This window comes from Pseudarthrobacter sp. NPDC058119 (genome assembly GCF_042884655.1).
Lineage (GTDB): Bacteria > Actinomycetota > Actinomycetes > Actinomycetales > Micrococcaceae > Arthrobacter.
Window position 1 is genome coordinate 1 of the sequence record NZ_JBHVTN010000008.1, and the last position, 55,543, is coordinate 55,543.

At 66.6% G+C, this 55,543-nt stretch carries 54 protein-coding genes, 5 tRNA genes and 1 other RNA gene; 36 read left to right on the top strand and 24 right to left on the bottom strand.

All coding sequences use genetic code 11. The features are described 5' to 3' along the window. The first annotated feature begins 520 nt into the window (after nt 1-520). From ACFVTD_RS16395 to ACFVTD_RS16415, 5 genes are all read left to right on the top strand, one after another. Nucleotides 521-940, top strand: coding sequence for a DUF3052 domain-containing protein (locus ACFVTD_RS16395; protein ID WP_387564921.1), 420 nt, complete (start codon nt 521-523; stop codon nt 938-940). Then, entirely contained in the window at nt 937-1,431 is a 495-nt protein-coding gene (locus ACFVTD_RS16400) for a peroxiredoxin (protein ID WP_387564923.1), read from the top strand. The genes ACFVTD_RS16395 and ACFVTD_RS16400 overlap by 4 nt, the downstream gene beginning before the upstream one ends. A gap of 6 nt (nt 1,432-1,437) precedes the next feature. Further along, entirely contained in the window at nt 1,438-2,358 is a 921-nt protein-coding gene (locus ACFVTD_RS16405; protein WP_387564925.1) for an NAD-dependent protein deacetylase, read from the top strand. Nucleotides 2,359-2,455: 97 nt separating this feature from the next. After that, nucleotides 2,456-2,531 (top strand) — tRNA-Val (locus tag ACFVTD_RS16410). Between the two features lie 101 nt (nt 2,532-2,632). Further along, complete coding sequence (locus ACFVTD_RS16415) at nt 2,633-2,923, top strand: hypothetical protein (protein WP_387564927.1); 291 nt, start codon at nt 2,633-2,635, stop codon at nt 2,921-2,923. A 153-nt stretch (nt 2,924-3,076) separates the two neighbouring features. Here the strand turns inward: ACFVTD_RS16415 and ACFVTD_RS16420 are convergent, their stop codons facing one another. Continuing rightward, nucleotides 3,077-3,802, bottom strand: coding sequence for a FadR/GntR family transcriptional regulator (locus ACFVTD_RS16420; RefSeq protein WP_387564929.1), 726 nt, complete (start codon nt 3,800-3,802; stop codon nt 3,077-3,079). A gap of 198 nt (nt 3,803-4,000) precedes the next feature. Here ACFVTD_RS16420 and gndA point away from each other — a divergent pair, with 198 nt between their 5' ends. Continuing rightward, nucleotides 4,001-5,437: an NADP-dependent phosphogluconate dehydrogenase gene (gene gndA / locus ACFVTD_RS16425; RefSeq protein ID WP_387564931.1), complete on the top strand. Its 1,437-nt coding sequence runs from the start codon at nt 4,001-4,003 to the stop codon at nt 5,435-5,437. Between the two features lie 135 nt (nt 5,438-5,572). Further along, on the top strand, nt 5,573-6,406 hold the full coding sequence (locus ACFVTD_RS16430) for an oxidoreductase (RefSeq protein ID WP_387564933.1): 834 nt from the start codon (nt 5,573-5,575) through the stop codon (nt 6,404-6,406). 35 nt (nt 6,407-6,441) lie between these two features. Here ACFVTD_RS16430 and epsC read toward each other — a convergent pair whose 3' ends face one another. The 3 genes from epsC to msrA form a co-directional block, all read right to left on the bottom strand. Continuing rightward, a complete protein-coding gene (epsC, locus tag ACFVTD_RS16435) occupies nt 6,442-7,026 on the bottom strand; it encodes a serine O-acetyltransferase EpsC (protein WP_387564935.1) in 585 nt (194 codons plus the stop codon). A gap of 39 nt (nt 7,027-7,065) precedes the next feature. Beyond that, nucleotides 7,066-8,001 carry a cysteine synthase A gene (cysK, locus tag ACFVTD_RS16440; protein WP_387564937.1) on the bottom strand — a complete coding sequence of 312 codons (936 nt, stop codon included), beginning with the start codon at nt 7,999-8,001 and terminating at the stop codon, nt 7,066-7,068. Between the two features lie 65 nt (nt 8,002-8,066). Further along, entirely contained in the window at nt 8,067-8,591 is a 525-nt protein-coding gene (gene msrA / locus ACFVTD_RS16445) for a peptide-methionine (S)-S-oxide reductase MsrA (RefSeq protein WP_387564939.1), read from the bottom strand. A 99-nt stretch (nt 8,592-8,690) separates the two neighbouring features. On the opposite strand from msrA, the gene ACFVTD_RS16450 reads away from it, so the two are divergent. Both ACFVTD_RS16450 and ACFVTD_RS16455 read left to right on the top strand, forming a co-directional pair. Beyond that, nucleotides 8,691-9,614, top strand: coding sequence for a Nif3-like dinuclear metal center hexameric protein (locus tag ACFVTD_RS16450; RefSeq protein WP_387564941.1), 924 nt, complete (start codon nt 8,691-8,693; stop codon nt 9,612-9,614). 61 nt (nt 9,615-9,675) lie between these two features. Continuing rightward, nucleotides 9,676-10,413 carry a zinc ribbon domain-containing protein gene (locus tag ACFVTD_RS16455; RefSeq protein WP_387564943.1) on the top strand — a complete coding sequence of 246 codons (738 nt, stop codon included), beginning with the start codon at nt 9,676-9,678 and terminating at the stop codon, nt 10,411-10,413. 27 nt (nt 10,414-10,440) lie between these two features. Here ACFVTD_RS16455 and ACFVTD_RS16460 read toward each other — a convergent pair whose 3' ends face one another. Next, a complete protein-coding gene (locus tag ACFVTD_RS16460; protein WP_387564945.1) occupies nt 10,441-11,205 on the bottom strand; it encodes a YaaA family protein in 765 nt (254 codons plus the stop codon). Nucleotides 11,206-11,262: 57 nt separating this feature from the next. Here ACFVTD_RS16460 and rnpB point away from each other — a divergent pair. From rnpB to ACFVTD_RS16485, 5 genes are all read left to right on the top strand, one after another. Beyond that, an RNA gene (rnpB, locus tag ACFVTD_RS16465) (RNase P RNA component class A) lies at nt 11,263-11,649 on the top strand. A gap of 44 nt (nt 11,650-11,693) precedes the next feature. Beyond that, complete coding sequence (locus tag ACFVTD_RS16470; protein WP_387564947.1) at nt 11,694-12,227, top strand: TspO/MBR family protein; 534 nt, start codon at nt 11,694-11,696, stop codon at nt 12,225-12,227. 267 nt (nt 12,228-12,494) lie between these two features. Then, nucleotides 12,495-13,973 (top strand): glyceraldehyde-3-phosphate dehydrogenase, encoded by a 1,479-nt coding sequence (locus tag ACFVTD_RS16475; protein ID WP_387564949.1) that lies wholly within the window; start codon nt 12,495-12,497, stop codon nt 13,971-13,973. Between the two features lie 65 nt (nt 13,974-14,038). Continuing rightward, a complete protein-coding gene (locus ACFVTD_RS16480; RefSeq protein WP_387564951.1) occupies nt 14,039-14,248 on the top strand; it encodes a hypothetical protein in 210 nt (69 codons plus the stop codon). Between the two features lie 127 nt (nt 14,249-14,375). After that, complete coding sequence (locus tag ACFVTD_RS16485) at nt 14,376-15,173, top strand: HNH endonuclease family protein (RefSeq protein ID WP_387564953.1); 798 nt, start codon at nt 14,376-14,378, stop codon at nt 15,171-15,173. A 21-nt stretch (nt 15,174-15,194) separates the two neighbouring features. Here ACFVTD_RS16485 and def read toward each other — a convergent pair whose 3' ends face one another. From def to orn, 3 genes are all read right to left on the bottom strand, one after another. Further along, the gene (def, locus tag ACFVTD_RS16490) at nt 15,195-15,767 is read right to left on the bottom strand and encodes a peptide deformylase (protein ID WP_387564955.1); all 573 of its coding nucleotides are present in this window, start codon (nt 15,765-15,767) and stop codon (nt 15,195-15,197) included. 129 nt (nt 15,768-15,896) lie between these two features. Continuing rightward, nucleotides 15,897-15,969: transfer RNA gene (locus ACFVTD_RS16495), tRNA-His, on the bottom strand. 129 nt (nt 15,970-16,098) lie between these two features. Beyond that, nucleotides 16,099-16,728, bottom strand: coding sequence for an oligoribonuclease (gene orn / locus ACFVTD_RS16500; protein ID WP_387564957.1), 630 nt, complete (start codon nt 16,726-16,728; stop codon nt 16,099-16,101). A 154-nt stretch (nt 16,729-16,882) separates the two neighbouring features. Here orn and mptB point away from each other — a divergent pair, with 154 nt between their 5' ends. Then, nucleotides 16,883-18,439: a polyprenol phosphomannose-dependent alpha 1,6 mannosyltransferase MptB gene (gene mptB, locus ACFVTD_RS16505; protein ID WP_387564959.1), complete on the top strand. Its 1,557-nt coding sequence runs from the start codon at nt 16,883-16,885 to the stop codon at nt 18,437-18,439. Here the strand turns inward: mptB and ACFVTD_RS16510 are convergent. Beyond that, nucleotides 18,436-19,152: a DNA alkylation repair protein gene (locus ACFVTD_RS16510; protein ID WP_387564961.1), complete on the bottom strand. Its 717-nt coding sequence runs from the start codon at nt 19,150-19,152 to the stop codon at nt 18,436-18,438. The two genes, mptB and ACFVTD_RS16510, sit on opposite strands and share 4 nt — an antisense overlap. Before the next feature lie 79 nt (nt 19,153-19,231). Here ACFVTD_RS16510 and ACFVTD_RS16515 point away from each other — a divergent pair, with 79 nt between their 5' ends. After that, nucleotides 19,232-20,134 carry an aldose 1-epimerase family protein gene (locus ACFVTD_RS16515; protein ID WP_387564963.1) on the top strand — a complete coding sequence of 301 codons (903 nt, stop codon included), beginning with the start codon at nt 19,232-19,234 and terminating at the stop codon, nt 20,132-20,134. Here ACFVTD_RS16515 and ACFVTD_RS16520 read toward each other — a convergent pair. Next, a complete protein-coding gene (locus ACFVTD_RS16520) occupies nt 20,131-20,889 on the bottom strand; it encodes an alpha/beta hydrolase (RefSeq protein WP_387564965.1) in 759 nt (252 codons plus the stop codon). The genes ACFVTD_RS16515 and ACFVTD_RS16520 overlap by 4 nt on opposite strands. Beyond that, nucleotides 20,889-21,974 (bottom strand): LacI family DNA-binding transcriptional regulator, encoded by a 1,086-nt coding sequence (locus ACFVTD_RS16525; protein ID WP_387564967.1) that lies wholly within the window; start codon nt 21,972-21,974, stop codon nt 20,889-20,891. Before ACFVTD_RS16525 ends, ACFVTD_RS16520 begins: the two co-directional genes overlap by 1 nt. Before the next feature lie 167 nt (nt 21,975-22,141). Between ACFVTD_RS16525 and ACFVTD_RS16530 the strand changes: the two genes are divergently transcribed. The 3 genes from ACFVTD_RS16530 to ACFVTD_RS16540 are packed head-to-tail and all read left to right on the top strand — an operon-like array spanning nt 22,142 to nt 25,361. Continuing rightward, nucleotides 22,142-23,311, top strand: coding sequence for a Gfo/Idh/MocA family protein (locus ACFVTD_RS16530; RefSeq protein ID WP_387564969.1), 1,170 nt, complete (start codon nt 22,142-22,144; stop codon nt 23,309-23,311). Further along, nucleotides 23,311-24,525: a dihydrodipicolinate synthase family protein gene (locus ACFVTD_RS16535; protein WP_387564970.1), complete on the top strand. Its 1,215-nt coding sequence runs from the start codon at nt 23,311-23,313 to the stop codon at nt 24,523-24,525. Before ACFVTD_RS16530 ends, ACFVTD_RS16535 begins: the two co-directional genes overlap by 1 nt. Beyond that, entirely contained in the window at nt 24,522-25,361 is an 840-nt protein-coding gene (locus tag ACFVTD_RS16540; RefSeq protein WP_387564972.1) for a sugar phosphate isomerase/epimerase family protein, read from the top strand. The genes ACFVTD_RS16535 and ACFVTD_RS16540 overlap by 4 nt, the downstream gene beginning before the upstream one ends. Before the next feature lie 112 nt (nt 25,362-25,473). On the opposite strand, the gene xylB is transcribed toward ACFVTD_RS16540, so the two are convergent. Both xylB and xylA read right to left on the bottom strand, forming a co-directional pair. Next, the gene (gene xylB, locus ACFVTD_RS16545) at nt 25,474-26,892 is read right to left on the bottom strand and encodes a xylulokinase (RefSeq protein WP_387564974.1); all 1,419 of its coding nucleotides are present in this window, start codon (nt 26,890-26,892) and stop codon (nt 25,474-25,476) included. 3 nt (nt 26,893-26,895) lie between these two features. Beyond that, nucleotides 26,896-28,083, bottom strand: coding sequence for a xylose isomerase (gene xylA / locus ACFVTD_RS16550; protein WP_387564976.1), 1,188 nt, complete (start codon nt 28,081-28,083; stop codon nt 26,896-26,898). Between the two features lie 147 nt (nt 28,084-28,230). Between xylA and ACFVTD_RS16555 the strand changes: the two genes are divergently transcribed. Continuing rightward, nucleotides 28,231-29,457, top strand: coding sequence for an ROK family protein (locus tag ACFVTD_RS16555; protein ID WP_387564978.1), 1,227 nt, complete (start codon nt 28,231-28,233; stop codon nt 29,455-29,457). A gap of 51 nt (nt 29,458-29,508) precedes the next feature. Here the strand turns inward: ACFVTD_RS16555 and ACFVTD_RS16560 are convergent. Then, nucleotides 29,509-29,581 (bottom strand) — tRNA-Arg (locus ACFVTD_RS16560). A gap of 206 nt (nt 29,582-29,787) precedes the next feature. Between ACFVTD_RS16560 and ACFVTD_RS16565 the strand changes: the two genes are divergently transcribed. The 3 genes from ACFVTD_RS16565 to ettA all read left to right on the top strand — a co-directional run bounded on the left by ACFVTD_RS16565 (nt 29,788) and on the right by ettA (nt 32,820). Beyond that, on the top strand, nt 29,788-30,339 hold the full coding sequence (locus ACFVTD_RS16565; RefSeq protein WP_387564980.1) for a single-stranded DNA-binding protein: 552 nt from the start codon (nt 29,788-29,790) through the stop codon (nt 30,337-30,339). A gap of 170 nt (nt 30,340-30,509) precedes the next feature. Beyond that, a complete protein-coding gene (locus ACFVTD_RS16570; RefSeq protein ID WP_387564982.1) occupies nt 30,510-31,076 on the top strand; it encodes a DUF6993 domain-containing protein in 567 nt (188 codons plus the stop codon). A gap of 61 nt (nt 31,077-31,137) precedes the next feature. Further along, the gene (ettA, locus tag ACFVTD_RS16575) at nt 31,138-32,820 is read left to right on the top strand and encodes an energy-dependent translational throttle protein EttA (protein ID WP_159631783.1); all 1,683 of its coding nucleotides are present in this window, start codon (nt 31,138-31,140) and stop codon (nt 32,818-32,820) included. 126 nt (nt 32,821-32,946) lie between these two features. On the opposite strand, the gene ACFVTD_RS16580 is transcribed toward ettA, so the two are convergent. Continuing rightward, nucleotides 32,947-33,867 carry an acyl-CoA thioesterase gene (locus ACFVTD_RS16580; protein WP_387564984.1) on the bottom strand — a complete coding sequence of 307 codons (921 nt, stop codon included), beginning with the start codon at nt 33,865-33,867 and terminating at the stop codon, nt 32,947-32,949. A gap of 64 nt (nt 33,868-33,931) precedes the next feature. Between ACFVTD_RS16580 and ACFVTD_RS16585 the strand changes: the two genes are divergently transcribed. Further along, the gene (locus tag ACFVTD_RS16585) at nt 33,932-34,591 is read left to right on the top strand and encodes a hypothetical protein (protein ID WP_387564986.1); all 660 of its coding nucleotides are present in this window, start codon (nt 33,932-33,934) and stop codon (nt 34,589-34,591) included. A 74-nt stretch (nt 34,592-34,665) separates the two neighbouring features. Here the strand turns inward: ACFVTD_RS16585 and ACFVTD_RS16590 are convergent, their stop codons facing one another. Continuing rightward, nucleotides 34,666-35,124 carry a globin gene (locus ACFVTD_RS16590; protein ID WP_387564988.1) on the bottom strand — a complete coding sequence of 153 codons (459 nt, stop codon included), beginning with the start codon at nt 35,122-35,124 and terminating at the stop codon, nt 34,666-34,668. 1 nt (nt 35,125) lies between these two features. After that, complete coding sequence (locus ACFVTD_RS16595) at nt 35,126-35,809, bottom strand: mechanosensitive ion channel family protein (protein WP_387564990.1); 684 nt, start codon at nt 35,807-35,809, stop codon at nt 35,126-35,128. Nucleotides 35,810-35,875: 66 nt separating this feature from the next. Here ACFVTD_RS16595 and ACFVTD_RS16600 point away from each other — a divergent pair, with 66 nt between their 5' ends. After that, nucleotides 35,876-36,865: an NAD-dependent epimerase/dehydratase family protein gene (locus tag ACFVTD_RS16600; RefSeq protein WP_387564992.1), complete on the top strand. Its 990-nt coding sequence runs from the start codon at nt 35,876-35,878 to the stop codon at nt 36,863-36,865. A 2-nt stretch (nt 36,866-36,867) separates the two neighbouring features. On the opposite strand, the gene ACFVTD_RS16605 is transcribed toward ACFVTD_RS16600, so the two are convergent. Beyond that, nucleotides 36,868-37,341: an OsmC family protein gene (locus ACFVTD_RS16605; protein ID WP_387564994.1), complete on the bottom strand. Its 474-nt coding sequence runs from the start codon at nt 37,339-37,341 to the stop codon at nt 36,868-36,870. Beyond that, nucleotides 37,338-39,911 carry an aminopeptidase N gene (gene pepN / locus ACFVTD_RS16610; protein WP_387564996.1) on the bottom strand — a complete coding sequence of 858 codons (2,574 nt, stop codon included), beginning with the start codon at nt 39,909-39,911 and terminating at the stop codon, nt 37,338-37,340. The genes ACFVTD_RS16605 and pepN overlap by 4 nt, the downstream gene beginning before the upstream one ends. A gap of 173 nt (nt 39,912-40,084) precedes the next feature. On the opposite strand from pepN, the gene ACFVTD_RS16615 reads away from it, so the two are divergent. The 3 genes from ACFVTD_RS16615 to ACFVTD_RS16625 all read left to right on the top strand — a co-directional run bounded on the left by ACFVTD_RS16615 (nt 40,085) and on the right by ACFVTD_RS16625 (nt 42,641). After that, entirely contained in the window at nt 40,085-41,101 is a 1,017-nt protein-coding gene (locus tag ACFVTD_RS16615; RefSeq protein ID WP_387564998.1) for a hypothetical protein, read from the top strand. A gap of 86 nt (nt 41,102-41,187) precedes the next feature. Continuing rightward, entirely contained in the window at nt 41,188-41,682 is a 495-nt protein-coding gene (locus ACFVTD_RS16620) for a ribose-5-phosphate isomerase (protein WP_387565000.1), read from the top strand. After that, nucleotides 41,682-42,641, top strand: a complete 960-nt coding sequence (locus ACFVTD_RS16625; protein WP_387565002.1) for an Fpg/Nei family DNA glycosylase — start codon at nt 41,682-41,684, stop codon at nt 42,639-42,641. Before ACFVTD_RS16620 ends, ACFVTD_RS16625 begins: the two co-directional genes overlap by 1 nt. A gap of 47 nt (nt 42,642-42,688) precedes the next feature. On the opposite strand, the gene ACFVTD_RS16630 is transcribed toward ACFVTD_RS16625, so the two are convergent. After that, nucleotides 42,689-42,762: transfer RNA gene (locus ACFVTD_RS16630), tRNA-Gly, on the bottom strand. A gap of 131 nt (nt 42,763-42,893) precedes the next feature. Between ACFVTD_RS16630 and ACFVTD_RS16635 the strand changes: the two genes are divergently transcribed. The 6 genes from ACFVTD_RS16635 to ACFVTD_RS16660 all read left to right on the top strand — a co-directional run bounded on the left by ACFVTD_RS16635 (nt 42,894) and on the right by ACFVTD_RS16660 (nt 48,072). Beyond that, nucleotides 42,894-42,968, top strand: a tRNA-Pro gene (locus tag ACFVTD_RS16635). Nucleotides 42,969-43,046: 78 nt separating this feature from the next. Then, the gene (gene tig / locus ACFVTD_RS16640) at nt 43,047-44,432 is read left to right on the top strand and encodes a trigger factor (protein WP_387565004.1); all 1,386 of its coding nucleotides are present in this window, start codon (nt 43,047-43,049) and stop codon (nt 44,430-44,432) included. A gap of 233 nt (nt 44,433-44,665) precedes the next feature. Further along, nucleotides 44,666-45,289 (top strand): ATP-dependent Clp protease proteolytic subunit, encoded by a 624-nt coding sequence (locus ACFVTD_RS16645; RefSeq protein ID WP_018761581.1) that lies wholly within the window; start codon nt 44,666-44,668, stop codon nt 45,287-45,289. Nucleotides 45,290-45,327: 38 nt separating this feature from the next. Next, complete coding sequence (locus ACFVTD_RS16650; protein WP_307426312.1) at nt 45,328-45,987, top strand: ATP-dependent Clp protease proteolytic subunit; 660 nt, start codon at nt 45,328-45,330, stop codon at nt 45,985-45,987. A gap of 175 nt (nt 45,988-46,162) precedes the next feature. Next, the gene (gene clpX / locus ACFVTD_RS16655) at nt 46,163-47,443 is read left to right on the top strand and encodes an ATP-dependent Clp protease ATP-binding subunit ClpX (protein ID WP_387565006.1); all 1,281 of its coding nucleotides are present in this window, start codon (nt 46,163-46,165) and stop codon (nt 47,441-47,443) included. Nucleotides 47,444-47,472: 29 nt separating this feature from the next. Then, a complete protein-coding gene (locus tag ACFVTD_RS16660) occupies nt 47,473-48,072 on the top strand; it encodes a DsbA family protein (protein WP_387565413.1) in 600 nt (199 codons plus the stop codon). Nucleotides 48,073-48,417: 345 nt separating this feature from the next. On the opposite strand, the gene valS is transcribed toward ACFVTD_RS16660, so the two are convergent. Beyond that, nucleotides 48,418-51,039, bottom strand: a complete 2,622-nt coding sequence (valS, locus tag ACFVTD_RS16665; protein ID WP_387565008.1) for a valine--tRNA ligase — start codon at nt 51,037-51,039, stop codon at nt 48,418-48,420. A gap of 80 nt (nt 51,040-51,119) precedes the next feature. Between valS and ACFVTD_RS16670 the strand changes: the two genes are divergently transcribed. Next, entirely contained in the window at nt 51,120-51,491 is a 372-nt protein-coding gene (locus ACFVTD_RS16670) for a DUF488 domain-containing protein (RefSeq protein WP_387565010.1), read from the top strand. 18 nt (nt 51,492-51,509) lie between these two features. Continuing rightward, nucleotides 51,510-52,268, top strand: a complete 759-nt coding sequence (locus ACFVTD_RS16675; protein ID WP_387565012.1) for an SDR family oxidoreductase — start codon at nt 51,510-51,512, stop codon at nt 52,266-52,268. Between the two features lie 6 nt (nt 52,269-52,274). Here ACFVTD_RS16675 and ACFVTD_RS16680 read toward each other — a convergent pair whose 3' ends face one another. From ACFVTD_RS16680 to ACFVTD_RS16690, 3 genes are all read right to left on the bottom strand, one after another. Beyond that, entirely contained in the window at nt 52,275-53,249 is a 975-nt protein-coding gene (locus ACFVTD_RS16680; protein ID WP_387565014.1) for an IS481 family transposase, read from the bottom strand. A 93-nt stretch (nt 53,250-53,342) separates the two neighbouring features. Next, the gene (locus ACFVTD_RS16685; protein WP_387565016.1) at nt 53,343-54,134 is read right to left on the bottom strand and encodes an endonuclease/exonuclease/phosphatase family protein; all 792 of its coding nucleotides are present in this window, start codon (nt 54,132-54,134) and stop codon (nt 53,343-53,345) included. 283 nt (nt 54,135-54,417) lie between these two features. Next, complete coding sequence (locus tag ACFVTD_RS16690) at nt 54,418-55,497, bottom strand: endonuclease/exonuclease/phosphatase family protein (protein ID WP_387565018.1); 1,080 nt, start codon at nt 55,495-55,497, stop codon at nt 54,418-54,420. Nucleotides 55,498-55,543: the final 46 nt, after the last annotated feature.

Genomic DNA, 55,543 nt, shown 5'->3' on the forward strand with positions numbered 1-55,543 from the left:
ACTCAACCCACTCGGCAGTCTCTTCCGGATCACGATCAGGCAGCTGGTTAGTCAACCCGCTGAGGATATGGGAGGTATCTTCTCCTGCAGCCACGTCCAACCTCTCTTTGCGCGCATGAATCGGCGCACTCAGGCCAGGCAGGATGACTGCCCGGCGTACATACGCCGTGTGCGACGTATCGGTTACAACAGCCCGGTCATGTGTGCCGGGCAGCTTCCTAGCGCTCCTATGTCTGCACGGAGTCACAAGGTAGTCGTCCCGCAGGCATAGTTGTCACCAGCCACTCTAGCCTTGACGGGAACACGATGCGTAGCCGCGGCCCGGTGCTGCAGTTGTATTTCGTTCGTCATACTGGTTGTGTGACGAAAAGCCCCTGTGCCAGGGATGCCGTGGCCCGATGTGACGCAGAATATGCGCAGTCCAGGGGGCGGCAGCTTGAAGCGCAGGCACAAAGGGTGTTGGCTTGGGAGTAATGGAAATCACTATGCGCACCGCATATATGAGGTATTGGAGGAACACGTGAGCGAGGCCGACGCCGCCACTTCGGTAAATGTGGCGGAAAAATTGGGTTTCAAAAACGGGGATCTGATTCAGGAGTTCGGTTACGACGACGACGTCGATTTCGACTTGCGTGACGATATTGAGGACCTCACCGGTTCCGAAATGCTCGACGAGGACGACCACGAGGTGGCGGACGCCGTCATCCTTTGGTGGCGTGACGGCGACGGGGACCTGGTGGACAGCCTGATGGATTCCCTCACCACTTTGAGTGACAACGGCGTTGTCTGGGTCCTCACTCCCAAGTCCGGCCGGGACGGCTACGTTTCGCCCGCGGAAATCCAGGAAGCTGCTCCCACGGCGGGCCTGCACGTTACCACCTCCGCCGGAGTCTCAAAGGACTGGAGCGCTGTCCGCCTGGTCAGCAGGAAGAACAAGTGACGGCAGCGGTCCAGGCCGCCCCCGCAGCCGTACCAGCGCTGGGCGCCGAGGCTCCGGACTTCGAGCTGGCCAACCAATTCGGCGAGCCCGTAACGCTGTCCTCCTTCCGGGGGCAGAACGTTGCTCTGGTCTTCTACCCCTTTGCCTTCTCCGGTATCTGCACCGGTGAGCTGTGCGAAATACGGGACAACCTCGGCATGTTCGAGGATTCGAACACTGTTGTCCTGGGAGTGTCCGTGGACAGCAAGTTCAGCCTCCGCGCCTACGCGGAGCAGGAGGGCTACAAGTTCGACCTCCTGGCCGATTTTTGGCCGCACGGGGCCGTGGCCAGCGCCTATGGTGTGTTCGACGCCGGCAGCGGCATGGCAAAAAGGGCCACGTTCATCATCGACGGCGACGGCAGGATCCGTTACAGCGTGGTGAACCCCCGCGGCCAAGCCCGGGACTTCAGGGAATACCGCTCCGCCCTCGCAGACCTGAAGCGGGACTAGGAAGCTATGGCCGGGCAGCGGCGGGGGACGGGCCTTACCGGGTTCGCCAGCATGCCGCCGGTGGCCCCGGCCCCGCCGTCGGGAAATGACCTCGACGTCCTGGCCCGCATCCGCGACCTCCTCGCCGGCGCCCCCTTCGCCCTGCTGACGGGGGCCGGACTGAGCACCGATTCCGGCATACCGGATTACCGCGGCCCGGAGTCGCCGCCTCGTTCGCCCATGACCTACCAGGAGTTCGTCCGGGACGCAGCCAACCGGCAACGGTACTGGGCCAGGAACCATATCGGCTGGTCCCACATGCGGCACGCGGACCCCAACCAGGGGCACTACTCCGCCGCGGAACTGGAACGGCGCGGCTACCTCACCGGCCTGATCACCCAGAACGTTGACCGGCTGCATCAGGACGCCGGCAGTTCCAACGTTGTTGACCTGCACGGCAGATATGACCAGGTGGTCTGCCTGGACTGCGGGCGCACGTACTCCCGGCGCCTGCTGGCTGGTGTTTTCGAGGAACTCAACCCGGGCTTCCTGGCACGGGCAGCGGCCGGCGGCCTGGTGGAAATGGCGCCGGACGCGGACGCCACCGTGGAGGACCAGGCCCTGATCAGCAGCTTTGTGGTGGCAGTTTGTCCGGCCTGCGGGGGCACGTTGAAGCCGGACTTCGTCTACTTTGGGGAAAACGTGCCCAAGGACCGGGTGGAACGCTCCTACGCAATGGTGGACCAGGCCGCAGCCTTGCTGGTGGCAGGCTCATCGTTGACAGTCATGAGCGGCCTGCGTTTCGTCAGGCACGCCGCCAAGGAATCCAAGCCCGTGGTCATCGTCAACCGCGGTGCCACCCGCGGCGATGACAAGGCAACCATCAAGCTTGAAGCCGGCGTCAGCCAGGCGCTGGATTACCTCGCCGCTGAACTCCCGCCCCTGTAGCCCGTCCATTTCTTCCATGGATTCGCGTTTCCGGTCCCCGGTCGGGTAGAGTCTATGTTCGTTGGTTGCGGCGGAACGGCCGGAAACACCGCAATTCGGGTCTTTAGCTCAGCTGGTAGAGCGCCACGTTTACACCGTGGATGTCATCGGTTCGATCCCGGTAGGACCCACCAAGGAAAACCCCGTTGCCCCGCCTGATGGCGGAGGCAGCGGGGTTTTTTGCTGTTCCCTCCAGCCGGGCGTGATTGTCGGTGCCTTGCCATAGCTTGCAGGAATGGAACACGTCATAGTGCATACGGACAGCGAGGGGAAGCCCACTGCGGTCCTGGGCCAGGGTAGGGAATGGGTGGTGGGCGCCGAGCCGGTGAGGTGGTTCGAGCGCATCAACTGGTGGGAAACCACCCGGCGGATGCCGAAGGGCGCCGGCGGTGTGGACGTCGAAGTCCTTCAGGTTCAGGTGAGGCTGGGGCACAATGACAGGTCGGCGCTGACCACCATGTATCTCCAGCGGGATGGGCTGGGCGGTGGCTGGCGGCTGAGGGAGCCGGTGGCGGGAGCAGCCTAGGAATCCGGGCTCAGTCCCCGGGCATTGGAAAACCCTCCACCGCGACTATTGGGGGATGCCGCGGTGGAGGGCCTGCGATGAATATACCGTGAACTTCCGGAAACAAAAAGTCACGCGTCGTCATATTTCAGGGACCGTGGCTGTGGCCCGTGTTTACTGCCGGACGGGGATGAAGACCCGTGGCTGTTCGGTCCAGGTATCGGCCATCTGGGACATGGTGCGCCGCATGATCCGGTCTGACGCATCACGTGCGGATGCGGCGTCACCCCGGGCGATCGCTTCCGCTACATCCTCATGCCATTGCAGGGCAGCCTGGTGCGGGTGGTCGGGCATCAGGCCGTGGACCGTGCGGCCGGTCAGGGTTTCTGCCACCTGGCCCATGAGGTTGGCGAACATCTCGTTTCCGGAGCCTGAGAGCAGCAGTGAATGGAAGCGGATGTCCAGCTCCAGGAACCGCACCACCTCGCCGTTGTTGCCGGCTTCGCGCATGGCGCGGGCAACATCCACGAGTTCCATCCGCAGGGCCGCCGGAGCATTCTGCGCTGCCAGCTCGGCAGCGGCAGGCTCCACGGCCGCGCGCAGCTCGGCCAGTGAGCGCAGCTGGGCGCCGCGGGCATCGCTGGCCAGGCGCCACCGGATGACCTGCGGATCGAAGGGATTCCAGCGGCTGGCAGGCATCACCCGGATCCCCACCCTCTTGGTGGTCTCCACCAGGCCCAGGGACTGAAGGACCCGCACCGCTTCCCGGATCACGGACCGGGACACTTTCAGTTCATCCTCCAGCTGTTCCGCGAGCATGACATGGCCTGCGGGGAGTTCCCCCGAGACGATCCGGGTGCCCAGGTTCTCGATGGCACGGTGGTGGAGGCTGCTGGTCATGCTGTAAGCCTAGTTGTTGGCAACCATGTGGCCGGCAGCATGCGCAGAGTGGCACCGACACAATCGGTCCCACTTTGCGGCCGCTACTTTCGCGCCACTCCAAGAATATATATGCTTTATTCCGACCCCCTGATCTGCCCCGGTGACTTCCGCCTGCGGAAGCCGGCAGCCGAGGCGAACAATGAATTGGAGTTATTGATGTCTGCACACATCGGTGTCACCGGCCTCGCCGTCATGGGCGCCAACCTCGCACGCAACCTGGCCCGCAACGGATTCACGGTTGCGCTGCACAACAGGTCCGTGGAGAAGACGGACGCGCTGCTGGAAAAGCACGGCTCGGAAGGTGACTTCGTCCGGACCGAAACCCTGCAGGAACTGGTGGACTCCCTGGAGAAGCCGCGCCGGGTGCTCATCATGGTCAAGGCCGGCAAGCCCGTGGACTCCGTCATCGAACAGCTGGAGCCGCTGCTGGAGCCGGGCGACATCATCATCGACGCCGGCAACTCCCACTATGAGGACACCCGCCGCCGTGAAGCGGCCCTGGCCAAGAAGGACCTGCACTTCGTGGGCGTCGGCGTGTCCGGCGGCGAGGAAGGCGCGCTGAACGGCCCCTCCATAATGCCCGGCGGTTCCAAGGAGTCCTACAAGGCCCTCGGCCCGCTGCTGGAAAAGATCTCCGCAAAGGTCGACGGCGAGCCCTGCTGCGCCTGGATCGGCACCGACGGCGCGGGCCACTTCGTCAAGATGGTCCACAACGGCATCGAATACGCCGACATGCAGGTCATCGGCGAGGCCTTCGACCTGCTCCGTTCCGGTGCAGGCATCGAGCCGGCCGAGCAGGCAAAGATCTTCACCGAATGGAACAAGGGTGATCTTTCGTCGTTCCTGATCGAGATCTCCGCCGAGGTCCTGGGCCACGTTGACGCCAAGACCGGCAAGCCGTTCGTCGATGTCGTCGTTGACGCCGCCGGCCAGAAGGGCACAGGCCGCTGGACGGTCATCTCTGCCCTGGAACTGGGCTCACCGGTGTCGGGCATCGCCGAGTCCGTTTTTGCGCGCGCACTCTCCTCCCAGGCCGCACAGCGCAAGCTGGGCCAGGAACTGCTGGCCGGCAACGAGGCCACGGTGGAAATCCCCGAGACGTTCGTCGAGGACGTCCGCCAGGCGCTCTACGCCTCCAAGCTGGTCTCCTACGCCCAGGGGCTGGACATGCTCACCTCCGCAGCCAAGGAATACGGCTGGGACCTGAAGCTTGACGAGATTGCCTCCTTGTGGCGCGCAGGCTGCATCATCCGTGCCGAGCTCCTCAAGGACATCACCAAGGCCTACGCCGCCGACGAAAAGCCGGCCAACCTGCTCTTCGCCCCGGCGTTCACCAAGGCCATCGCAGACGCCCTGCCCGCCTGGCGCCGCGTTGTGGCCACCGCCGTGCAGCTCGGTATCCCGGTACCGGTGTTCTCGTCCTCGCTGGCCTACTACGACGGACTGCGCCGCAAGCGCGTGGCCGCCGCCCTGATCCAGGGCCAGCGCGACCTGTTTGGCGCCCACACGTACGGCCGCGTCGACACCGAAGGGACCTTCCACACCCTCTGGGGCGAGGACAAGTCCGAGGTTGAAGCGGTGGACACGCACTAGTCTGCACCGTTTCCGGCCCGGCGGCCGGCGCTACCCGATACTCTGGGGGCGCCGGCCGCTGGTGTTTCCGGCCCGACCGTCCGGCGTCCGCACTGCCTGTCCGTCCCGTAGCACCGACCCCGAGGAGTCCCGCCCATGAACCAGCCCGTCGTCTTTGTCACCGGTGCGTCCACGGGAATCGGCTTTGAGGCCGCAAGGAAGCTCGCGGCCCACGGCTTTACGGTTTACGCCGGCGCCCGCCGGGTGGAGAAAATGGAGCCGCTCAGGGCGGACGGCGTCCGGATACTGCCGCTGGATGTGACCGATGAGGCCTCAATGGGTGCGGCGGTGGGGGAGATCCTTGCAGCCCACGGCAGGATCGACGTACTGGTCAACAACGCCGGTTACGGGTCCCATGGCTCGCTGGAGGAAGTGGCGCTTGCCGAGGGCCGGCGGCAGTTCGAGGTCAACCTTTTCGGGCTGGCCCGGATGACGCAGCTCGTGCTGCCGGCCATGCGTGCCGCCGGCAGGGGCCGGATCATCAATATCTCTTCGATCGGCGGAAAGATGTACGAGCCGCTGGGCGCCTGGTACCACGCCACGAAGTTCGCCGTGGAGGGTCTTAGCGATTCGCTCCGGGTGGAGCTCAAGCCCCACGGCATCGACGTCTCCATCATCGAACCGGGCGGCACCCAGTCTGAATGGGGCGCCATCTCCGCCGGGGGCCTGTTGGCCAGTTCGGGTTCGGGGCCATATGCGGCACAGGCCAAGGTGGTGGCAGCCGCGCTGGCCTCCACGGACGGTTCGGCAATGTCCTCGCATCCGGAAGTCATTGCGGAGGCGATCGTCCACGCTGCCAGCTCGCCGCGGCCCAGGACCCGGTATCCGGTGGGCAGGGGCGCGCGGGCCATCCTGCTGCTGCGCCGGCTGCTGCCTGACCGTGCCTTCGATGCCGTTCTGTGGACTATTTACCGGCGTTTTCCCGGCTAGCGGACGAAGCCAGGGCCACGCCCGGACTGCGTCCGCTAGATCCGGTACTCGATATCGTATTCGGCCGGGTCCACCGCGGGCTTGGTTTCCCGCTGTGCATCGCGGTGCCGCCATTTGGCGGGAACTCCGGTGATGATCGACTCCGGCGGCGCATCCTTGACCACCACGGCGTTGGCGCCCACGGCGCTGTCCCGCCCAATGGTGATAGGCCCCAGGATCTTGGCGCCAGCGCCAATGGTGACGCGGTCGCCGATGGTGGGATGCCGCTTGATCCGGGCCAGGGAACGCCCGCCCAGCGTTACACCGTGATAGATCATCACGTCTTCGCCGATCTCTGCGGTTTCACCGATCACCACGCCCATGCCGTGGTCGATGAAGAACCGGCGGCCGATCGTCGCGCCCGGGTGGATCTCGATGCCGGTCCAGGACCGGCCCAGCTGTGACAGGAGCCGGGCCGGGAAGCGCAGCTCCGGGTTCTGCCACATGCGGTGCGTCAGCCGGTGGATCCAGATGGCGTGGAGGCCGGAATAGGCGAAAAAGTTCTCAAAAGAACCTCGAGCCGCCGGGTCGTGGGACCGGGCGGCGTCGAGGTCTTCCTTCAGTCTTGCGAAAAAGCCCACAAAGTTCTTTCTACAGGAAACGGGCGGACAGCGGACTGATCAGCCGCGGATGTCGTCATAGAGCACGGTGGAGATGTAACGCTCACCGAAGTCGCACACTACGGCAACAATGAGCTTGCCCGCGTTTTCCGGCCGCTTGGCCAGCTCCAGGGCGGCCCAGACAATCGCGCCGGAGGAGATGCCGCCGAGGATGCCTTCCTTGATGCCCAAGTCGCGGGCGACCCGGACAGAGTCCTCCAGGGTTGCGTCGATGACCTCGTCGTAGACGTTGGTGTCGAGCAGTTCGGGAATGAAGTTGGCGCCCAGGCCCTGGATCTTGTGCGGGCCGGGGGCGCCGCCGTTCAGGATGGGGGAGTCTTTGGGTTCCACGGCCACGATCTGGACGCCGGGCTTGCGCTCCTTCAGGACCTGTCCAACGCCGGTGATGGTTCCCCCGGTGCCGATGCCCGCCACGAAGATGTCCACCGCGCCGTCCGTGTCGGCCCAGACCTCTTCTGCGGTGGTCTTGCGGTGCACCTCCGGGTTGGCCTCGTTGGCGAACTGCTGCGCCCAGATGGAGTTCTCGGTGTTGGCCACGATTTCCTGGGCCTTTTCCACGGCGCCGCGCATGCCCTCCGAACCGGGGGTCAGCACAATCTCGGCTCCGAATGCGCGCAGCATGACCCGGCGCTCCGTGGACATGGTCTCCGGCATGGTGAGGATGACTTTGTACCCGCGGGCAGCACCCACCATGGCCAGGGCGATGCCCGTGTTGCCGGACGTGCCTTCGACGATGGTGCCGCCGGGCTTCAGGGCACCGGACTTTTCCGCGGCGTCGATGATGGCAACGCCGATGCGGTCCTTGACGCTGTTGGCCGGGTTGTAGAACTCCAGCTTCACGGCAACGGTGGCGTCGAGCCCTTCGCTGAGCCGGTTCAACCGAACCAGCGGGGTCCCGCCGACCAGCTGCGTTACATCGTCATAGATCCGTGCCATGTACATACGCCTATCTCTAAGGGGAGGATACTGAGGTCAGCCTAACGAGGCCGCGTAACGGTGGGCTAAGCGTTAAGCCATGCAGAGTAATATTTCCGGGCCTTGGCCAGCTTGGGGTTGATGATCACCTGGCAGTAGCCCTGCTCCGGGTGCTTCGCGTAATAATTCTGGTGGAATTCTTCCGCCACATAAAACCGCGGCAGCCAGGTGACCTCGGTGACTATGGGATGCGGCCATAGCGCCTGGTTGCGGTCGATCGCTTCCTCGAAGAGGATCTTCTCTTCTGTGGTCTCGTAGAACATCGAGGAGCGGTACTGGGTGCCGACGTCGTATCCCTGGCGGTTCAGCGTGGTGGGATCGTGCAAGGCGAAGAACATGTCCAGGACCACTTCCGCGGGGATGATGTCCTCATCGAAGGTCACCGCCACGACTTCGGCATGGCCGGTGGTTCCACTGCACACCGAGTAGTAGTCCGGCTGCGGATCGTGGCCGCCGGTGTAGCCGGACACCACGGAGGTGACGCCCTTGGTCCGCTGGTAGACGGCGTCAAGGCACCAGAAGCACCCTCCGCCCAGAACAAAAGTTTTCATGACCTCTTCAATGGTTGACGGCGCCGGAAGATTCCCCGGCGCCCGGGCCCAGTGCCGCAAACTGCGGCGGCGCGAAGCCAATGGGGTAAAACTAAGACTATGGAACCTGTGGACACCGACGTTACCGGCCAGGCAGATCACGACGGCGACGCTCCTTCCGACACGCCGGCTGCGGCCGGTTCCGCGGACGCCCCCACACTGGCCGAACTGCTCCTTGCGGTTGAGGAACTGTGGCCGGAATCCCTGGCGGAGAACTGGGACGAGGTGGGACTCGTGGCAGGCCGTCCCTCGGCACCGGTTACGAAGGTGATGTTCGCGGTCGATCCCACCCTCGAGGTCATCGAGGAAGCGGTCGAGTGGGGAGCGGAACTGCTCATCACTCACCACCCCCTCCTGCTGAAGGGCGTCACATCCGTGGCGGCCACGTCGGCAAAGGGCAGGGCGGTCCACCGGCTCATTGAAACGGGAACGGCACTGCTGACCGTGCACACCAACGGGGACTCCGCCGTCGGTGGTGTCTCCGACGTCCTGGCCGATGCCTTGGGGCTCCAGGACGTCGTTCCCCTGACCGTGGCGGCCAACGGTCTGCCCGAGGAGGGTATCGGGCGGGTGGGGGACCTCGCGGATGCCATGAGCCTGGGTGACTTCGCGGCCCGGGTTTTCGGAATCCTCCCCTCGGTGGCCGGCGGCGTGCGTGTTTCCGGCGACAAGGACGGGCTGGTGCGGCGCATCGCGGTCTGCGGCGGAGCGGGGGATTCGCTGTTCAACGAGGTCCGCGCGAGCAGCGCCGACGTCTACGTCACCGCCGACCTCCGCCACCACCCGGCGTCAGAAGCGCGGGAGGCTGCCGACAACGGACGGCCATACCTGGTGGACGTGTCGCACTTTGCCAGCGAATGGCTGTGGCTGCCTGCCGCAGCCGCGGCCCTGGGCAACGTCCTGGCCGACCAGGGCCATGACGTGGAGATCCTGGTCAGTACCACCAACAGCGATCCGTGGGACTTCATCCTCACTCCCGGCTAGAGTCTAGGAAGCGCCGGTTCGGTGCCCGGTCCAGGCCGGAAGGGATCTAGCGGAGGTAAACGTGGCCAAGGCAGCACCGGCGGAACAGTTGAAGTTGCTCGAACTGCAGGGCCTGGACGCCAGGTTGAAGGGCCTCACCAACCGCCGCCGCACGCTCGAAAACGATCCCCGCATCAAGGACCTCGAGGCCGCCCTGTCCGTCGCCAACGGTGAACTGGGCGCGGCCAAGGTGGCTGTGCACGACGCCGAGGCTGCGCTGAAACGGGCCGAAGCCGACGTTGAACAGGTCGCCTCCCGGATCCAGCGTGACGAAGCACGGCTCAACAGCGGCACCGGCCTGTCCAAGGACCTGGTAGCACTGCAAAAGGACATTGCGTCCCTGAACAAGCGGCGCTCCGACCTTGAAGACGTCGAACTGGAGGTCATGGAGCGGCTGGACTCGCTGCGGGAACGGCAGGCGGCCCAGCAGCAGATCGTCGATGACATCCAGGGGTCCTTTGGAACCATCAGGGCCGAGCTCGATGCGGCCCTCGCGGAGGTCGAAACGGAAGCGGCAGGGCTTCGTGCCCAGCGCGGCGAATTCGCCCAGGGCCTGGACGCGGGCCTGCTGGCAGTTTACGAAAAGACGCTCGCGAAGCGCGGGGTGGGTGCCGCGCGGCTCTTCCACGGCACCTCGGAAGCCTCGGGAATGAAGCTCAGCCCGGGCGACCTCGCCGAGATCAAGGCAGCCGCTGCGGACGACATTGTGTTCTGCCCGGACTCGGGCGCCATCCTGGTCCGCTCTGACGAATGGTCCTAGGCGGCCGGCAGGCAACCGGCAGGGCTGTCAGCCCGGCAGGATGATGTTCAAGGCGTGCGGTTTGCGGGCGGTGCCGGGCACCAGCTCCGCCTCCCACCGTTCGCGCGCTGCCTTCAGAAGGTCCGACGCCGCCGCGGGGGCCTTTCCACGGCGCACCAGCAGGTGCCGGGCCAGTTCGCCGCGGGTGTGCTTGGCGAAGTGGCTCACCACTTTCCGGACTCCGCCGCTTTCGGTGAAGACGTTGACCGTGACGGTCTGCTCCGCCGGCGGAGCCCACGCCGCCGCATAGGTGCTGGACCGGCAGTCCACCAGCAGGTGCCCCTGGGCTGCGGCGCCCAGGGTATCCCCAAGCTGTTCCTTCCAGAACGGAGCCAGCCGCCCGACGTCGGGCAAGGACGTGCCCATGGACAACCGGTAGGCGGGGACGCTGTCGCCAAAGCGGAGGGCTCCCCACAACGCCGAGATCACCAGGACGGACTCATCGGCCTTGCGGCGCTGCACCGGCGTCAGGGTGCGGTAGCCGAGGGCGTCATACAGGACACCCGAATAGATGCTGTGGGCAGGGGCCGCCGGCTCGGCGTGCAGGCGTGTATTCCGCTCGACGTCGTCCCGCAGCGATGCCCCCACGCCCAGCAGGGCGAGGGCATCCTGGTGTGCGCTGACAGTGCCAAGCGCCTCGAGGACCTTGGCGCGGTACGGGTTGAGTTCCGGGAAGCCCAGGGCGGACCAGTCGACGGCGGGACCGCGGAGGGCGGGCGTCTTTCCTTCGGAAGGGGGAAGCAGAATCAGCACCGTCCGATCCTACCGGCGACAAAAGCGGCCGGCGGCGCCGGTACACTGGGAGCCGGATGGGACAGCCAGACGGCCGCGCGCCACGCGAGTGGCTCGAGGAACGTCCGGGCTCCGCAGGGCAGGGTGGTGGGTAACGCCCACTCGGGGTAACCCGCAGGCCAGTGCCACAGAAAACAGACCGCCTGCATTTCCAGCTCCGGCTGGGAAGGGCAGGTAAGGGTGAAACGGTGGTGTAAGAGACCACCAGCTTCCCGGGTGACCGGGAAGGCTAGGTAAACCCCACCCGGAGCAAGGCCAGACAGGACACGTTCGAGGGCTGCCCGCCCGAGTGTCCGGGTAGGCCGCTGGAGGGTGCCGGCAACGGTACTCGTAGATGGATGGCCGTCGCTCCCTTGCCGGTAACGGCAGGGAGAACAGAACCCGGCGTATCGGCTGTCCCATCCTTAAACCGCGTTTGACCACGGGCAATGCGTCGGGGATCCTGAACCGTGCCCGTAATTCCTGAAACCCGTCCCGCACCCGCAGCGGGCATTCCCGGCATCCGTTCACAGGGGTTGGCGCTCGCCGGTTTCCTGGCCCTTTCGGCGCTGGCCTGGCTGCTCTCCTCGGTCCCGATCATCCTCAATTCCGGCGGCTGGTACGCAGGCTCCGCGAAGGCGCCGTGGATGCCGCCGTCGTGGATGTTCCGCAGCACATGGATGCTGCTGTATGCGGGTGTGGCCACCGCGGCCTGGCTGGTTTGGCGGAGAGGCCGCCTGGCCGGCGGCACCCGCTCCGGGTACGTGGTCCAGTTGCTGCTCAACGCCGCCTGGCCCGTGACCTTCTTCGCCTTGTACCCAATGCTCGGGGCCGTGGCACTGTGGGCGGCCTTCGCCGTCATCTGCGCCCTGACCGCCACCCTCGCGTTCCTGATCCTGCGGTTCGGCCCGGTGGACGCCGCCGCCGGCTGCCTGGTTCTGCCGTATTTCTCCTGGCTGGTCTATTGCGCAAGCCTGAACCTGTACGCCGCCATCCACAACTGATTGCCCGCTACTGCATCCTTCCGGGCCGCCCCATGTGAGTGATTTCACGCAGCCCGAGCGTGTTCCGCGGACCGCGCCAAATTAGAATGGATCCCGGACGCAGGAGTTCTACCGCCGAAAGTTGCGTCCGCAACCGGCGGTTTTTCTTTGCACGCGATCCAGGTGCCTGGGGACCATCCCCTGCAGGTGCCGGTGCCCCTGGACATCATCAGGTGGCCTACATCCGTGTACGAAGACGTACACGGCTGAACCGAGGAAGGTATTTCTGTGAGCCAGACGTCTGATTCTTGTCTTGATACGTGGATGGGCCGGGAGGCCCTCGCCGAGGCCATGATCCCGGTCATCGGCAGGCTGTACCGCGAAAACAACGTGGTGACCAGCATCCACGGCCGGAGCCTGATCAACAAGTCCACCATGAACATCCTCAAGGCGCACCGGTTTGCGCGCCGGATGAGCAAGGACGAACTGCTCCTGGAGGACACGGCCCCCCTGCTGAACACGCTGGCCGGACTCGAACTCGGCGCCGCTGCGATCGACATCGCCCGGCTGAACCAGAAGTTCAAGGAGGAGGGCAACGGCGCCACCCTTGAGGAGTTCCTCCGCGCAGAACTCGCCGAGATCGTGGGCAAGCGGGGCGGCGACGACCGCACCAGCACCGACGTCGTACTCTACGGCTTTGGCCGGATCGGCCGCCTCCTGGCACGCCTCCTGATCGAAAAGGCCGGCGGTGGCCGCGGCCTGCGCCTGCGCGCCATCGTCGTGCGCCGCGGGTCCGACAACGACCTCTCCAAGCGCGCCAGCCTGCTGCGCCGCGACTCCGTCCACGGCTCGTTCGAGGGCACCATCCGTGTTGATGAGGCCGCCAACACCATCACGGCCAACGGCGTCCAGATCCAGGTCATCTACTCGAACGACCCCGCCACGATCGACTACACCGCCTACGGGATCAACAACGCCCTGGTGGTGGACAACACCGGCCGCTGGCGTGACGCCGAGGGCCTGTCCCAGCACCTGCAGAGCAAGGGCGTGGCCCGGGTCCTGCTGACCGCGCCGGGCAAGGGCGAACTGAAGAACATCGTCCACGGCATCAACCACCGCGACATCACGGACTCGGACAAGATCGTCTCCGCGGCGTCCTGCACCACCAACGCCATCACCCCGGTCCTGAAGGCCATCAACGACAAGTTCGGCGTGGTGCACGGCCACGTGGAAACCGTCCACTCCTTCACCAACGACCAGAATCTGATCGACAACTTCCACAAGGGCGACCGCCGCGGCCGTTCGGCAGCGCTGAACATGGTGATCACCGAAACCGGTGCCGCCAAGGCCGTGGCCAAGGCCCTGCCCGAACTCCTGGGCAAGCTCACCGGCAGCTCCATCCGCGTCCCCACCCCGGACGTTTCGCTGGCCATCCTGAACCTCACCCTCGAAAACGGCACCACCAAGGACGAGGTCAACAACTACCTGCGCGAAATGTCGCTGCATTCGGACCTGCGCAAGCAGATCGACTACATCGATTCGCCCGAGGTTGTCTCCACCGACTTCGTGGGCTCCCGCCGTGCCGGCATCGTGGACGGCCTGGCCACGGTGTCCACCGACAAGAACCTGGTCCTCTACGTCTGGTACGACAACGAGTTCGGCTACAGCTGCCAGGTGGTCCGCGTCATGGAAGAGATGGCAGGCGTGAACCCGCCGTCCTTCCCGGCCAAGGAAAGCGCCGCCGCCCTGGCGGCCATCGCAGTCTAGTAACAGTCAGGGCTTTCCCGGCTGGTTCACTGGAATCAGCCGGGAAAGCGGACCACACTGTTGGCATGGACAACGAATCGACACTTCAGCACGAAACCACCCTCGAGCACGCACTGGACGTTGCCAAGGCGAACCATAAGGAAGCCGTGCGCCTGCTGGAACGCGCCAGGGACGCCCATAAAACCGGTGACGTCACAGATGAACGGGTGCGCCAGCTCGAGAGCCTGCTGGCCGTGGCGGAAGAAGACCTTCGACGCGTCACCAGGGAACAGTAACCCCGGGGGAGGCCCACGGGTGCTGTGACCCATCACTCGTCCTCAACAGTGTGGATATCAGCGGCCGGGTGCACCCTTTGTCCTAGGCTCTTGGGGTGCCCGACTTTCCCTTCCCGGCGTCAGCCCCGTGAGTATCAGCTGGTCTGCCTACCGCCGCGCACGCCGCCGTTCCCGGCAGGCCTGGGCGCTTCTCGCCACCGCCGCAGCAGCCATCCTCGTGGCCCTGGCCTGGTTCTTCACCACCGGCCAGTTTGCAGCAGCCGGACCCGCGGCTGACGGGCCCACTGAGGCGCCGGTCTTCGACCCTGCCTGGATGAAGCCGGTGAAGGAGCCCAACCCGGTTCCCCCCGGCAGCGCCCTCGCTGCCCTTGACGGCCTGGCCGTCAAAGGCAGGGCGCCCAACACCGGCTACAGCCGTGAGGCCTTCGGCCAGGCCTGGCTTGATGTCGACCGGAACGGCTGCGACACCCGCAACGACATCCTTCGGAGGGACCTGGCCGGCGTGGTGTTCTCGGAGGGGTCCTCCTGCAAAGTGACGGCCGGACATTTCCGGGAACCCTATACGGGCCAGGACGTAGATTTCCAGCGCGGAGCCGAGAGCAGCCGCGCCGTCCAGATCGACCATGTGGTGGCACTGGGTGACGCCTGGCAAAAGGGGGCCCAGCGCCTGGCAGCCAAAGAACGCCAGAGCCTGGCCAACGATCCCCTGAACCTCGTCGCAGCCGACGGCGCCGCCAACCAGCAAAAGGGCGCGGGTGACGCCGCTACCTGGCTGCCGAAAAACACGGCCATCCGCTGCCATTACGTTGCCCGGCAGATCTCGGTAAAGGCCGCCTACGGGTTGTGGGTGACTGCGGCAGAGAAAGACGCCATGCAGCGCGTCCTTGCCGCCTGCCCCCAGCAGCAGACCATCACCGCAGGCTGACCGGACGCCTCCCGGACAGGATCAGTGGCCAAAGGGGTCAGGGTCCACCCCGGGCATCCAGGTCAGCCCCGGCACGCCCCAGCCGTTCTTCTTCGCCTGCTTCATGGCTTTGCGCGAATAGCGGTCCATCAGCCGGTTGACATAGAGCTTGCCGTCGAGGTGGTCATATTCATGCTGGATGACCCTGGCAAACCAGCCCGTTGCCTCGAACCGGACAGGTTCCCCGAACCCGTCGAAGCCTTCCACCCGGGCCCATTCTGCCCGTTTGAGCGGATACTGTTCACCCGGGAACGAAAGGCAGCCCTCTTCCTCCTCGTCGGGATCGGGAGCAGCACCGGAGACTTTGGACAGGGTCAGGACGGGATTCACCAGGACGCCGGTCGGGGGAGCGCCGTCGTCATTCGCGTACTTGTAGACGAAGATCCGCTTGCCAACGCCGACCTGCGGGGCGGCGAGGCCCACTCCGTTGGCAGCGTCGTTGGTTTCGAACATGTCGGCAATAAGGGTGCGCAGTTCGTCGTCGAAAACCTCCACCTCGGCGGCGCGGCGGTGCAGCACAGGCTCGCCCCAGATGGTGATCGGCAGAACAGTCATATCAGTAGTCCTTCGGCTTCGCGGTGTCCCCGGCTGCAATGCACGTACCCGGTGGGGCACGAAAAAGGAGGCCGCACCGGATATCCGGTGCGGCCTCCTTGTTGGCGGCTGAATGTGCCGCCCCGTGAGGGTGAGCGACGGGGGTTGAACCCGCGACCTCCTGGACCACAACCAGGCGCTCTGCCAACTGAGCTACGCCCACCATGTGCCTCAAGGGAATTCCACCGGAGCGGCTCCCTGGAAACGCAACTCAAATAGCTTACCTGCTCGAAAGGGGTGCTTTGTCCACTTTCTGCGATTTGAGGGAAAATTTCACCAAACGTGGCGCAGATTACTCTCCGGAGTTGCTTCCGGCGTCGGCGTTGGCGATTTCCTTGGCAATCTTCTGGGCGGTGGCGCTGTCGGGTCCGGGGGCAGGGACGAACACGGCTTCCCGGTAGTACCGGAGCTCGTCGATGGAATCCTTGATGTCGCCCAGTGCGCGGTGGCCGCCCTTTTTCGCCGGTGACTGGAAGTAGGCCCGGGCGTACCAGCGGCGCGACAGCTCCTTGATGGTGCTGACGTCGATGACCCGGTAGTGGAGGTGCTCCACCACGGCGGGCATGTCGCGGGACAGGAACACGCGGTCGGTTCCCACCGAGTTCCCGCCCAGGGGTGCTTTGCGCGGGTCCGGGACCCAGGCGGAGATGTACTCCATGACCGCGGCCTCAGCTTCTGCCATCGTCTTGCCATGCGGCAGTTCTGTCAGCAGTCCGGACCTGGTGTGCATGTCCCGGACGAAGTCGGACATCTGGGCCACGGCGGCATCGTCGGGTTTGATGACGACGTCGACACCGTCGCCAAGGATGTTGAGCTCCGAGTCGGTGACCAGTGCTGCCACCTCGATGAGGGCGTCGTTCTTGATGTCCAGGCCGGTCATTTCGCAGTCGATCCAGACGATTCGTTCGTTAGATATAGGCACCGGACCAGCCTACCGTTACACTCCCGGACACCCTGCCGATGCTAGGATTTCGGGTACGCGGCGGGTCGACCTTCCGCCCTGAATCCTGTTCCGGCAGGCCCGCGCGGCTGCCGGGTGAACCGCGGAAAACGCATGAAGATTGGACGATCCTGAGATGACGGCGCCTGTGCCCGCAACGGGGGAGATGGCGGCGGACGGCATTGCCGGAGCGGGCAGTGCCGCGGTGGACAATCCACGCTCACCCCTGATTGCCGGTTTCCTGGGCTCCATGTCCATGATGATCGGCTCGATTGGCGTGGGCTGGCTGGCTCCTGTCTCGGAGCTGCGCCGCATGCCCGTGTTCATCTGGATGCGGACCGAAGCCCCGGGAGTGGCCCTGTCCATTGTCCTGGTGGCCGTGGGAGGCATGCTCCTGGTGCGTGCGTGGCTGCGGCTCGGACAGAAAGTCCGCGTGTGGGGTGAACAGGCCCGGCGGGCAACCCTGGCCGCGGTGGTGGCGTGGGGACTTCCCATGATGTTCAGCGTGCCGCTGTTCAGCCGGGACGTGTATGCCTACATTGGCCAGGGGCGGCTGATGGTGGAGGGCTTCAACCCGTACGAAAACGGCATCTCCGCCCTGTCCAACTACTTCCAGCTGGGTGCGGACAAGATGTGGACCGAGGCCCCGGTTCCCTACGGCCAGCTGTTCCTGTGGATCGAGCAGTTCGTGGTCTGGGTGACCAATGTCCAGCCGGAGGCGTGCGTCATGCTCTTCCGCCTGGTGGCCTTGGCGGGCGTGCTGCTCTGCGTCATCTACGTCCCCCGGCTTGCTGAACTGCACGGCGTGAACCCGCACCGGGCCCTCTGGCTCACGGCGGCCAACCCACTCTTCCTGACCAACTTCATCGCCAGTGTCCACAACGACTCACTGATGATCGGGCTGGCCCTGGCGGGCCTCTACTACTCCGCGACCCGGCGCGAGGTCCGCGGCATCGTCCTGGTGACCCTGTCCATCGCGGTGAAGCCCATCACCATTGTCTTCCTGCCATTCATTGGACTCCTCTGGGCAGGAAAGAATGCGGGCTGGCTGCGGAAAGTGGTGTTTTGGGGGCTGACTGCGGGCCTGAGCCTGGCGCTGCTGACAGCACTGAGCATGGTCAACGGGTTCGGTTTCGGCTGGATCACCGGGCTATCCGCGCCGGGCAGCATCTCCATCTGGTACGCCCCGGTGGGCCTGATTGGCATGGTGGTGGGGTCACTTGCCGGCGCTTTCGGTTTTGATGGATCCGTGCCCGCAGGCTGGGTGTTCGACGCCGGGAAGCTGCTGGCCGTGGGCATCGCCGCCTGGCAGATCCTCCGGGGCGACTATGACCGCCTGATGCGCCGGCTCACCCTTGCCCTGGCCGCCATCGTCCTGCTGGCACCCATCATCCAGGCCTGGTACGTCGTCTGGCTCATCCCGCTCTTCGCCGTGACCGGCATCAGGAACGACTGGCAGGTCAAGGCCCTGTACTTCGTGGTCTCCTTCTTCATGATCTACGCCATTTCGGACCAGTTGGATGTCTTCCCGTACCTCCAGACCCAGGACCTCGGCTTCGCCCTCGCCTTGGCCCGCATTGCCGCGGCGCTGACCGCCCTGCTCTTCGCCCTGTACCTGATCTTCTGGGACCCCGGCACCCGCAGGCTGTTCCGCAAGTCGCACGAGCCCGTCGTTGAACGTCCCGTGATCTAGCGTCCGCTGCCGTTCGGTGCCGCCGGGCTGATCCTGCGCAGGGCCTCCCGGCGTGACAACGGGCTCAGGGCATCCCGGTGCTTGGCAGCGAACGCCTCAACCCAGCCGGGCGCCCTCTTGGCGTACTCGCGCAATGCCCAGCCGATGGCTTTCCGGATAAAGAACTCCGGATCCGCAAGGTTCGGCTCAATGACGGCGGCGAGCAGCTGTGTGTCCGTGGCTGTCCCGGCGCGTAGCTGCGACGTGATGGCGGCCCTCCGGATCCACAGGTCCGGGTCCCGGCCCCATTGCCGCAGCAGTGCGGCCATTTCCTCGGGGTGCGCCTGCAGCAGGGCGCAGATCCGGCCGGACACGCCATCGGCAAAGTCCCACCACGCACCTGTCCGGATAATCTCCTCGTACACCGGAAGCATGTCCAGGTCGGCGGCCACCATCCGCTGTGCTGTCAGGTCGATGGCCGCGTACTTTTCCTCGCGGAACGCGGCGGTGCGCCACAGGTCGAGTACCGTGGCGCGGAGCTGCTCCGCGGATGCCGGGGGATGCGCCCGCGCAGCGTCCGCCGTTATCCGCCGCACCTCGGGCACCCGGACGCCGAGGGAGGGGATCAGGGACTTCATGTAGGCCTGGGCTCCGGCGGCCCGTACGGGATCGGCCATTGCCCGGAGCGCGTCCCTGACGAAGTCGATAAGGTCCTGGTCGGGGGCGGTGTCCATGGGGCAACTTTAACCGGTGGGGATGGTTGGCGGTGCGGTAGGCTGGTGAGCGCTAACACGCCACGATGGAGAGGGAACCATGCCCGGAACTGAAGTCCACCTCGCCCACGGACCCTACTCCGCCGTCGTCACCCTCCGGGGCGGGGCGCTCCGTGAACTGCGCCACGGGGACCGGGACCTGGTGGTGGGATTCGGCCCGGACGGTCCAGTGCCCGACTATCGGGGCGTCATCTGCGCACCCTGGCCCAACCGGCTGGCGGACGGCAGCTACTCCTACGCGGGCACAGCTTATGCCGCCGCCGTCAACGAACCGGAGCGTGGCGCGGCTTTGCACGGCCTGGCCATCCACAGGCCCTGGGAAGTGCTGGAAACAGCAGCGGACCGGACGGTCCTGGGGTGCCGTATCCCGGCCGGCCCCGATTACCCCGCGGACCTTGAACTGGCCGTTACCTACTCCCTCTCCGACGACGGGCTCCGCGGCGAAGTGCGGGCGGTCAACGCCGGCACCACGGCCGCGCCGTACGGGGTATGCCCCCATCCCTACCTGGTGGCCGGACCGTCCCCGCTGGATGACTGGTCGCTGGAGCTTCCGGCTGGCGCCTACCTGGAGGTGACCCCCGAGCGGCTGCTGCCCGTGGACCTGCGGCAGGTGGACGGGGGCGCCTTCGACTTCCGTTCGTCGCGGCGGCTGGGGCCGGTGCAGATCGACCATGCGTTCACGGACATCGTCCGGGACGCGGAGGGCCTGGCCCGGGTACGGGTGCTGGACCCGTCCGGTGCGGGCGTTGAACTCGAGTGGGGAACCGAGTGGCCCTGGGTCCAAGTGCACACCGGCGACAAGCCCGTCCGCCCGGACCGGCTGGGCCTGGCCGTTGAACCCATGACCTGCCCGCCGGATGCCCTCCATTCGGGGACGGACCTGGTGCATCTGCAGCCGGGCCAGGCCCATTCGGCAAGCTGGACCATTCGGGCAGTGGACTAGCTGCGCCCTTCCGCTGCGGCTGGGGCGGCCGTGTCCGTCCACCCTGCACGCTGCAGCCAGGCGGCGCACAGCCTGGTCCATTGGCCGGGTCCGGGCTGGCCCGCGGCAAGCCCCAGTCCGTGCCGTCCCTCCGGGAAAACATGCAGCTCCGCCGGAACGCCGGCAGCAAAGAGCGCCCTGGCGTAGTTCAGGCTGTTGCTCACCGGGACGGCATCATCGTCGGCCGTGTGCCAGAGGAATGCCGGTGGTGTCAGATGCGTGACGTTCAGCTCCGGCGAGAGCGCCCTGAGAAGGTCCGACGGCGGCGCGTCGCCGAGGAGGTTCGCCACCGATCCCTTGTGGGTTTCGTGGGTCAGTGATGCAACGGGATAGCAGAGCACCGACAGGTCGGGGACGGCGGCGCGCACGTCCAGGTCCGGGTTCCCGGTGGCAGCTGCCGTGCTCAGGGTGGCCGCCAGGTGGCCGCCCGCGGAAAAGCCCAGGACGCCGATGCGCTCCGGGTCGACGGCCAGCCCATGCTGTCCATGCCTGATGTGGAGCATGGCTTCCTTGGCGTCTTCCAAGGGAGCCGGGTGCCGGTCAGGGGCAACCCTGTAGCGGAGCACGAAGGCATGGATGCCCAGTGATGCCAGCCATTCCGCCACGGGCTCCGCCTCGTGACCGGCCTGGCGGGCATAACCTCCTCCGGGCAGGACCAGGATGGCGGGCCGGGAGCCGGCTACCTCCGGGCTGGCCGGAACTGCCGTCAGCTCCATCAGGGGGCAGTTTCGGTGCTGCGCCGCAGCGTGACCTCGCCTGTGATGGCACCGGGCGAAGCGACTTCCGCCCCAGCGTCACCGGCGGACCTTGGTCCGGTGGCAAGCGTGGCGAGCCGGCCGATGTCCTCCAGCGGCAGGCGGACCGTGGACAGGGCGGGCCGGAAGTCGCGGAGGGTTTCAATGTCGTCGAAACCGGCGATGGCGGCGTCCCGGGGGATGCGGAGCCCTTCGGACCGCAAGGCTGCTGCGGCGCCGATGGCCATGACGTCGTTGACGGCGAAGATGCAGGGTTTTGCGGCGGCGTTCCCGTCGCCGGACTGGGCTGCCTTGATCCGCGCCGCCAGTTCGAGGCCCGCGTCATATCCTCCGGACCGGTTGAAGGCGCTGCGGAGCACTTCTGCCGGACGGCGTCCGGCCTGCTCCAGTCCCTCCTGGAAGCCGCGGACCCGGTCATCGGAGGTCAGGAGGCCTTCCGGGCCGCCGACGATGACGAAGTCCCCGTCCCAGCTGCGCGCAAGCTCGGCGGCGAGCCGGCCGGCGAGTTCCCGGTTGGGGACTTTCACCACGTGGTACCCCTCCGGAGCCGTTGCGCCCACCACGGGGTGGCCCACCACTGCCACCTGGCCGCCGTTGCGGCAGTACCGGTCGAGTTCGGCTGCCAGCTCGGCGTTGCCGTCCTTGTCCTCATTCCGGCAAGAGCGGGAACCTGCGATGACAATCGAGTCCGCCCGGCGGGCGGCGAAGGCTGCCACTGCTTCCCTTTCTTCCGCAGGCCCGGCCCCGGTGGTGGCCAGCAGCACCATCCGGTGCTGCTCCCGCGCGGCTGCCTGCACGCCACGGGCCACGGCCGCGAAGTAGGGGTCGGCGATGTCGTGGACAATCAGGCCGATGAGGCCGGAACTGGACTTCGCCAGGCCCTGGGCCTGGGCGTTGGGGACGTAACCCAGCGACTCCGCCGCCTGCCTGACCCGTTCGGCGATGTCCTGGCCCGGCTTCCGGGCGGAACCGTTGAGCACGCGGGAGGCCGTGGCGGGGGAAACGCCGGCAAGGCGGGCCACCTCGGTAAGGGTACTTGCAGCCACAGCATCTCCTGGTCTAGGTACGGGCTCGAAGGCTAAGCACATTATGGCAGTTCAAACTACTTCCGGAAAGCGCTTGCCAACGGAAAGGGGGCAGTGCATCATGGAAGCAGTGGGAATGCGCTTTCCCAGTTGGCTTGAGTACATTGCTCACTCACCGTGGAGGACACATGGGCTTCGAAACAAAGACGATCCGCATCGCCATGAACGGCATCACCGGCCGGATGGGCTACCGCCAGCACCTGCTGCGCTCCATCCTGCCCATCCGCGACGCCGGCGGATTCATCCTCGAGGACGGCACCCGCGTCCAGGTTGAACCGATCCTGGTGGGGCGCAATGAGGCGAAGATCCGCGAATTGGCGGAGAAGCACAAGGTGTCCCAGTGGACCACCGACCTGGACGCCGTGATCAACGACCCCACGGTGGACGTTGTCTTCGACGCCTCAATGACCAGCCTCCGCGCGGCCACCCTCAAGAAGGCCATGCTGGCCGGCAAGCACATCTTCACCGAGAAGCCCACCGCGGAAACGCTGGAAGAAGCCATCGAGCTGGCCCGCATCGGGAAGGAGGCAGGGGTGACAGCCGGTGTTGTCCACGACAAGCTCTACCTGCCCGGACTGGTCAAGCTGCGACGCCTGGTGGATGAGGGATTCTTCGGCCGCATCCTTTCCATCCGCGGCGAGTTCGGCTACTGGGTCTTCGAAGGCGACGTCCAGGCCGCCCAGCGCCCGTCCTGGAACTACCGCAAGGAAGACGGCGGCGGAATGACCACTGACATGTTCTGCCACTGGAACTACGTCCTGGAGGGAATCATCGGCAAGGTCAAGAGCGTCAGTGCCAAGACTGCCACCCACATCCCCGCCCGCTGGGACGAGGCGGGCAAGGAATACAAGGCCACCGCGGATGACGCGTCCTACGGCATCTTCGAACTGGAGACACCGGGCGGCGACGAGGTCGTCGGCCAGATCAACTCCTCCTGGGCGGTGCGCGTCTACCGCGACGAGCTGGTGGAATTCCAGGTGGACGGCACCCACGGTTCCGCCGTTGCAGGCCTGAACAAGTGCGTCGCCCAGCAGCGGGCCCACACCCCCAAGCCCGTCTGGAACCCGGACCTGCCCGTCACCGAGTCCTTCCGCGACCAGTGGCAGGAGGTTCCGGCCAATGCCGAGCTGGACAACGGCTTCAAGCTGCAGTGGGAGGAGTTCCTCCGCGACGTCGTCGCCGGCCGCGAACACCGTTTCGGCCTGCTCTCCGCAGCCCGCGGGGTGCAGCTCGCCGAACTCGGCCTGCAGTCCAACGACGAACGCCGCACCATCGACATCCCGGAGATCACCGTCTAATGACTTCCCTCATCCTTCCCTCCTCCGACGGCGGCACCAGGGAGTACCGCCTGCAGGGCGGTGCCACCTGGGCCCGTCCCACCGCTCCACTGACAGCCCGGCGGGCATATGCCGCGGCCCACGTCATTCCCGAGGTCCTCGCTGACAATACCCCCGGGGCCCCCGCACGCCTCGACTGGGAGGCCACCCTGGGTTACCGCCACGAGCTCTGGTCCTATGGCCTCGGCGTGGCCGATGCCATGGACACTGCCCAGCGGGGCATGGGCCTTGACTGGGCCGCCACCCAGCAGCTGATTAAGCGAACCGGCGTGGAAGCTGCCTCGGTGGTCGCCGCCAACAATCCGGCCACGGCCGGCAAGTCCGTGCGGGACCTGGTGTCCTGCGGCGCCGGCACCGACCAGCTGGACATGGATTCGCTTCCCCCGGGGGAAGCCGGACTCAAGGTTGTCCTTGAGGCCTACCGCGAGCAAATCGGCGTCGTTAGTGAGGCCGGACCCAAGGTGATCATCATGGCCTCCAGGGCCCTGGCCAAGGTGGCACGCGGGCCGGAGGACTATCTGCACGTCTACGCAACCCTGCTGCAGGAAGTGGACCAGCCGGTGATCCTTCACTGGCTCGGCACCATGTTCGATCCCGCACTGGCCGGCTACTGGGGCTCCGACCATGTTCCCGCCGCCACCGAAACCTTCCTGGGCCTGATCAGGGACAACGCAGACAAGGTGGACGGGGTCAAGGTCTCGCTGCTGGACGCCGACCATGAGGTTGCCCTCCGTGCCGCACTGCCGGCGGACGTCCGGCTCTACACCGGCGATGATTTCAACTACCCCGAACTGATCGACGGCGATGGCACCCACCACTCGGACGCCCTGCTGGGAATTTTCGCTGCGATCTACCCGGCAGCGTCGGCGGCCCTGCAGAACTACGACGCCGGCAACAGCGCCAAGGCCCGGGAAATCCTCGACTCCACGCGCGAACTGGGCAAGCACATCTTCAGCGCCCCCACGTTCTACTACAAGACCGGCATCGCCTTCCTGTCCTGGCTCAACGGCAAGCAGCCGGGTTTCCAGATGGTGGGCGGACTCCATTCGGGGCGCTCGGTGTGCCACCTCTCCAGGACCTTCGAACTGGCTGACCGGACCGGCCTGCTGAGGGACCCGGCGCTGGCTGCCTTCCGCATGTCGGACTACCTGCGGATCAACGGGGTGGCAGTATGAGCGACTTCTCCCGGCTCTCCATCAACAGCGCCACCACCAAGAAGTGGACGCTGGCCCAGGTCGTGGAGGGCTGCGTCAACGCGGGCATCCCCGCTATCGGACCCTGGCGCGACCGCGTCGAGGAAGCCGGCCTGGACAAGGCGGCCCGCCTGATCAAGGATGCCGGACTGCGCGTCTCCTCACTTTGCCGCGGCGGGTTCCTGACAGCCGCCGACGCCGAGGGGCAGGCCGTCGCGCTCGCAGACAATCGTGCCGCCATCCTGGAGGCCGTGGCCCTGGACACCAGGGAGCTGTTCCTGGTGGTTGGGGGCCTGGCCCCGGGGGAAAAGGACGTGGTGGCTGCCCGGCAGCGCGTGGCCGACCGGCTCGCCGACCTGGTCCCGTTTGCGCAGGAGAATGGCGTCCGCCTGGTCCTGGAACCCCTGCACCCCATGTACGCCGCGGACCGCGCCCTCATCTCCACCCTGGGACAGGCCCTGGACCTGGCAGCGCCGTTCGACGCCGCCACGGTGGGGGTCGCCGTCGACACTTTCCATGTCTGGTGGGACCCGGAACTGAAGGCCCAGATCGAACGCGCCGGGCGGGAAAACCGCATTGCCTCCTACCAGGTGTGCGACTTCAACATGCCCATCGCCGCCGATCCGCTGCTCTCCCGCGGCTACATGGGCGACGGCGTGGTGGACTTCGCCACGATCGGCGCCTGGGTGCGCGGCGCCGGGTACACCGGCGACATCGAGGTGGAGATTTTCAATCAGGAGATCTGGGACACGGACGGCAACACCGTCCTGGCCACGGTCAAGGAGCGTTACGCGGACCTCGTCCAGCCGTATGCCTGACCTGATGCAGACCGCGGGTTCCTGCTGAGTCACGGCAGGAGCCCGCGTCCCACGAGGAAGGGCCCGGACCGCTGCGCAGCGGCCCGGGCCCTTCGTGGTGATGCCGCCTGCCTTAGGCGTACGCGGCGGCAAGCTTTCGGTACCTCGCCAGCACGCCGGCGTCGTCCGTTCCTTCCGGAAGTTCGTTGGCGGCCGACGACCACGCGGGGAATTGTCCGGTGAGGGCCGCGGCGGCCTGCCGCGCGGCGCCGTCGGCAACATACTCGCCGGGGCTGGGGACTCTGACGGGAGCGCCCAAAAGGTTCGCGGCGACCTCCTGGACAGCCGCTGACTGGGCGCCCCCGCCCACCAGGAGGATCCGCCGGGCGGACACTCCCTGCTCCAGCAGGGCCGCCAGGCCATCGGCCAGTGAACAGACCACACCCTCGACGGCGGCGCGCGCCAGGTTGGCGGCGGTGTAGTTGGCCCGGGTGATGCCGTGCAGGGAGCCGGTGGCATCCGGCAGGTTGGGCGTTCGTTCCCCGTCGAAGTAGGGGATCAGGGTCAGGCCGCCGGCACCAGGCCCGGCGGACAATGCCAGCTGGTTGAACCCGGCCAGATCCACGTCCAGCATTGCCGCGGTGGCATCGAAGATGCGGGTGGCGTTCAAGGTGCATACCAGCGGCAGGTAATGCCCGGCGGCGTCGGCGAACCCGGCCACCAGTCCCGAGGCATCTGCCGCCGGCGAATCGGAAACCGCGAACACAGTCCCAGAGGTGCCCAGCGACATCACCACGTCGCCCAGCCGGGCACCTGCTCCCAGTGCGGCTGCCGCATTGTCCCCGGCGCCGGCTGCGAGCAGGGCACCTGCCGGCGTCCTTCCCGCCGCCTCCAGCGGGCCCAGGACCCGCGGAAGGACTGGAACGTGGCCGAGTGCGGCGGACAGGACGTCGGGAAGGTACCTGTCCTCCGCCGTCGAGTAATACCCCGTTCCGGACGCATCCGAGCGGTCAGTGGCCAGCGCCGCCAGTCCTTCCTTGCCGCTGCCCGGACCATGGCCTGCGAGCCGCCAGGTGAGCCAGTCATGCGGCAGGCACACGGCAGCCACCCTGGCGGCGTTCTCCGGCTCGTTCTCCGCGAGCCAGCGCAGCTTGGTCACTGTCAGGGAAGCGACGGGGACGGTCCCCGTGCTGCGGGCCCAATGCGCCGCACCGGCGGCAGGGTCCCCGCCGCCCGCCTGTGCGGTGAGTTCCGCGGCTGCGCCGGCGCTGCGGGTATCGTTCCACAGCAGCGCCGGCCGGACCACCGCCCCGTCGGCGTCAAGGCAGACCATCCCGTGCTGCTGGCCGCCGACGGAGATGGCGGCCACGTCGTCCAGGCCACCGGCATCCGCGGCGGCCTTGAGGAGGGCTGTCCACCAGTGGTCGGGGTGCACTTCCGTGCCCTCCGGGTGCCCCGCCCGGGCCTCGCGGACCAGTTCCCCGGTACGGGCATCACGGATGACCACCTTGCACGACTGGGTGGAGCTGTCGATGCCTGCGACAAGCACCATGGCCTAGCGGGCGCCCAGGAGGTGTTCGATGGCGAGCTGGTTGAGGCGGACGAAGGCGAAGGAACGCTCGGCGGCCTTGTCGGCGTCGAAGTCCTCGAAGGCAGCCGCGTCGTCCAGCAGGTCGGCGGTCGTTTCGCCGGCCTTGAGGGTGGGCTCACCCAGTTCGAAGACGCCGGATGCCGTCAGCGCTTCCTGCACCTGCGGGTCGGCGCGGAACGCCACTGCCCGTTCCTTGAGCAGCAGGTACATGGCCATGTTCGACTTCGCGGACTCCCAGACGCCGTCGTAGCCGTCGGTGCGGGAGGGCTTGTAGTCGAAGTGGCGCGGGCCGTCGTACGTGGGGCCGCCGCCCGGGAAGCCGTTCTCCAGCAGGTCCACGGTGAAGAAGGCACTGGTGAGGTCGCCGTGGCCGAAGACGAGGTCCTGGTCGTACTTGATGCCGCGCTGGCCGTTGAGGTCGATGTGGAAGAGCTTGCCGGCCCAGAGGGCCTGCGCAATGCCGTGGGTGAAGTTCAGCCCAGCCATCTGCTCGTGCCCGGTTTCGGGGTTCAGGCCCACGATGTCGCCGTGCTCGAGCTGGGCGATGAAGGCCAGGCCGTGGCCAACCGTGGGCAGGAAGATGTCGCCGCGCGGCTCGTTCGGCTTGGGCTCCAGTGCTATGCGCAGGTTGTAGCCCTTCTCCTTGATGTAGCCGGCAGCGGTGTCCACGCCTTCTTTCATCCGGTCCAGGGCGGCAGCAAGGTCCTTGGAACCGTCATACTCGCTGCCTTCGCGGCCGCCCCACATGACGAACGTTTCGGCGCCGAGTTCCGCAGCAAGGTCAATGTTCCGCAGCACCTTGGACAGCGCGAAGCGGCGGATGGAACGGTCGTTGGAGGTAAAGCCGCCGTCCTTGAACACCGGATGGCTGAACAGGTTGGTGGTGACCATGGGGACCTTGAGGCCGGTGTCCGCCAGGGCTGCGCGGAAATTCTTCAGGATCAGCTCCCGCTCCGAAGCGGAGGCATCGAAGGGGACCAGGTCATTGTCGTGGAACGTCAGGCCATAGGCGCCCAGCTCGCTGAGCTTGTGCACGGCCTCCACCGGATCCAGGGCGGACCGGGTGGCCACGCCGAACGGGTCGGCGCCGGTCCAGCCAACGGTCCAGAGGCCGAATGTGAACTTGTCAGCGGGGGTGGGGGTAAGAGTCATGATGCGTCCTTGCGATCGGGGGCCCGCGGGATTGCGGGGCTTTAGTTCATTGCCTGAACTATATTGATGGCTTTAGGGTGGGGTCAAGAGTCCGGCAGGCAGGCTGCCGGAAAAATTTTGGCGGAAACCCGACCGAGGAGTTGTGCGATGGTGATGCCGGTGCCCGCAGTGCCCGCATCCGGAGGGGCGGCCCCCGGAAGCGTGGGGGATGTGCGCCGCAGCAACCTGGCGCTGGTCCTGGGCGCGATTGCCGAGTTCCCGCCCGGCACCAACCCCAGCCGCGCGCAGGTGGCCGGTGCCACCGGGTTGACCAAGGCATCTGTGTCCAGCCTGGTGCTGGACCTCCTCGACGCCGGAATCATCCGCGAAATCGGCCTGAACCCGCAGGGCCGGGGCCGGCCGGGGGTAGGGCTGGAACTCAGCCCCGCCCGTGCGGTCATGGGAATGGAGGTCAACGTCGACTACATTTCCGCGGCCGTGGTGGATCTTGCCGGAACGGTACTGCTCCGCGCAGTGCAGGAACGTGACAACCGGAACAGCCCGGACCGGCCGGTCCTCGCCGCGCTTGCGGCCCTCGCCGCAAGGGTGCGGAGCGCCGCCGGAGAGCGGGGCGTCGAGGTCCTGGGCGGAGGGCTGGCGGTGCCTGGACTGGTCGACCCGGCCGCCGCACGGGTGCTGGCCGCTCCCAACCTGGGCTGGATCGATGTGGACCTCGACCTCGACGCCCTGTTGCCCGAGGCCGCACTGGGAGTAGCCCTGTTCAACGAGGCCGACGCCGCTGCCCTGGCTGAACTGCGGCACCGCCCGGACGGGGCATCAAACTTCCTCTTCGTCTCCGGGGAAGTAGGCGTGGGCGGCGGGATCGTCATTGGTTCTGAGCTGTTTACCGGACCCGGGGGCCACGCCGGCGAAGTGGGACACATCGTGGTGGACCCGGACGGCGGCCGATGTTCGTGCGGAGGCACCGGTTGCCTGGAGACGGCAGCCGGCCAGGATGCCATTCTCTCCGCTGCCGGCCTGGCCGCGGACGGGCGCACCCGCTCCGCCGCCATGGCCGCACTCCTGCAGGCGCTGGAGGCCGGGCAGCCCGGGGCGGTAGCCGCCGTCGAACGTGCTGGCCGCTGCCTGGGCATCGCGCTCGCGTCAACGGCGCGGGTGGTCGATATCGATTCGGTGGTCCTCGGTGGCCACTTCGCAGTCCTGGAAGCCTGGCTGCGCGAACCGTTGCTGAAGAGTGTCCAGACCTACGCTCCGGGCAAATATGCGCCGGAGGCCATCACGATGTCCGCAGTGGGGGAGTATGGTGCCCTGCTGGGGGCCGCCGGCAGTGTGATCAGGTCCCTCGTGGAGGCCCCGCACCGGCTGCACTCATAGCAGCAGGCGCGCAATGCCCCGGTCCGAAGACCGGGGCATCAGCCACCAAGGTGCCCCAGGAGGGAATCGAACCCCCGACCGGCGGATTAGAAGGCCGCTGCTCTATCCCCTGAGCTACTGAGGCATCAGCTCCCGGCCTGCAGGCCGGCGCCTCAAAAAGTTTACATTGCCCGGGATGCCGGCGGCGTCATTCGGCTTCCACTGTTCCTCCCCACGTGGCGGGTTCGGCCCGTTATCCACATACGGGAACCCGTGCCTGCTGCGTCCCGGCGGCCGGGGCGATGCTGGTCATGCCTGCTACAGGCGCCACCATCCAGACAGGACGTAGACATGAGCGAAACGATTACCATCCGGGGCTTCGTTGCCACCGAGATCACGAGTTCCACCACCCCGGGGGGAGTGGCAACAGCCTCCTTCCGGCTTGGGTCCACCGCGCGCCGCTTTGACCGGGAATCCAAAACCTGGGGCGACGGGCACACCAACTGGTTCACCGTGCAGGGTTACCGCAACCTGGCCGGGACCCTCGGCTGCAGTATCCGGAAGGGCCAGCCCGTCATCGTCGTGGGCAGGCTGAAGATCCGCACCTGGGAAAAGGAGGGCCGGGTCTACCACTCCACCGTCATCGATGCCGAGGCTGTGGGGCATGACCTTTCCTTCGGGTCGGCAAACTTCATCCGGACCGCTTCCAGGCCTGCGCTTTCTCTCGTGGAGCGGCCCCAGTCACCGGAGGATGGGCCTGCGGTGGACCCGGACCTTGAGGAGCCGGAGGACCGCGAGGACGGGCTTCCCGAAGAGCACGGCCTTGCGGCGGTCGTCATCGAGGACAACGACGGCGGACTCGCTTCCCTTGACCTGGAAACCGGAGAACTCGCCGAAGTCTAGGACCACGCATCAGCTATCGACGTTCCCCGTCCAGTTCCGGGCGGACGGATTGGCAGCACCCCCGGCCGCCGTCCGTCCGCCCGCCAAACACATGCCGCCTTTCCGGTGCCGTTGGACGCCGGCGGCCGGTCGCGGCAGCCGCGCCGTCATGGTCGTGGAACAATGTCACCATGCGTCCCACCCCTTACCGCCGGCAGATATACCGGGCCGGTGCAGCGCTGACGTGCGCCGCCCTGGCCGCACTCTTGTCAGGGTGTACCGCAGGTCCCGCCACGGACAGCCCCTTGGTCGGCGGTAGCGGTGGGGGATCTTTGACGCCCACGGCGGCAGCGCCCGCGACCGGGGGAACGCCCACCGGGCCGTCGGGGCCAGCCCAAGCGGGCAGTGCCCCCGCCGGGGAGTCATTGGCCAACACATCCGGCGGTGCGTCGTCCGCCGCAGCCGCCGCGGCCACCGAAAACGTCAAGCGGACGGTCGACGATACCCTGGCGAAACTCGCAACGGGGACGCCGAAGCCGGCGACGGCCCAGGTCAGCGACGCGTTGACCGGAGCAGGCATCGATCCGGCAGTGCTCCAGGTATCGCAGAGCCGGACGCCGACGGGATTGGAGGCCGATGCCATCGAGGCTGCGGTCCTGCAGGGCAAGGATTGCGTCATCGGCCAGGTGCGCGAAGGTGCCGTGACCGTTACGGTGCTTCCGGTCCTGGCCAGCGGCAAGTGCTTCGTGGGCTCCTGATCCCGCCGGCATTGAGGCCGCAAATGTGAGATCTGCCCGTCAACCCACTAGATTTGAGACCATGGCGGAATTTATCTACACAATGACCAAGGCCCGTAAGGCCGTTGGCGAGAAACTCATTCTTGATGACGTAAGCATGTCCTTCTTCCCGGGCGCCAAGATTGGTGTTGTGGGCCCGAACGGTGCCGGTAAGTCCACCATCCTCAAGATCATGGCCGGGCTGGACACGCCCTCCAACGGTGAGGCCCGGCTCAGCCCCGGCTACAGCGTGGGAATCCTGCTCCAGGAACCGCCCCTCAACGAGGAAAAGACCGTCCTGGGCAACGTCCAGGAAGGCGTGGGCGAGATCTACGGCAAGATCCAGCGCTTCAACGAAATCTCGGAGGAAATGGCCAGCCCGGACGCTGACTACGACACCCTCCTTGAGGAAATGGGCAAGCTGCAGGAAGCCATCGACGCCGCCGACGCCTGGGACCTCGATTCCCAGCTGGAGCAGGCCATGGACGCCCTCCGCTGCCCGCCGGCCGACGCCGACGTCACCAACCTTTCCGGTGGTGAGCGCCGCCGCGTGGCCCTCTGCAAGCTCCTCCTGCAGAAGCCGGACCTGCTGCTCCTCGACGAGCCCACCAACCACCTGGACGCCGAAAGTGTCCTGTGGCTCGAACAGCACCTGTCCAGCTACCCGGGCGCCGTCCTCGCCGTCACCCACGACCGGTACTTCCTGGACCACGTGGCGGAATGGATCGCCGAAGTGGACCGCGGCCACCTGTACCCGTACGAAGGCAACTACTCCACCTACCTGGAGAAGAAGCGCGCCCGCCTCGAGATCCAGGGCAAGAAGGATGCCAAGCAGGCCAAGCGCCTCGCCGAGGAACTCGAGTGGGTCCGCTCCAACGCCAAGGGCCGGCAGACCAAGTCGAAGGCCCGCCTGGCCCGGTACGAGGAAATGGCCGCGGAGGCGGACCGCACCCGCAAGCTTGACTTCGAGGAAATCCAGATCCCGCCGGGACCGCGCCTTGGCGGGCTGGTCCTGGAGGCGAAGAACCTCCAGAAGGGCTTCGACGACCGTGTACTGATCGACGGGCTGTCCTTCAGCCTGCCGCGCAACGGCATCGTCGGCGTCATCGGTCCCAACGGTGTGGGCAAGTCCACCCTCTTCAAGACCATCGTCGGCCTGGAACCGCTCGACGGCGGCGAGCTGAAGATCGGCGACTCGGTCAAGATCTCCTACGCGGACCAGAGCCGCGGCGGCATCGACCCCAACAAGACCCTCTGGGAGGTCGTTTCCGACGGGCTCGACTTCATCCAGGTGGGCAATGTGGAGATGCCGTCCCGCGCCTACGTGGCAGCCTTCGGCTTCAAGGGCCCGGACCAGCAGAAGAAGGCAGGTGTGCTCTCCGGCGGTGAGCGCAACCGCCTGAACCTGGCCCTGACCCTCAAACAGGGCGGAAACCTCCTGCTCCTCGACGAACCCACCAACGACCTCGACGTCGAAACCCTCAGCAGCCTGGAAAACGCGCTGCTCGAGTTTCCCGGCTGCGCCGTGGTGGTCTCGCACGACCGGTGGTTCCTGGACCGGGTGGCCACCCACATCCTGGCCTACGAAGGTGACGACGAGAACCCCTCCAAGTGGTACTGGTTCGAAGGAAACTTCGAGTCCTACGAGGAGAACAAGGTGGAGCGTCTGGGCCCCGATGCTGCCAAGCCGCACCGCGTCACCCACCGGCGCCTGACCCGCGACTAACAGCGCGGAACCGGCCCAAATCCGGCGCAACACAAACGAAGGCCGGCACCCGGGAAAATTCCAGGGTGCCGGCCTTCTGCGTGCCTGGTTCGTGCGGGTGCCCGGTACTTTGCGGCGCCCGGGAGGTCAGGTGCCCGAGGGATCGGTGGGAATGCGCACCATTCCCTCCTGCGCCACCGTGGCGACGTGCTGGCCCGCGCGGTTGAAGATCCTGCCCGTTGCCAGGCCGCGTGCCCCGTGGGCGCTGGGGGATTCCTGGACGTAGAGCAGCCACTCATCAACCCGCGCCGGCCGGTGCCACCACATGGCGTGGTCCAGGCTGGCAACGTTCATGCCCGGCGTGATCCAGCTCAGTCCGTGCCGCCGGAGGATGGATTCGAGCAGCGTGTAGTCGCTGGCATACGCCAGGGCGGCCCGGTGCAGGTTGCCGTCATCCGGCATCGGCCCGAACGTCTTCATCCAGACGGCGTTGCTGGCCTCGCGCGGACCCTCCGCTGAAACATACAGGGCCGGGTTGACGTGCCGGATGTCGAAGGGCCGCTCGTACGCCCAGTGGCGTGCCACCGGATGGTCGAACCGGCCCAGCAGGTCCGCCGTGCTGGGCAGTGATTCGGGGTCCGGGATGCCCTCCGGCATCACCGAGGAGTGTTCGATTCCTTCGTCGTCGCCCTGGAAGGAGGCGATCATGGACAGGATGGGCACGCCGTCCTGGTAGGCGTGTACGCGCCGGGCCGAAAACGACCGGCCGTCACGCAGCCGCTGCACCCCAAACGTGATCGGCTTGTTGGCGTCGCCGGGCCGCAGGAAGTAGCCGTGCATGGAGTGGACAAACCGGTCCGCATCCACCGTCCGCATCGAGGCCACCAGCGACTGCGCGAGCACCTGGCCGCCGAACACCCTGTGGTGCGGCTGCTGCTGTGACGGGCCAAGGAAGATATCCTCATCCGTCCGGGCGCCCTCAAGCTCACCAAGGTCCAGCAGTTCGATCAGCGAGGAGGTGGGGTCGCCGCTGGGCGGCGCCAGCAGTCCGGCTTCGGCTTCAGTCATGGTCCGACTCTAGACGGCGCCCCGCAAACCACTCAACCGGAGCGCAGCCGGTAGTGTTCTAGGTGTGTCTGAACTACTGACTTCGTCCTTCCGTTTCGCTGATCCACGAGATCTGGCCGACCTGAAGACCTTCGCCACCCGGGCCAAAGCCATTGACGACGGCGCCATCCGCCTGCAGGCCGCCGGCTCCGTCCTGGCCGCCTATGTGTGCGTCCTGCGTCCCCGGCTCCTGGGCGAGGCGACCCCCACCATCCTGGGCCTGCGCACTATGGCACTGGCGGAACCCTCCGGAACAGACGTCACCGTGGCGTTGTCTTCTGTCCTTGACCGGCTGGCGCGTGCGGGGGAGGCCGACGTCGAGTTGCCGGTTCCGCCCACCACGGTGACCGAGTCCTGGACGGGGGTTGGCGCCCCGCGGGGCGGTTGGGAGCTGTTGGGGTCCGTCACCGACGCCCGGCTGCGCGCGGCAGCCGAGGCGGGGATCGCCGAAGTGGCGGGGATCGTGCCGGACAAACCCGGGGCGCTGATCGTCAACAACGCCCGGGCCGCGGTCTGGGGACGGGAACTGGACGACGCCGGCCTGCCCGCCGGTGCGGCTTTCGCCGCCTTCGCGCTGGGGTTCCTGGGGGACGGGGACCAGAAGCTGTACCGGGCGGGCCGCTGGTTCCGGCTGAGCGGACCCCGCGGCCACGTCCTGGCGCGGACCGGCAGCGGACTGCTCTAGGCCGGACCGCAGGGCGCCTGCCGGTCAAGAGCCTGTTCGACAGGGCCCGCTGGACAGGCCTGCCGGACGCAGGCTCAGGAACCGGAAGGGCTGTTCACCATGGTCAGCGCCGCCCGCTCCATGTAGTCCCACAGCGTTCCCTCGTAAAGCGGCGGCAACTCCAGGGCATCCACGGCGGTGCGCATGTGGAACAGCCACCGATCCTTCGCCTCCGGAGTGACCTTGAAGGGCATGTGCCGCATGCGCAGGCGCGGGTGGCCGCGCTCCTCGCCGTACGTGGTGGGACCGCCCCAGTACTGTTCCAGGAACATCAGGAACCGGCGTTTCGCCGGCGCCAGGTCCTCTTCCGGATACATGGGCCGCAGCAGGGGATCGGTGGCTACCCCGTCGTAGAAGACGTCAATGAGCTTCACGAAGGTGTCGTGGCCGCCCACGGCATCGTAGAAGCTGTCGGTGTAGTCGGGCTTGCTGAACGGGTCGTTCTGCATCAACTGGGGCCGCTGCCCCGGGCCCGGCTCAATGGGAAGCGACATGCTAGTCCCCGGCTTTCTGGTCAGTCTTCTTGGTCTCAACGTGCGCCGAGCCCTGGTCGGTGGTACCGTCGTCGGACTCATGCAGCGGAACGTAGCGTCCCTGCGACCTGTTGCCCACGCGCAGGATCTCGCCGTTGCGCAGGTACCAGATCGCGCCGTCGTCCGAGCGGACACGGGTGATCCGCAGCCCCATGGACTCGACGACGCCCACCACTTCGCTGGTTTCGATCACGTCGCCGATTCCGTACTGGTCCTCAATGGTAATGAAGATCCCGGCCAGGAAGTCGCGGATCAGCTGCTGTGCGCCGAAGCCGATGGCTACACCCAGGATGCCCACGCTGGTCAGCAGCGGGGCAATGTTGATGTCCAGGTTCTGCAGCACGTACATGCCGGTGATGATGACCACCAGCACGCCCACCACGCTGTTGAGCAGCGAACCGATGGTTTCGGCACGCTGGACGCGGCGTTCGTGGTCGAGGGCCCGGAAAGCCGGGGCCGCCCATCTGAACGTGGGCTTCTTGAAGAAGTTGCTTCCCGACGCCACCCGCTTGGTTATGCGGGAAATGATGAATGTGGCCACGAGCCAGACGGCAACGCCGACGCCGAGGCTGATCACGATGCCAGGCAGGCTCACGCCGCTCGGCTGGGTGGGTGCTGGGGGAAGGATGGACAACATGCTGACCATGGGTGGAAATAGCTCCTTGGGATATTGCTCTGTTCTCTTTCAACCCTAGCGCCGTAGCGTGGACCAATGCGCATCCTCATCCTTGGCGGAACTGCCTTCCTCTCACAGGAAATTGCCAGGCAGGCGGTGGCCGCGGGGCATAACGTCACCTGCCTGGCCCGGGGAGTATCCGGTGAGCCGCCGCGGGGCGCCGAGTGGGCCAGGGCGGACCGGTCGGCGGGCCCGGCAGCGTACTCCGGCCTCGCCGGCACCTGGGACGCCGTGATCGAGATTGCCCGGGATCCTGCCCTTGCACGGGACGCCCTTGGCGCCCTCGCTGCGAACGCCCGCCACTGGACCTTCGTTTCCAGCTGCTCTGCCTACGCCGACCACTCCACGCCCGGTGCGGCGGAGGATGCGCCGCTGCTGCCGGCCCTGGCGCGGGGAACGCCGTCCACTCCGGACAATTATGGCGAGTCCAAGGCAGCCATCGAGGAGGCCACCCTGGAGGCGACGAACGGCGCGGCACACCTGTGCCGCGCCGGCCTGGTCAGCGGCCCCGGGGACCCTACCGACCGGTACGGCTACTGGCCCGGCCGTTTCGACCGGAACCCGGCACCGGTGCTCCTCCCGGACATCGGCGTGCAGCCCACACAGGCCATCGACGTCCGGGACCTGGCGGCCTGGATTCTGCGCGCGGCCGGACAGGGAACTACCGGCCCGCTGAATGCAGCTGGCGATCCGGTGCCCTTTGCCGACCTCATCGATGCCTGCTGCGAGGGGTCCGCGGCCAACGCCACCACTGTCACCGCCACGGAAGACTGGCTGGTGGAGCAGGGCGTCAGCTATTGGTCCGGGCCCGATTCCCTTCCGCTCTGGCTGCCGCCCCGCCATGAGGGCTTCATGGCGCGCAGCAACCAGGCAGCCAAGTCGGCGGGGATGGTGCTGCGGCCTTGGCAGGAAACCTTGGCTGACACCCTGGCGGATGAACGTGCCAGGGGACTGGACCGGCCCCGTAACGCCGGCCTGTCACCCGCCACGGAGCAACGGCTGGTCAAGCTGCTCCAAGGCGGGTGAGGCTACGCGGCCACGGTCACCGGCTGGTGTTCCACCGGGAAGTTCACGCTCCGGGCAATGAAGCAGACCTGGTTGGCCTCATGGTGCAGCGAGGCCGCCAGATCCGCCTGCGCCGCGTCGGCCACCCTCACGTGCGGGTTCAGGACCACCCGCTCGAACTGTCCGCTGCCGTCCCGGTTCAGCCGCATCAGCCCGGTGGCCTCGTCCCGGTAGCCAGTGACCACCACGCCGTGCTTCACCGCCACGTGCAGGTAGGACAGCATGTGGCACTGCGCCAAGGCAGCCAGGAGGAGCTGTTCGGGGTTGTAGCGTTCGCGGTCGCCGTGGAACGTGGGATCGGCCGAGCCCTTGAGGACCGGCAGGCCGGGGATGGCGACGTCGTGGTCCCGGGAATAGCCCCGGTAGGACGACGTGCCCGCCCCCAGGTTGCCGGTCCACTGGACCGTCAGCGCGTACCGGTGTTCGTGCAGGTTCACTCCTTGCCGCCCGCCGGCAGGACGTCGGCGGCACGGGCACGCAGGGCGCGGGCCACGCCGTCACGGTTTTCCAGCATCATCCGACGCAGCGCGGCGCTTTCCGGCGGCAGTGACGCCAGGAAACCGTCGGTACGGTCAATGGTGGCCTGCGTGGTAAGCAGCGCCGGGTAGAGCCCGACGACGATTTGCTGGGCGAGTGCGTGGGTGCGGGTTGCCACGATGCCCGGCACGGCCGCGAAATACTTTTCGGAGTACGGCTCCAGGAGGGAGCGGTCCAGCACCCGCATGAACCCGGCCACCGCGGAGCCTTGCAGCGCATTGGACAGCTCTCCCTTGACCACGATGGCTTCCCAAGCCGCAGCCTTCGCCTCGGGAGTGGGGATGGCGGCCTTGGCCAAGGCGGCTGCGTTCTGGCCGCTGGAGGTGTTGTCCCGCTCCAGTTCGGCGTCGATGCCGTCCTGCCCCATCCGGGCGCCGGCCACCAGCGAAGCCACCAGCTCCCAGCGGAGGTCCTGGTCCACGGCCAGGCCGTCCAGGACCACGGACCCGTCCAGCAGGCCTGACACCCGGTCCAGCTGGGACGCGCTGCGGGCCAGGAGCGCGAAGGACTTGATGAACTGCAACTGGCCATCGGAGCCGCCGGGAACCGCCGAAGCCATATCCCACAACCGGTCCACGGCCGCAACCGTGGTGGCTTCGCGGTGATCCTCGGCCACATAGAAGTTCAGGGTTGTGGCCAACTGCCGGAGCTGGACCAGGATCACGGAGGAATCAGTTTCCGCGGCCACGTTGGCCAGGATCAGCTCCACGTACTTGCGGGCCGGGGTCTCGCCGTCCCGGGCAGCATCCCAGGCAGAGTTCCAGACGAGGGTCCGCGGCAGGCTTTCGGCAAAGTCCTTGAGGTGTTCCGTGGCGGTTGACAGGGACGCCGGATCCAGGCGCACCTTGGCGTAGGCCAGGTCGTCGTCGTTGATCAGGATCAGGTCCGGCCGGGCCAGGCCTGCCAGCGCCGGGACCTCGGTACGTTCGCCGTCGACATCCAGCTCCTCGCGGTGCACCCGGGTGAGCTTGCCGGCGTCGTCCAGGTTGTAGAAGCCCACGGCGAGCCGGTGCGGGCGGATGGTGGGCCACTCCGGAACCGCGGACTGCAGGATGGCAAAGGACCGCAGCTTTCCGTCGGAGTCCACGTCCAGCTCGGGCGCCAGCGTGTTGACCCCGGCGGTCTCCAACCACTGCCGGCCCCAGTGGTCCAGGTCGCGGCCGCTTGCCTTCTCCAGCTCAACCAGCAGGTCCTGCAGCTCGGTGTTGTGCCAGGAGTGCTTGGCGAAGTACTCCCGGACGCCGGCCATGAACTGTTCGGGTCCGACCCAGGCGACCAGCTGCCGGAGCACGGAGGCGCCCTTGGCGTAGGTGATGCCGTCGAAGTTGACCTCAACGTCCTGAAGGTCGTTGATCTCGGCGAAGATCGGGTGCGTGGTGGGCAGCTGGTCCTGGCGGTACGCCCAGGACTTTTCCACGGAGGCGAACGTGGTCCAGGCGCTGGTGAGGGATGTGGCCTCCACCGCGGCAAGGTGGGACATGTACTCGGCGAAGGACTCGTTGAGCCAAAGGTCGTTCCACCAGCGCATGGTCACCAGGTCGCCGAACCACATGTGCGCCAGTTCGTGGAGCACTGTGATGGCACGGCGCTCGATCTGCGCCCCGGTGACCTTGCTGCGGAACACGTAGCCTTCCAGGATCGTGACCGCGCCGGCGTTTTCCATGGCGCCGGCGTTGAATTCCGGCACGAACAGCTGGTCGTACTTCTCGAACGGGTAGGGGCAGCCGAACTGCGCCTCGAAGAATCCGAAGCCCTGCCTGGTGAGCTCGAAGATGTTGTCCGCGTCCAGGTACTGCATCAGCGACTTCCGTGCGAACACCCCGAGCGGGACCACGCGGCCGTCCGAGCTGGTGACCTCGCTGCGGACCGACTGGTAGGGGCCGGCAATCAGGGCCGTGACGTAGGAGGACAGCCGTGGCGTGGGGGCAAACGTCCAGACCGACCGGGCGGCACCGTCTTCGGCGGCCTGTGCCTGTGCCGGTTCCGGGGTGGGGGAGTTGGAAACGACATCCCAGTGGGACGGAGCCGTAACGGTGAAGGCGAACGTAGCCTTCAGGTCCGGCTGTTCGAAGACGGTGAACATCCTGCGCGAATCCGGGACCTCGAACTGGGTGTAGAGGTAGACCTCGTTGTCCACGGGGTCCACGAACCGGTGCAGGCCTTCGCCGGTGTTCATGTAGGGCATGTCTGCGACGACAGTGAGCTCGTTGTGCTCCGCCAGGTCCGGCAGCTGGATCCGCACGCCGTCGGCCACGGTGGCCGGATCAAGGGCGCGGCCGTTGAGGGTCACGCTGTGTACCGTGCGGGTGACGGCGTCGATGAAACTGGACGTTCCTGGCACCGCCGTGAATTTGACGGTGGTGGTGCTGCCAAAGACCTCTCCGCCGCGGGTCAGGTCAAGGCTGACATCGTAGGACTCGACGGAAATCAGTTCGGCGCGCTCACGGGCTTCGGCGCGCGTCAGGTTCATGCCTGGCAAAGGAGGTCCTCCAAAGAATTTTCGGCTGCCGCCCGGTGGTTCCGGTGCCGGCACTGTGATGCATTCTTCCACCCCTGCCCCGCATGGCAAGTTGCCCAGCTCACAGCAGGGGCGGGCCGGAGCCGGGCGGCGGGCCAGCTTGCCGCAGGGGTAGCGTTGGATGCATGGGAAAGCTGCTGGATTCGGTGGATGCCAGGGCCCTGCGTTTCGCCGTCGGGTTCCCTGTCGTCCTGGCTGCCGCCTTTGTTTACTGCGCGTTCCTGCTGCGTCCGGACCTGCCGGAGCCGCTTGCGGTCCAGTGGACGGACAGCGGCGGTGCTGCCTTCGCGCCCTTCGGCGCCTACGTTGGGGCCGGCGCCGCGGGAATCATCGTGTCCGGGTGGCTGGTCCTGCTCCAGGCCGCGCCGCTCAGCCGGCCCGTCCTGATGCGCAGGATCATGATGGGTGCCGGGCTTTTCCTCAGCCTGTTCGTCACCTCCGCGCTCGCCGCAGGCCTGATCGGCCAGACGGGGCTTGCCGACGCCCGGCAGTCCCACGTGGACATGACGGTGCTCGCCCTGGGAAGCGGTGCGGCGGTTTCCCTCGGCGTGACCATGGCCATGGTGTACAAGGCCGACCGGCAGTGGTCCCCTGACGATGACCGCGCGCTCCAGGTCGCCATCGCCAGGGAACTGGACCCGGACCTTGCCCGGGACAGCATCAGGCTCTGGGTCCACGCCCGGAGCTCGGTCTTCGTCATGATCGCCATCGCCTCCCTGTTCCCGGCGGCCCTCATCGCCGTCGTGGTGCCGTGGCTGGGGATCCTCCTGGTCATCCTGGCCATCATTGGCGCCGCGTTCCTTTTCGCCCGCGTCCGGGCGGACCGGCGTGGGTTGAAGGTCCTGCTCGCCGGAGTGGTGCCGGTAATGGATGTCCCCGCCGGCGCCATTTCCGATGCCAGTGCAGCCGAGGTGCGGGCCGCGGACTACGGCGGGTGGGGCTACCGGCACCACGGCGGAACCGCCGCGATGCTCGTCGGCAGCGGGCCCGCCGTCGTCGTCAGCAAGACTGACGGCCAGCGCCTCGCCGTCAGCGGCGGCAGCCAGGCCTCCGCCGCGCGGCTTGCCGAAGTGCTCACCCGGGTGGCCGCCAGGGCCCGCCGCGGCGGTGGTCCGCCACCACCGGATGGCAAGGACTCCTGACCGCACCGCCGCCCTAGTATCCTTATCGGTGTCGTTCCGGCCTCCACCGGCGGCCCGCCAGCCCCACCAACGAACGGACTTAGCACGTGACCACTACCCCTGCCTTCCCGCGGGTCCACATCGCCACCGACCACGCAGGCATGGAGCTCAGCGCCCACCTGGTGTCCCACCTGACCGGGAAGGGATACGAGGTGGTGGACCACGGGCCCAAGGTCTACGACGCCCAGGACGACTACCCGTCCTTCTGCATCAACGCCGCCCTTGCCGTGGTGGCCGACCGGGATGCCGGGGTCCACGCCCTGGGCATCGTGCTGGGCGGCTCCGGAAACGGCGAACAGATCGCCGCCAACAAGGTCAAGGGCATCCGCGCGGCCCTCGCGTGGAACCTCTCCACGGCCACGCTGGCCCGCGAACACAATGACGCCAACGTTGTGGCCCTGGGCGGCCGCCAGCACACTGTCGAAGAAGCCACCGCACTGGTGGAAGCATTCCTGGCCGAGCCGTTCAGCAATGACGAACGGCACGTGCGCAGGATCGGCAAGATCGCGGCCTACGAAGCGACCGGCGAGGTCATCGAGTAGTGCCCGAGGGCCATTCCGTCCGCAGGCTCGCCCGCCAGTTCGGTGATGTCTTCACCGGTGAGGTGCTGGCTGTCTCCAGTCCCCAGGGCAGGTTCAGCGGAGGAGCGGCGCTGCTGGACGGCCACGCCATGGTCGCCGCCGAGGCACACGGGAAGCACCTGTTCCTGCACTTCGACAACTCGCTGGTGCTGCACGTCCACCTCGGCCTCTACGGGGCCTGGAGCTTCGGCGGGGACAGCACCTTCGCCGGCGCGTCAAGCATCGGTGCGCCGCGGCGGGTAGGGGAGCGGGAGGCCTTCGTTGACGGGGACGACGACGGCGGCGTGCCGTACGCGGGTCCGCCGGCACCCGTCGGGGCCGTGCGGGTCAGGCTCGCCGGAAGCCACGGCTGGGCGGACCTGCGCGGCGCCACCACCTGCGAAACCATCACTGGCGGGGAGATGGAGGGTGTCCTGGCGCGGCTGGGGCCGGATCCGTTGCGCAACCTGCGCGGGGACGCCGGCCGGTTCGCCGCGAACGTGCTGTCCCGGAAGACCCCGCTGGCGGCCCTGCTCATGGACCAGAAGGTGATCGCCGGCGTCGGGAACGTCTACCGCGCCGAGGTCCTGTTTCGCCGCCGCCTCGATCCCCTCCTGCCCGGAAGCGCCTTGGCGGAGGCCGAGGCCCGCAGGCTGTGGCGCGACGTCGTTGCCGTCATGAACGACGGCGTGGCGGACGGGCGGATCATCACCACCCCGCCGAAATACTGGAAGCTCAACGGGACCACTGCGGCCAGGGCGGCCGCGGCAGGGGAACCGGTGCCGGCCAAGAGCGCACGCTTTCCGCACCGCGACGACGTCCATTTCGTCTATAAACGGCACGGGCTGCCCTGCCGGGTATGCCGCACCATCGTGCTCATGGCCGACCTCGCCGGGCGGAACCTCTACTGGTGCCCCTATTGCCAGCAGCCGCAGGCGTAGGCGGCAAAACAAAAAGGACCCCTCAGTTGAGGGGTCCTTTTGTCATATGGAGGGGACGACGGGAATCGAACCCGCGTAATCAGTTTGGAAGACTGAGGCTTTACCATTAAGCTACGTCCCCGAAGGAAGATCCGTTTTTCGCGGAAACTCCGGGCTGGCTGTCCAAGCCGGATACAACTAAACCTAATTCATGGCCTACGTGTCAAATGTGCATTCGCGACGCGTATCACCGTAGACTTGCCTGTGCACTTACGGGGTGTAGCTCAGCTTGGCTAGAGCGCCTGCTTTGGGAGCAGGAAGTCGCAGGTTCAAATCCTGTCACCCCGACTCTGCGGCCAGGACCAGCCGGCCTGGACACACATTGCGTTGCAGAAACCCATCCCACAACCCAGGAGTACTTAGACCGTGAAGAGCGCTGTCGAGAACCTCACCCCCACGCGGGTCAAGCTCAATGTTGAGGTCCCCTTTGAGGAACTGAAGCCCAGCATCGACTCGGCCTACAAGACCGTCGCGTCGCAGATCCAGGTTCCCGGGTTCCGCAAGGGCAAGGTTCCCGCCAAGCTCATCGACCAGCGCGTCGGCCGTGGCTACGTACTGGAGACCGCCATTAATGACGGCCTCAACGGCTGGTACCAGGCTGCCGTGCAGGAATCCGGCATCCGCCCGCTGAGCCGTCCCGAGGTGGAAATCACCGAGGTTCCGGACCCCTCCGCCACCGACGGCGGCCTGAAGTTCGCTGCCGAGGTTGACGTCCGCCCCGAGATCGAACTTCCGGACTACGCCGGCATCAAGGTCGAGGTCGCAGCCGCGGAGTCCTCTGACGCCGACGTGGACAAGGCCCTGGACGAACTGCGTGGCCGCTTCGGCACCCTGAAGTCCGTTGACCGTCCCGCTGCCGACGGTGACTTCCTCACCATCGACATCACCGCCACGATCGACGGCGAAGAGGTCGACTCCGCTGCCGGCCTGTCCTACCAAGTAGGCGCCGGCACCATGCTCGAAGGCATGGACGAAGCCGTGACCGGCCTCAGCGCCGACGAGGACGCCATCTTCGACACCACCCTGGTGGGCGGCGACCACGCCGGCGAAGCCGCCCAGGTCAAGGTAGTGGTCAAGGCCGTAAAGGAACGCGAACTGCCCGAGGCGAACGATGACTTCGCCCAGCTGGCCTCCGAGTTCGACACCCTTGCCGAACTGCGCGAAGACCTGGCCAAGCAGGCCGCCGAGTCCAAGATCGTGGAGCAGGGTGTTGAAGCCCGCGACAAGGTCCTGGACAAGCTGGTGGAGCTCGTCGAGGTTCCGGTTCCGGACTCCGTCGTCGAAGAGCAGCTCGAAGCCCACTTCCAGGAGGGCAACGGCCACGGTGACGGCGAGCACGACACCGAAGAGCACCGCGAAGAGGTCCGCGCCAACACGGCCCGCGCCTTCCAGAACGAAATCATCCTCGACGCCATCGCGGAGAAGGAAGAAGTCAACGTCAGCCAGAGCGAGCTGATCGACTACATCGTCACCACCGCCAGCCAGTACGGCATGGACCCCAACCAGTTCGCCCAGATCATCGATCAGAGCGGCCAGGTCCCCATGATGGTTTCCGAGGTCCGCCGCCGCAAGGCGCTGGCCGTCGTCCTGGGCCAGGCCACGGTGACCGACACTGAGGGCAAGGCTGTCGACCTGAGCGACTTCGTCCGCCCCGCCGGTGAAGAGGCTCCCGACGCCGACGCCGAGGCTGTTGAGGCCGAAGCCGCCGAGGCAGAGGTAGCCGAGGACACCACGGCTGACGCCAAGGCATAGTCCTTCCCGTAACGCAGCAACGGCCCCTGGATCCCTTCGATCCGGGGGCCGTTCGCGTTCTCCGGGAAGGAGCCCACTGCCGGTTCGGTGATCGTGCGCCGTCAGCGAACAGCCGTCGGTGCGCGAACAAAACACCCGTGAAACCGGTTAGTGTCCAAGTAGTGATTTTCAGTGATGTCACCGTCACCAGTGAGAGGTAAGTAAACATGTCACAGCACTCAGAGGCCCCCCGGATGGCGACCGTCGATCCTGCAGCCCAGGACAACTACATTTACAACCGCCTCCTCAAGGAGCGGATCATCTGGCTGGGCTCGGAGGTGCGTGACGACAACGCCAACGCGATCTGCTCGCAGCTGCTCCTGCTCTCGGCCGAAAACCCGGAGAAGGACATCTACCTCTACATCAACTCTCCCGGCGGCTCCGTCACGGCAGGCATGGCCATCTACGACACCATGCAGTTCATCCCGAACGACGTCGTGACCGTCGCCACCGGCCTGGCCGCCTCCATGGGACAGTTCCTGCTCTCCTCCGGCACCAAGGGCAAGCGGTATGCCACCCCCAACGCCCGCGTCCTGATGCACCAGCCGTCCGGCGGCATCGGCGGCACCGCTTCCGATATCAAGATCCAGGCCGAACTCATCCTGCACATGAAGAAGGTCATGGCGGAACTCACCGCCGAGCAGACCGGCCAGACCGTTGAAACCATCCTCAAGGACAACGACCGCGACAAGTGGTTCACCGCCACCGAAGCCCTCGAATACGGTTTCTTCGACAAGATCGCCGCGCACGCCGGCTCCGTCTCAGGCGGCGGCGGAACGTCCAACGGTTCCTCCGGCGAATCAGCCTCCCAGAACTAACCGGCATCCAGAACCCCTTTCGATCAGGAGCAAACACAATGAACTACAACTTCGGGTGGTCAGCCGGCAATCTTCCGTCCAGCCGCTACGTCCTGCCGCAGTTCGAGGAACGCACCCCCTACGGCTTCAAGCGCCAGGACCCCTACACCAAGCTCTTCGAGGACCGCATCATCTTCCTCGGCGTGCAGGTGGACGACGCCTCCGCTGACGACATCATGGCCCAGCTGTTGGTCCTGGAGTCCACGGACCCGGACCGGGACATCACGTTGTACATCAACTCGCCCGGCGGCTCCTTCACCGCCATGACCGCGATCTACGACACCATGCAGTACATCCGCCCCGAGATCCAGACCGTCTGCCTGGGCCAGGCTGCCAGTGCGGCTGCCGTGCTGCTGGCGGCGGGCACCCCCGGCAAGCGGCTGGCACTGCCCAATGCACGCGTGCTCATCCACCAGCCCGCACTTTCCGGCGGCCAGGGCGGACAGGCCTCAGACCTGGAGATCCAGGCCGCAGAGGTCATGCGCATGCGCTCCTGGCTGGAGGACACCCTGGCCCAGCATTCGGGACGTACGTCGGAGCAGGTCAACAACGACATCGAGCGCGACAAGATCCTCACCGCCGAAGAAGCCCAGGCATACGGCCTCATCGACCAGGTTCTTGACTCCCGCAAGATCAAGCCCCAGGCAATCACGAGGTAGCAGTACCGAAAGCCGGTGCGGTCCAGTTCATTTGGCCGCACCGGCCTTTTCATTCCACCCTTGGGACCGAATGTGACCTAGAGTGGATGTTGTCACAAACCGGGCTGTGCCGTCCGGTCAAGATTTCAGCAATGGTGCAGGGCTGCCAGGCAGCAGGATACTAAGGGGTTCATATATGGCTCGGATTGGCGAGAGCACGGATCTGCTGAAGTGCTCTTTCTGTGGGAAGAGCCAGAAGCAGGTGCGCAAGCTGATTGCCGGCCCCGGTGTCTACATCTGTGATGAATGCATCGAGTTGTGCAACGAAATCATCGAGGAAGAGCTCGCGGAGGTCGCCGACCTCGGCAGTTTCGAACTGCCCAAACCGCGCGAAATCTTCGACTTCCTCCAGGAGTATGTCATCGGCCAGGAGCCTGCCAAACGCTCCCTCGCCGTCGCGGTCTACAACCACTACAAGCGCATCCAGGCAGGACACGCGCCGAAGTCCGGTAACCTCGGGGACGGCGTGCACCACGACGACGTCGAGATCGCCAAGTCGAATATCCTCCTCATTGGCCCTACCGGCTGCGGCAAGACCTACCTTGCGCAGACCCTCGCCCGCCGGCTGAACGTCCCGTTCGCCGTGGCCGACGCCACCGCCCTGACCGAGGCCGGTTATGTGGGCGAAGACGTGGAGAACATCCTCCTCAAGCTCATCCAGGCCGCTGACTACGACGTCAAGAAGGCCGAACAGGGCATCATCTACATCGACGAGATCGACAAGATCTCCCGCAAGAGCGAAAACCCGTCCATCACCCGCGACGTGTCCGGCGAGGGCGTGCAGCAGGCGCTCCTGAAGATCCTCGAAGGTACCGTGGCGTCCGTGCCTCCGCAGGGCGGAAGGAAGCACCCGCACCAGGAATTCATCCAGATCGACACCACCAACGTCCTCTTCATCGTGGCCGGCGCGTTCGCCGGCCTGGAAGAGATCATCGGCTCCCGCTCCGGCCGGAAGGGCATCGGTTTCGGTGCTCCACTGAACGAGGCCAGCAAGAAGGTTGACTCCTATGGCGAGGTCATGCCGGAGGACCTGCTGAAGTTCGGCCTGATCCCCGAGTTCATCGGCAGGCTCCCCGTCATCACCACCGTGTCCAACCTGGACCGGGATGCCCTGATCCAAATCCTTTCCACTCCCAAGAACGCCCTGGTGAAGCAGTACCAGAAGATGTTCCAAATTGACGGCGTGGAACTGGTGTTTGACGACTCCGCACTGGAAGCCATTGCCGACCAGGCCCTGGAACGGGGCACCGGCGCCCGCGGCCTGCGTGCGATCCTGGAGGAAGTCCTGCTTCCCGTGATGTTCGATCTTCCCAGCCGCGAAGACGTGGCCAGCGTAGTGATCACCGAAGACGTGGTCCTGCGGGGCGCCGAACCCACCATGATTCCGCACGTGGCCAAGCGCCGTAAGTCTGCCTGACCGAGAGGACCTCCGTGACTGCACCCGAAATGAACAAAGCCGACTTCTGGTTCGACCCCCTGTGCCCGTTCGCATGGGTGACCTCCCGCTGGATCGGGGAAGTGGAAGCCGTGCGGGACATCGAGACGGAGTGGCACGTCATGAGCCTGGCAGTCCTTAACGAAGGACGCGACCTGGACCCCGGCTACCGCGAGTCCATGGACAACGCATGGGGCATGGTCCGCGTGATCATCGCCGCCCGGGAAGAGCATGGGCCGCAGGTCATCAAGCCGCTTTACGATGCCATGGGCACGCTGATCCACAACCAGGGCGAAAAGGACCGCACCGAGGTCATCACCAAGGCCCTCGCGGACTGCGGACTCCCCGCCTCCCTGGCAGACGCCGCCACCTCCGGCGCGTACGATCCACAGCTTCGGGCCAGCCACGAGGAAGGAATCTCGCTGGTGGGCCAGGACGTCGGCACCCCCGTGGTGGCCTTCAACGGCACCGCGTTCTTTGGTCCGGTGCTGACCCGCATCCCCCGCGGTGAGGAAGCCGGCAGGATCTGGGATGCCACCACAGCCATCGCTGCCTATCCGCACTTCTTCGAGTTGAAGCGCAGCCGCACCGAGAGCCCGGAATTCGACTGAACGGCGGGTACTGAGGAGCTGAAAGGGCCCCGGGATAACTACCTGGATGTAGTTATCCCGGGGCCCTTGCACGTGGTCCGGCGCAGGAGAACAATAGTTCCTACCACTTCGAAAGAAGAGGACGCAGGAACCAAAGATTCAGTGATTTGTCAGTTAACGCAGCCATCGGCAAAGTTGAATGCAAGCTACCAGTGACGGGGTAGTAAGACCTGAAGATCAGCGGATCCTGCCAGACCATCAGAGCACGTCACCGGATGGCCGAAAAGTCGAAGCCCCACCAACGGCAAAACGCTGATGGGGCTTCCCCTTTGCCTTGAAACAGGCTGGCCTGGCGATGGTCCGGCCTCAGGCCTTGGCGGGCTCGTCGCTCGGGGCGAGGGCAACGTCGGTGACGGCCAAATCCCCTTCTCCCACCACCAACGTGAGGTCGCGGGCGTTGGACGCAGCCTTCAAATCAGACAGCCCGGCCTGCAGCTGCGCTGTCAGCGCTTCCGGGGCCGTGATGGTCGCGGACAGCACCTCGGTGCGCTGCTTGACCTTGGCCTCCGACTTGGCCTTGCGGACGCCGCTGAGCGCCACGCCCACGGTCGCGAGCATGGTGGTGTCGCCGTCCGGGATCTCCCGTGCGCCCGGCCAGTCGGCCCGATGCACGGACCCGTTGCGCCACCAGCTCCACACTTCCTCCGTGGCGAAGGGCAGGAACGGGGCGAAGAGCCGCAGCAAAGTGTCCAGGGTGGTGGCCAGGGCGGCCAGCACGGATGCCTGCTCAGCCTCGCCCGCTGCTCCGTAGGCACGGTCCTTAATCAGCTCCACGTAGTCATCCGTGAACTGCCAGAAGAACGACTCCGTGAGCTGCAAAGCCCGGGCGTAGTCGTAGTTGTCGAATGCCTTTGTGGACTGTGCCACGACGTCGGCCAGCTGGGCCAGGAGCGCACGGTCCAAGGGGTTCGTCAGCACGGCAAGATCGCCGGAGAGCACGGAGTTCTCGGTGGCGCCCAGGTTCAGGACGAACTTGGAGGCGTTCAGGAGCTTGATGGCGAGCCGCCGGCCGATCTTCATCTGCGCGATCTCGTAGGCCGTGTCCGCACCCAGCCGTGCAGAGGCAGCCCAGTAGCGGACGGCGTCCGAGCCGTATTCGTTCAGCACGTCCGTGGGGACCACCACGTTGCCCTTGGACTTGGACATCTTCTTGCGGTCCGGGTCCAGGATCCAGCCGGAGATGGCGGCGTGCTTCCAGGGTGCGCAGTCCTGCAGTGCGTCCGCGCGGACCACCGAGGAGAACAGCCAGGTGCGGATGATGTCGTGGCCCTGGGGACGGAGGTCGAACGGGTAGACCTTGGCGAACAGGTCCTCGTCCCGGCTCCAGCCGCCCACGATCTGCGGGGTCAGGGAGGACGTGGCCCAGGTGTCCAGGACGTCGGCGTCGCCGGTGAAGCCGTTGGGCTGGTCGCGCTGTGCCTCGTCGAAGCCCGGCGCGGCGTCGGCGGCAGGGTCGACGGGCAGGAGCCCGTCGGAGGGCAGGATGGGGTTGTCGTAGTCCGGGTTTCCCTGCGCGTCGAGCGGGTACCAGACGGGAATGGGCACACCGAAGAACCGCTGGCGGGAGACCAGCCAGTCACCGTTCAGGCCGGCGATCCAGTTCTCGTAACGGGACCGCATGAAGGACGGGTGGAAGTCGATGTCCTTGCCCCGGCCAATGAGGCGTTCGCGGCGGTCCTCGTCGCGGCCGCCGTTGCGGATGTACCACTGGCGGGACGTGACCACTTCCAGCGGCTTGTCGCCCTTTTCGAAGAAGTTCACCGGGTGCGTGATCTTCTTGGGCTCGCCGTCGAGCAGGTCCGCTTCCTTGAGCAGCTCCACCACGGCTTCCTTGGCGGAAAAAGCAGTCTTCCCGGCGATTGCGGCATAGGCCTCCCTGCCGGCCTCGCTGGTGATCCACTCGGGGGTCTCGGCGATGATGCGGCCGTCACGGCCCATGATGGCGCGGGTGGGCAGCTGCAGTTCGCGCCACCAGGTGACGTCGGTCAGGTCGCCGAAGGTGCACACCATGGCGATGCCCGAACCCTTGTCGGCCTTGGCCAGCGGGTGGGCCTTGACCTCAAGCTCGACGTCGAACAGCGGGGACTTCACGGTCTTGCCGAACAACGGCTGGTAGCGCTCGTCGTCGGGGTTCGCCACCAGTGCGGCACAGGCGGCCAGTAGCTCCGGGCGGGTGGTCTCAATGAAGACCTTGTCCCCGTCTTCGGTGAAGAAGGGGTAGCGGTAGTAGGCCCCGGGGACTTCGCGGTCCTCGAGCTCAGCTTGCGCCACGGCCGTGCGGAAGGTGACGTCCCACAGTGTGGGCGCCTCGGCCATGTAGGCGTCGCCGGCGGCCAGGTTGGCCAGGAAGGCCCGCTGGGACACGGCGCGGGAGGTGTCGTCAATGGTGCGGTAGGTCAGGTCCCAGTCAACGGACAGCCCCAGGGTCTGGAAAAGGTTTTCAAAGACCTTCTCGTCCTCGACGGCGAGTTCCTCGCACAGTTCGATGAAGTTCTGCCGGGACACGACGTCGAAATCGCGCTGGTTCTTCGCCGGCTGGGCTGGCGGCTGGTAGTCGGCGTTGTAGGGGATGGCCGGATCACAGCGTACGCCGTAGTAGTTCTGGACACGGCGTTCCGTGGGCAGGCCGTTGTCGTCCCACCCCATGGGGTAGAACACATTCCTGCCGGTCATGCGCATGTAGCGTGCCTGGACGTCCGTCTGGGTGAAGGAGAACATGTGCCCCACGTGCAGGGAGCCCGACGCGGTGGGCGGGGGAGTGTCGATCGAGTAGACCTGCTCCCGGGTGGTGTCGGGGTTGAACTTGTAGGTTCCTTCGGACAGCCAGCGCTGGGTGAGCGCGGCTTCGAGGCCCTCGAGGGCCGGCTTGTCCGGAACGTTGATGGGGGCGGTGGTGGGCGTGTCTGTACCCTGCGTGTCTTCAGCCATTGGGCAATTGTTTCATGCTGGCTCCAACCCACCCAACCCGTGCCGCCCGGGCTGATGCGAAGGCGGGTAGCATGCGGGCCATGGGAGAGTTCCGGGCATCCTTCGGCGTGAAGCGCATCTACGAGCCGCCGGCGGACGACGACGGCTTCCGGGTGCTGGTGGACCGGCTTTGGCCCCGGGGAATGGCCAAGGAGAACGCCGCCGTCGACCTTTGGCTCAAGGACGTGGCACCCTCCACGGAGCTGCGCAAGGAGTTCAACCACCGCCCCGCACAGTTCGCCGGCTTTAGCGCCCGCTACCGGTCTGAACTGGACGCCAATCCGGCCGTAGCGGTACTGCTGGACCTGGCGGGGGAACACCCCAGGGTTACCCTGCTCTACGCCGCCCGCAATACGGAGGCCAACCACGCGCGGGTCCTGCTTGGTTACCTCCGGGGCCGGCCCGGCGGCTGATCCCGCTAGGGTGGTGCCATGACTGAGGACTTGCAGAACAAGGCAGCATTGGTGACCGGCGCGAGCAGCGGAATCGGAGAGGCAACGGTGCGCGCCCTGCGGGCGGACGGGTGGACTGTCTTCGCCGTGGCCCGCAGGGCCGACAGGCTCGCCGCCCTGGAAGGGGAGACGGGCGCCGTCGCGATTCCCGCAGACATCGCAGAGGACGACGACGTGTCCCGGCTCCTCGCCCAGGTCACCGAAGCGGGCGGCATTGACACGCTGATCAACATCGCCGGCGGCGCCCGCGGCGCTGACAAGGTGGGCGATGCCAACACCGCCGATTGGGAGTGGATGTACCGCGTCAACGTCCTGGGAACCCTCAAGCTCACCCGCGCGTTCCTTCCGATGCTGCGGGCCACCGGCACCGGCACCGTCCTGAACCTCACCTCCACCGCAGGGCTGGACGCCTACGAAGGCGGGGGCGGCTACAACGCTGCCAAGTTTGGGCAGCACGCCATGACCAACGCCCTCCGGCTCGAAGAGGCTGAGCACAACGTGCGGGTCATCGAGGTGGCGCCGGGGCTGGTGCAGACCGAGGAGTTCGCCCTCAACCGGCTGGGGGATGCCCAGTCCGCGGAAAAGGTCTACCAGGGCGTGGAGAAGCCGCTGACCGCAGGGGACGTGGCCGACGTCGTCCGCTACGCCGTCAGCGCCCCGCACCACGTCAACCTTGACCAGGTCGTCATCCGGCCGGTGGCGCAGGCAGCCACGCACAAGCTGATCCGTAAGGGCTAGGTGTACTCAGTCAGTAGGTTGTTTGCACCTGCTGATGGGTGGTTTGCCTCCGAGGCTGCCGTGTGGCCGGTGGTTGTTGTAGAAGTTTAGCCATGGTTGCAGGGCGTCGGTCCGGGCTTGGTTCGAGGTGAAGGGTTGCCGGTAGGCCCAGCCTTCTTGGAGGGTGCGGTTGAAGCGTTCTGTTTTGCCGTTCTGCCAGGGATGGCGGGGTTTGATCAGAATGTGTTTGGCGCCCAGGGCAGCCAAAGCTTCTTGGAAATCTTTCGATAGCCGGTAGGCGAAGGCGTTATCAGTCATGACCCGTCGTACGGGGGCCCCGTTGGCTGCCATCGCGGCCGCTGCCCGGGTGAGGAAGCCGGCGCAGGTCGGGCCTTTCTCGTCCGGCAGGACCTCGGCATAGGCGAAACGGGTGTAGTCGTCCACGGCGACGTGGACGTAGTCAAAACCGACTTTCTGCGGTGATTTGCGGTGGTTGGAGCGGCTTTGCGCCGGGTCGGCCCGCCAACCGCCGCCGTCCGGGATCCGGCCTAGTTTCTTGACGTCGATGTGGATCATGTCCCCGGGAGCGTCGCGTTCGTAGCGGCGGTCGGTGGCACGGGACGCGCGGATCCGTTCCCCGGTCACCGGGTCCAGGTCCCACAGCCTGGGCATACCCGCGCGGGCCAGAATCCGGGAGACCGTCCGGGCGCTCGTGCCGCAGCGCACTGCCAGGTCCATAGGGCCTTCGCGATGCTCGACGCGCTGGGTGAGAACATCCGCTACGACTTCCGCGGAGGTGGCGTGCGGGCATGATCTCGGTCTGGAGCTGCGGTCCTCCAAACCAGCCCAGCCATCCGCGCGGTACCTGCTGATCCAGCGGTGCGCGCAGGTCCTTGAGATACCCATTTCCTTCGCGACATGAGCCACAGGACGGCCGGCAAGGACTCGCTCGATAATGATCCGCCTACCGTTCGGAGTCAGTCGGGCATTACGGTGGGACATGAAGACCTCTTAGTCGTTGGCTGTGTGTGGTAACCACCAACCTAAGAGGTCTTCACCTATTCACGATGTAACCAACGTCCTGACCCAGTACAGCTAGGGGACCTGGATGTGCAGGGTGGCCACCACTGCGGCATGATCCGTCCCGGCGATTTTCTGGACTGAGTAGCCGGAGCCGGTGATGTCGCGGGTGGTCACCAGGTGGTCCAGGGCAATTCCCGGCAGGTGGTAGCTGCGCATCGGCCAGGTGGGCACCAGCCTGCTGCCCGCTGAGGCCGCCACGTCCACCAGGGTGCGGCCGCCTCCAGCCCCGCCCAGCAGCGAACGGAATTCCCGGTGGTCATAGGTTGCGTTGAAGTCCCCTGCCAGCAGCAGGGGCCCGGGACCGGTGCCGGCCACGCCCACCGCCGCCAGTTCCCTGCGCCACTGGTTCACGGCGCTGCCCACCGGTGCCAGGGTGTGTACAGCCACGACCCGAAGGGTTGAACCGCTGCCGTCGGCAAGGTCCAGCCGCACAACCGGCATGCTGAAGTGGGTCTGCGGAATCACCCCGAAGTCCTCGAGCATTAGCGACGAGTAGACCGCAGTTCCCCCGGCGCCATCCCTGGGGTGGGCAATCCGGTGCGGAAGCAGTCCGTCCAGCCCCGCCGCTGCCAGCTTCAGGGAGAGCTGGGGCGTGTACTCCTGCACTGCCAGCAGGCCCACATGGTGTTCCCGGACCAGGTCCACGATCCCGACTGCGTCCGCGCCGCCCAGTTCCGAGTTGATGCTCATGGCCACCAGGGTGACCTCCCGTCCGGCCGCCTCGGCGGAGGGCCCGCGGACATCCAGGGGAAGAGCCAGAACGCCTGGCACCCCACCAGCGATGCGGCCAGGATCTGCTGCCACCGGCTGCGCCCCAGGAATGCGAGCAGCAAGGCGGCCGCGGCGGGCGCGGCAACCCAGGGCATGAACGCCACCAGCTGCACGCCCAGTGACGGGCCACTCCGCCGGCACGGCCCGGACGGCCGACGCGGCTGCCACCGGCAGCGCGACCGGCATGAACAGCCACCTGCAGACAGTGGCCACCCGGGTCCGCCCGGGAGAGGGCACGGAAGCTGTCATGAGCCGACTCCAGGGAATGCGTAACGCCGGTGGCAGCCCTCCCTGGGCAGGGGCCGGGGGGAGCGGTTCAGGGCCATGGGTCCAGTGTGCCGACGACGGCGGCATGGTCCGTGCCGGGGAATTCAAGGGTGCTGAACGCTGCCACCCTGATGCCGCGGCTGACGAGGATGTGGTCGATGGCAGTAAAGGCGGGCACCGGCGCGTTGATGGGCCAGGTAGGGACAAGGCCCATCCCTGCGGTTCCTGCGGCATCAGTAAGGCCGGCGTCGAGCAGGTTCCGGAATTCTGCGTGGTCGTGGCCGGCATTGAAGTCGCCCAGCAGGACTGAGCCCCTGTACGCAGGGAGTCCCCGCTGCAGGTCTGCCAGCTGGTCGAGTTCCGCCCGCCAGGACGGTGTGTGTCCAGGGCGGGGGGAGTCAATGTGCACCGAGGTCAGCTGGATGCCGCCGCCGGTGCCCGGGACGTCGGCGACGGCACGGGTCTGGTAGAAGGACGTACCGGGTACGCGCGGCATCCGCACGAGTGGATAGCGGGAGAAGATGGCGTTGCCGGTGCCGGCTCCGTCAACATCGATGGCCCGGTACGGAAAGTCCACGCCAATTCCTGCCGCCTCAAGGCCTGCCAGGCCTTCAAGCGCCAGTTCGGGAAGGGCAAGGATGTCCACCTCCCGTGCCCGGGCCTGCCCCAGCAGTGCGGCCGGATCCACCCCCGTGGATCCCACGTTCAGTGCCATCACCGTCAGCGGGTGCACGGCGGCACGGCTTGCGGCCGCAGCAGCCTGGGCAGGCCGCCCAAGGAGTGGTCCCGCGGACGTGGACCCGGGGACGATACGCGGCGCCACCATCAACATCTGCCCTGCCAGGAGACCAGTGGCCAGCACGGCCAGCACCATCCGCGCACCCCGGAGCTCCAGGGCGACGGCGGCCAGGGCGGCAGCCGCCGCGGCGAGGGACGCGAACAAACTGGCGGGGAACAGGGACAGCAACTGGACCCACGGCGTACCGGACCCGCCGCCGGCAAGCCGCACGCCGGTCAGCGCCGCTGCAGGCAGCCACAGGACGGCCGCGATTGACCAGCAGGCCCAGGAACCCGCCCGGCGCAAAAGGCTGGGCCGCGTGCCCGGCACGGATGGCTGCACCGCTCGCATCTGTCCATTATTGGCGGCCCGGTGCGGGCAGGACAGCGGTCACTGC

Coding starts and splice junctions, on each gene's coding strand:
- ACFVTD_RS16405 (WP_387564925.1), top strand. CDS start 1,438: ATGGCCGGGCAGCGGCGGGGGACGGGCCTTACCGGGTTCGCCAGCATG.
- ACFVTD_RS16415 (WP_387564927.1), top strand. CDS start 2,633: ATGGAACACGTCATAGTGCATACGGACAGCGAGGGGAAGCCCACTGCG.
- ACFVTD_RS16420 (WP_387564929.1), bottom strand. CDS start 3,802: ATGACCAGCAGCCTCCACCACCGTGCCATCGAGAACCTGGGCACCCGG.
- gndA (WP_387564931.1), top strand. CDS start 4,001: ATGTCTGCACACATCGGTGTCACCGGCCTCGCCGTCATGGGCGCCAAC.
- ACFVTD_RS16430 (WP_387564933.1), top strand. CDS start 5,573: ATGAACCAGCCCGTCGTCTTTGTCACCGGTGCGTCCACGGGAATCGGC.
- cysK (WP_387564937.1), bottom strand. CDS start 8,001: ATGGCACGGATCTATGACGATGTAACGCAGCTGGTCGGCGGGACCCCG.
- msrA (WP_387564939.1), bottom strand. CDS start 8,591: ATGAAAACTTTTGTTCTGGGCGGAGGGTGCTTCTGGTGCCTTGACGCC.
- ACFVTD_RS16450 (WP_387564941.1), top strand. CDS start 8,691: ATGGAACCTGTGGACACCGACGTTACCGGCCAGGCAGATCACGACGGC.
- ACFVTD_RS16480 (WP_387564951.1), top strand. CDS start 14,039: ATGGACAACGAATCGACACTTCAGCACGAAACCACCCTCGAGCACGCA.
- def (WP_387564955.1), bottom strand. CDS start 15,767: ATGACTGTTCTGCCGATCACCATCTGGGGCGAGCCTGTGCTGCACCGC.
- mptB (WP_387564959.1), top strand. CDS start 16,883: ATGACGGCGCCTGTGCCCGCAACGGGGGAGATGGCGGCGGACGGCATT.
- ACFVTD_RS16510 (WP_387564961.1), bottom strand. CDS start 19,152: ATGGACACCGCCCCCGACCAGGACCTTATCGACTTCGTCAGGGACGCG.
- ACFVTD_RS16515 (WP_387564963.1), top strand. CDS start 19,232: ATGCCCGGAACTGAAGTCCACCTCGCCCACGGACCCTACTCCGCCGTC.
- ACFVTD_RS16520 (WP_387564965.1), bottom strand. CDS start 20,889: ATGGAGCTGACGGCAGTTCCGGCCAGCCCGGAGGTAGCCGGCTCCCGG.
- ACFVTD_RS16530 (WP_387564969.1), top strand. CDS start 22,142: ATGGGCTTCGAAACAAAGACGATCCGCATCGCCATGAACGGCATCACC.
- ACFVTD_RS16535 (WP_387564970.1), top strand. CDS start 23,311: ATGACTTCCCTCATCCTTCCCTCCTCCGACGGCGGCACCAGGGAGTAC.
- ACFVTD_RS16540 (WP_387564972.1), top strand. CDS start 24,522: ATGAGCGACTTCTCCCGGCTCTCCATCAACAGCGCCACCACCAAGAAG.
- xylB (WP_387564974.1), bottom strand. CDS start 26,892: ATGGTGCTTGTCGCAGGCATCGACAGCTCCACCCAGTCGTGCAAGGTG.
- xylA (WP_387564976.1), bottom strand. CDS start 28,083: ATGACTCTTACCCCCACCCCCGCTGACAAGTTCACATTCGGCCTCTGG.
- ACFVTD_RS16555 (WP_387564978.1), top strand. CDS start 28,231: ATGGTGATGCCGGTGCCCGCAGTGCCCGCATCCGGAGGGGCGGCCCCC.
- ACFVTD_RS16565 (WP_387564980.1), top strand. CDS start 29,788: ATGAGCGAAACGATTACCATCCGGGGCTTCGTTGCCACCGAGATCACG.
- ACFVTD_RS16570 (WP_387564982.1), top strand. CDS start 30,510: ATGCGTCCCACCCCTTACCGCCGGCAGATATACCGGGCCGGTGCAGCG.
- ettA (WP_159631783.1), top strand. CDS start 31,138: ATGGCGGAATTTATCTACACAATGACCAAGGCCCGTAAGGCCGTTGGC.
- ACFVTD_RS16580 (WP_387564984.1), bottom strand. CDS start 33,867: ATGACTGAAGCCGAAGCCGGACTGCTGGCGCCGCCCAGCGGCGACCCC.
- ACFVTD_RS16590 (WP_387564988.1), bottom strand. CDS start 35,124: ATGTCGCTTCCCATTGAGCCGGGCCCGGGGCAGCGGCCCCAGTTGATG.
- ACFVTD_RS16595 (WP_387564990.1), bottom strand. CDS start 35,809: ATGGTCAGCATGTTGTCCATCCTTCCCCCAGCACCCACCCAGCCGAGC.
- ACFVTD_RS16600 (WP_387564992.1), top strand. CDS start 35,876: ATGCGCATCCTCATCCTTGGCGGAACTGCCTTCCTCTCACAGGAAATT.
- pepN (WP_387564996.1), bottom strand. CDS start 39,911: ATGAACCTGACGCGCGCCGAAGCCCGTGAGCGCGCCGAACTGATTTCC.
- ACFVTD_RS16615 (WP_387564998.1), top strand. CDS start 40,085: ATGGGAAAGCTGCTGGATTCGGTGGATGCCAGGGCCCTGCGTTTCGCC.
- ACFVTD_RS16645 (WP_018761581.1), top strand. CDS start 44,666: ATGGCGACCGTCGATCCTGCAGCCCAGGACAACTACATTTACAACCGC.
- ACFVTD_RS16650 (WP_307426312.1), top strand. CDS start 45,328: ATGAACTACAACTTCGGGTGGTCAGCCGGCAATCTTCCGTCCAGCCGC.
- clpX (WP_387565006.1), top strand. CDS start 46,163: ATGGCTCGGATTGGCGAGAGCACGGATCTGCTGAAGTGCTCTTTCTGT.
- ACFVTD_RS16660 (WP_387565413.1), top strand. CDS start 47,473: ATGAACAAAGCCGACTTCTGGTTCGACCCCCTGTGCCCGTTCGCATGG.
- valS (WP_387565008.1), bottom strand. CDS start 51,039: ATGGCTGAAGACACGCAGGGTACAGACACGCCCACCACCGCCCCCATC.
- ACFVTD_RS16670 (WP_387565010.1), top strand. CDS start 51,120: ATGGGAGAGTTCCGGGCATCCTTCGGCGTGAAGCGCATCTACGAGCCG.
- ACFVTD_RS16675 (WP_387565012.1), top strand. CDS start 51,510: ATGACTGAGGACTTGCAGAACAAGGCAGCATTGGTGACCGGCGCGAGC.
- ACFVTD_RS16680 (WP_387565014.1), bottom strand. CDS start 53,249: ATGTCCCACCGTAATGCCCGACTGACTCCGAACGGTAGGCGGATCATT.
- ACFVTD_RS16690 (WP_387565018.1), bottom strand. CDS start 55,497: ATGCGAGCGGTGCAGCCATCCGTGCCGGGCACGCGGCCCAGCCTTTTG.